This window comes from Streptomyces sp. ISL-96, assembly GCF_018614035.1.
In the GTDB taxonomy this organism is placed as follows: Bacteria; Actinomycetota; Actinomycetes; order Streptomycetales; family Streptomycetaceae; genus Streptomyces.
The window spans coordinates 1-54,449 of record NZ_JAGGPA010000023.1; the positions used below are offsets into that span (position 1 = coordinate 1).

Annotated in this window: 58 protein-coding genes, 2 pseudogenes and 1 riboswitch (1 of these 61 running past the window's edge); of the genes and pseudogenes, 32 read left to right on the forward strand and 28 right to left on the reverse strand. The window is 70.2% G+C overall.

What is annotated here, in order from left to right; translation table 11 throughout:
- A partial coding sequence (locus tag J7E96_RS15885) for a DNRLRE domain-containing protein (RefSeq protein WP_308295981.1) occupies positions 1 to 1,908 on the reverse strand: 1,908 nt, incomplete at its 3' end.
- A gap of 330 nt (positions 1,909 to 2,238) precedes the next feature.
- On the opposite strand from J7E96_RS15885, the gene J7E96_RS15890 reads away from it, so the two are divergent.
- The 4 genes from J7E96_RS15890 to J7E96_RS15905 all read left to right on the forward strand — a co-directional run bounded on the left by J7E96_RS15890 (position 2,239) and on the right by J7E96_RS15905 (position 8,941).
- Positions 2,239 to 2,709 (forward strand): MmpS family transport accessory protein, encoded by a 471-nt coding sequence (locus J7E96_RS15890; RefSeq protein WP_215131941.1) that lies wholly within the window; start codon positions 2,239 to 2,241, stop codon positions 2,707 to 2,709.
- On the forward strand, positions 2,709 to 5,162 hold the full coding sequence (locus J7E96_RS15895; protein ID WP_215131943.1) for an N-acetylmuramoyl-L-alanine amidase: 2,454 nt from the start codon (positions 2,709 to 2,711) through the stop codon (positions 5,160 to 5,162). Before J7E96_RS15890 ends, J7E96_RS15895 begins: the two co-directional genes overlap by 1 nt.
- A gap of 218 nt (positions 5,163 to 5,380) precedes the next feature.
- The gene (locus J7E96_RS15900; protein ID WP_215131945.1) at positions 5,381 to 8,107 is read left to right on the forward strand and encodes an FG-GAP-like repeat-containing protein; all 2,727 of its coding nucleotides are present in this window, start codon (positions 5,381 to 5,383) and stop codon (positions 8,105 to 8,107) included.
- A gap of 93 nt (positions 8,108 to 8,200) precedes the next feature.
- Positions 8,201 to 8,941, forward strand: coding sequence for a hypothetical protein (locus J7E96_RS15905; protein ID WP_215131947.1), 741 nt, complete (start codon positions 8,201 to 8,203; stop codon positions 8,939 to 8,941).
- Positions 8,942 to 8,951: 10 nt separating this feature from the next.
- Here J7E96_RS15905 and J7E96_RS15910 read toward each other — a convergent pair whose 3' ends face one another.
- The 4 genes from J7E96_RS15910 to J7E96_RS15925 form a co-directional block, all read right to left on the reverse strand.
- Complete coding sequence (locus tag J7E96_RS15910) at positions 8,952 to 9,539, reverse strand: hypothetical protein (protein ID WP_215131949.1); 588 nt, start codon at positions 9,537 to 9,539, stop codon at positions 8,952 to 8,954.
- Between the two features lie 108 nt (positions 9,540 to 9,647).
- Positions 9,648 to 10,154 (reverse strand): hypothetical protein, encoded by a 507-nt coding sequence (locus J7E96_RS15915; RefSeq protein WP_215131951.1) that lies wholly within the window; start codon positions 10,152 to 10,154, stop codon positions 9,648 to 9,650.
- A 40-nt stretch (positions 10,155 to 10,194) separates the two neighbouring features.
- A complete protein-coding gene (locus J7E96_RS15920) occupies positions 10,195 to 11,028 on the reverse strand; it encodes a DUF4328 domain-containing protein (protein ID WP_215131953.1) in 834 nt (277 codons plus the stop codon).
- Between the two features lie 144 nt (positions 11,029 to 11,172).
- Entirely contained in the window at positions 11,173 to 12,804 is a 1,632-nt protein-coding gene (locus J7E96_RS15925; RefSeq protein WP_215132051.1) for a glycoside hydrolase family 20 protein, read from the reverse strand.
- Positions 12,805 to 12,984: 180 nt separating this feature from the next.
- Here J7E96_RS15925 and J7E96_RS15930 point away from each other — a divergent pair, with 180 nt between their 5' ends.
- From J7E96_RS15930 to J7E96_RS15965, 8 genes are all read left to right on the forward strand, one after another.
- Complete coding sequence (locus J7E96_RS15930) at positions 12,985 to 13,593, forward strand: 2-oxo-4-hydroxy-4-carboxy-5-ureidoimidazoline decarboxylase (RefSeq protein ID WP_374196687.1); 609 nt, start codon at positions 12,985 to 12,987, stop codon at positions 13,591 to 13,593.
- 148 nt (positions 13,594 to 13,741) lie between these two features.
- A complete protein-coding gene (gene sdhC / locus J7E96_RS15935; RefSeq protein WP_214921237.1) occupies positions 13,742 to 14,122 on the forward strand; it encodes a succinate dehydrogenase, cytochrome b556 subunit in 381 nt (126 codons plus the stop codon).
- 7 nt (positions 14,123 to 14,129) lie between these two features.
- Complete coding sequence (locus J7E96_RS15940; protein ID WP_215131955.1) at positions 14,130 to 14,606, forward strand: succinate dehydrogenase hydrophobic membrane anchor subunit; 477 nt, start codon at positions 14,130 to 14,132, stop codon at positions 14,604 to 14,606.
- A gap of 22 nt (positions 14,607 to 14,628) precedes the next feature.
- Positions 14,629 to 16,383, forward strand: coding sequence for a succinate dehydrogenase flavoprotein subunit (gene sdhA / locus J7E96_RS15945; protein ID WP_215131957.1), 1,755 nt, complete (start codon positions 14,629 to 14,631; stop codon positions 16,381 to 16,383).
- Positions 16,383 to 17,150, forward strand: coding sequence for a succinate dehydrogenase iron-sulfur subunit (locus tag J7E96_RS15950; protein WP_215131959.1), 768 nt, complete (start codon positions 16,383 to 16,385; stop codon positions 17,148 to 17,150). Before sdhA ends, J7E96_RS15950 begins: the two co-directional genes overlap by 1 nt.
- A gap of 252 nt (positions 17,151 to 17,402) precedes the next feature.
- Positions 17,403 to 17,720: a helix-turn-helix transcriptional regulator gene (locus tag J7E96_RS15955; RefSeq protein ID WP_215131961.1), complete on the forward strand. Its 318-nt coding sequence runs from the start codon at positions 17,403 to 17,405 to the stop codon at positions 17,718 to 17,720.
- 161 nt (positions 17,721 to 17,881) lie between these two features.
- Positions 17,882 to 18,379 (forward strand): hypothetical protein, encoded by a 498-nt coding sequence (locus tag J7E96_RS15960; protein ID WP_215131963.1) that lies wholly within the window; start codon positions 17,882 to 17,884, stop codon positions 18,377 to 18,379.
- A 124-nt stretch (positions 18,380 to 18,503) separates the two neighbouring features.
- The gene (locus tag J7E96_RS15965) at positions 18,504 to 19,457 is read left to right on the forward strand and encodes an SMP-30/gluconolactonase/LRE family protein (RefSeq protein WP_374196685.1); all 954 of its coding nucleotides are present in this window, start codon (positions 18,504 to 18,506) and stop codon (positions 19,455 to 19,457) included.
- Between the two features lie 3 nt (positions 19,458 to 19,460).
- Here the strand turns inward: J7E96_RS15965 and J7E96_RS15970 are convergent, their stop codons facing one another.
- Positions 19,461 to 20,357 (reverse strand): hypothetical protein, encoded by an 897-nt coding sequence (locus tag J7E96_RS15970; protein WP_215131965.1) that lies wholly within the window; start codon positions 20,355 to 20,357, stop codon positions 19,461 to 19,463.
- 415 nt (positions 20,358 to 20,772) lie between these two features.
- A pseudogene (locus tag J7E96_RS37415) lies at positions 20,773 to 20,939 on the reverse strand (RNA-guided endonuclease TnpB family protein); the annotation flags it as partial.
- Positions 20,940 to 21,230: 291 nt separating this feature from the next.
- Between J7E96_RS37415 and J7E96_RS15975 the strand changes: the two are divergent.
- The 8 genes from J7E96_RS15975 (at position 21,231) to J7E96_RS16010 (ending at position 26,749) form a co-directional block, all read left to right on the forward strand.
- On the forward strand, positions 21,231 to 22,442 hold the full coding sequence (locus J7E96_RS15975; RefSeq protein WP_215131967.1) for a helix-turn-helix domain-containing protein: 1,212 nt from the start codon (positions 21,231 to 21,233) through the stop codon (positions 22,440 to 22,442).
- A gap of 94 nt (positions 22,443 to 22,536) precedes the next feature.
- The gene (locus J7E96_RS15980; RefSeq protein ID WP_215131969.1) at positions 22,537 to 23,025 is read left to right on the forward strand and encodes a hypothetical protein; all 489 of its coding nucleotides are present in this window, start codon (positions 22,537 to 22,539) and stop codon (positions 23,023 to 23,025) included.
- A gap of 234 nt (positions 23,026 to 23,259) precedes the next feature.
- Positions 23,260 to 23,541, forward strand: coding sequence for a hypothetical protein (locus tag J7E96_RS15985; protein WP_214972189.1), 282 nt, complete (start codon positions 23,260 to 23,262; stop codon positions 23,539 to 23,541).
- Positions 23,542 to 23,808: 267 nt separating this feature from the next.
- A complete protein-coding gene (gene tgmA, locus J7E96_RS15990; RefSeq protein WP_251060396.1) occupies positions 23,809 to 24,081 on the forward strand; it encodes a putative ATP-grasp-modified RiPP in 273 nt (90 codons plus the stop codon).
- Positions 24,082 to 24,092: 11 nt separating this feature from the next.
- A complete protein-coding gene (gene tgmB, locus J7E96_RS15995; protein WP_215131971.1) occupies positions 24,093 to 25,052 on the forward strand; it encodes an ATP-grasp ribosomal peptide maturase in 960 nt (319 codons plus the stop codon).
- Positions 25,045 to 26,166 carry an ATP-grasp peptide maturase system methyltransferase gene (gene tgmC / locus J7E96_RS16000; protein ID WP_214972198.1) on the forward strand — a complete coding sequence of 374 codons (1,122 nt, stop codon included), beginning with the start codon at positions 25,045 to 25,047 and terminating at the stop codon, positions 26,164 to 26,166. The genes tgmB and tgmC overlap by 8 nt, the downstream gene beginning before the upstream one ends.
- A 143-nt stretch (positions 26,167 to 26,309) precedes the next feature.
- Entirely contained in the window at positions 26,310 to 26,582 is a 273-nt protein-coding gene (locus J7E96_RS16005; RefSeq protein WP_214972201.1) for a hypothetical protein, read from the forward strand.
- Positions 26,579 to 26,749 (forward strand): hypothetical protein, encoded by a 171-nt coding sequence (locus J7E96_RS16010; protein WP_215131973.1) that lies wholly within the window; start codon positions 26,579 to 26,581, stop codon positions 26,747 to 26,749. The genes J7E96_RS16005 and J7E96_RS16010 overlap by 4 nt, the downstream gene beginning before the upstream one ends.
- A 74-nt stretch (positions 26,750 to 26,823) precedes the next feature.
- Here J7E96_RS16010 and J7E96_RS38460 read toward each other — a convergent pair whose 3' ends face one another.
- The 3 genes from J7E96_RS38460 to J7E96_RS16025 form a co-directional block, all read right to left on the reverse strand.
- Entirely contained in the window at positions 26,824 to 27,147 is a 324-nt protein-coding gene (locus tag J7E96_RS38460) for a pyridoxamine 5'-phosphate oxidase family protein (RefSeq protein WP_215131975.1), read from the reverse strand.
- 31 nt (positions 27,148 to 27,178) lie between these two features.
- Positions 27,179 to 28,687 carry an MFS transporter gene (locus J7E96_RS16020; RefSeq protein WP_215131977.1) on the reverse strand — a complete coding sequence of 503 codons (1,509 nt, stop codon included), beginning with the start codon at positions 28,685 to 28,687 and terminating at the stop codon, positions 27,179 to 27,181.
- A 77-nt stretch (positions 28,688 to 28,764) separates the two neighbouring features.
- Positions 28,765 to 29,253: a MarR family winged helix-turn-helix transcriptional regulator gene (locus J7E96_RS16025; RefSeq protein ID WP_215131979.1), complete on the reverse strand. Its 489-nt coding sequence runs from the start codon at positions 29,251 to 29,253 to the stop codon at positions 28,765 to 28,767.
- A 137-nt stretch (positions 29,254 to 29,390) separates the two neighbouring features.
- Here J7E96_RS16025 and J7E96_RS16030 point away from each other — a divergent pair, with 137 nt between their 5' ends.
- From J7E96_RS16030 to J7E96_RS16040, 3 genes are read left to right on the forward strand one after another with little or no spacing between them, the layout of a single operon-like run.
- Entirely contained in the window at positions 29,391 to 29,798 is a 408-nt protein-coding gene (locus J7E96_RS16030) for a hypothetical protein (protein WP_215131981.1), read from the forward strand.
- A gap of 5 nt (positions 29,799 to 29,803) precedes the next feature.
- A complete protein-coding gene (locus J7E96_RS16035) occupies positions 29,804 to 30,217 on the forward strand; it encodes a thiol-disulfide oxidoreductase DCC family protein (RefSeq protein ID WP_215131983.1) in 414 nt (137 codons plus the stop codon).
- Positions 30,218 to 30,228: 11 nt separating this feature from the next.
- The gene (locus J7E96_RS16040) at positions 30,229 to 30,933 is read left to right on the forward strand and encodes a TetR/AcrR family transcriptional regulator (protein WP_215131985.1); all 705 of its coding nucleotides are present in this window, start codon (positions 30,229 to 30,231) and stop codon (positions 30,931 to 30,933) included.
- A gap of 22 nt (positions 30,934 to 30,955) precedes the next feature.
- Here the strand turns inward: J7E96_RS16040 and J7E96_RS16045 are convergent, their stop codons facing one another.
- The 3 genes from J7E96_RS16045 to J7E96_RS37425 all read right to left on the reverse strand — a co-directional run bounded on the left by J7E96_RS16045 (position 30,956) and on the right by J7E96_RS37425 (position 34,289).
- Positions 30,956 to 32,512: an ABC transporter substrate-binding protein gene (locus tag J7E96_RS16045; protein WP_215131987.1), complete on the reverse strand. Its 1,557-nt coding sequence runs from the start codon at positions 32,510 to 32,512 to the stop codon at positions 30,956 to 30,958.
- A 140-nt stretch (positions 32,513 to 32,652) separates the two neighbouring features.
- A complete protein-coding gene (locus J7E96_RS16050; protein WP_215131989.1) occupies positions 32,653 to 34,035 on the reverse strand; it encodes a metallophosphoesterase in 1,383 nt (460 codons plus the stop codon).
- Between the two features lie 2 nt (positions 34,036 to 34,037).
- The gene (locus tag J7E96_RS37425) at positions 34,038 to 34,289 is read right to left on the reverse strand and encodes an SCO4848 family membrane protein (RefSeq protein ID WP_251069978.1); all 252 of its coding nucleotides are present in this window, start codon (positions 34,287 to 34,289) and stop codon (positions 34,038 to 34,040) included.
- A gap of 148 nt (positions 34,290 to 34,437) precedes the next feature.
- Between J7E96_RS37425 and J7E96_RS16055 the strand changes: the two genes are divergently transcribed.
- The gene (locus J7E96_RS16055) at positions 34,438 to 35,679 is read left to right on the forward strand and encodes a D-alanyl-D-alanine carboxypeptidase family protein (protein WP_374196686.1); all 1,242 of its coding nucleotides are present in this window, start codon (positions 34,438 to 34,440) and stop codon (positions 35,677 to 35,679) included.
- Here the strand turns inward: J7E96_RS16055 and J7E96_RS16060 are convergent.
- The 4 genes from J7E96_RS16060 to J7E96_RS16075 are packed head-to-tail and all read right to left on the reverse strand — an operon-like array spanning position 35,627 to position 38,718.
- Positions 35,627 to 36,697: a YihY/virulence factor BrkB family protein gene (locus tag J7E96_RS16060; protein WP_215131993.1), complete on the reverse strand. Its 1,071-nt coding sequence runs from the start codon at positions 36,695 to 36,697 to the stop codon at positions 35,627 to 35,629. The genes J7E96_RS16055 and J7E96_RS16060 overlap by 53 nt on opposite strands.
- Positions 36,685 to 37,140, reverse strand: coding sequence for a GtrA family protein (locus J7E96_RS16065; protein ID WP_308295982.1), 456 nt, complete (start codon positions 37,138 to 37,140; stop codon positions 36,685 to 36,687). The genes J7E96_RS16060 and J7E96_RS16065 overlap by 13 nt, the downstream gene beginning before the upstream one ends.
- 20 nt (positions 37,141 to 37,160) lie before the next feature.
- Entirely contained in the window at positions 37,161 to 38,162 is a 1,002-nt protein-coding gene (locus J7E96_RS16070) for a decaprenyl-phosphate phosphoribosyltransferase (RefSeq protein WP_215131997.1), read from the reverse strand.
- Positions 38,155 to 38,718 (reverse strand): phosphatase PAP2 family protein, encoded by a 564-nt coding sequence (locus J7E96_RS16075; protein WP_215131999.1) that lies wholly within the window; start codon positions 38,716 to 38,718, stop codon positions 38,155 to 38,157. Before J7E96_RS16075 ends, J7E96_RS16070 begins: the two co-directional genes overlap by 8 nt.
- A gap of 182 nt (positions 38,719 to 38,900) precedes the next feature.
- On the opposite strand from J7E96_RS16075, the gene J7E96_RS16080 reads away from it, so the two are divergent.
- Both J7E96_RS16080 and J7E96_RS16085 read left to right on the forward strand, forming a co-directional pair.
- The gene (locus J7E96_RS16080) at positions 38,901 to 40,283 is read left to right on the forward strand and encodes an FAD-binding protein (protein ID WP_215132001.1); all 1,383 of its coding nucleotides are present in this window, start codon (positions 38,901 to 38,903) and stop codon (positions 40,281 to 40,283) included.
- Positions 40,284 to 40,341: 58 nt separating this feature from the next.
- A complete protein-coding gene (locus J7E96_RS16085; protein ID WP_215132003.1) occupies positions 40,342 to 41,097 on the forward strand; it encodes a decaprenylphospho-beta-D-erythro-pentofuranosid-2-ulose 2-reductase in 756 nt (251 codons plus the stop codon).
- 44 nt (positions 41,098 to 41,141) lie between these two features.
- Here J7E96_RS16085 and J7E96_RS16090 read toward each other — a convergent pair whose 3' ends face one another.
- Together J7E96_RS16090 and trpS are read right to left on the reverse strand one after the other, a co-directional pair.
- Positions 41,142 to 41,735: a 2'-5' RNA ligase family protein gene (locus J7E96_RS16090; protein ID WP_215132005.1), complete on the reverse strand. Its 594-nt coding sequence runs from the start codon at positions 41,733 to 41,735 to the stop codon at positions 41,142 to 41,144.
- A 130-nt stretch (positions 41,736 to 41,865) separates the two neighbouring features.
- Positions 41,866 to 42,879 (reverse strand): tryptophan--tRNA ligase, encoded by a 1,014-nt coding sequence (gene trpS, locus J7E96_RS37430; RefSeq protein WP_251069980.1) that lies wholly within the window; start codon positions 42,877 to 42,879, stop codon positions 41,866 to 41,868.
- A gap of 54 nt (positions 42,880 to 42,933) precedes the next feature.
- On the opposite strand from trpS, the gene J7E96_RS16095 reads away from it, so the two are divergent.
- The 3 genes from J7E96_RS16095 (at position 42,934) to J7E96_RS16105 (ending at position 45,154) form a co-directional block, all read left to right on the forward strand.
- Positions 42,934 to 43,545: a sigma-70 family RNA polymerase sigma factor gene (locus J7E96_RS16095; RefSeq protein ID WP_308295984.1), complete on the forward strand. Its 612-nt coding sequence runs from the start codon at positions 42,934 to 42,936 to the stop codon at positions 43,543 to 43,545.
- A complete protein-coding gene (locus tag J7E96_RS16100; RefSeq protein WP_215132009.1) occupies positions 43,538 to 44,323 on the forward strand; it encodes a hypothetical protein in 786 nt (261 codons plus the stop codon). The genes J7E96_RS16095 and J7E96_RS16100 overlap by 8 nt, the downstream gene beginning before the upstream one ends.
- A 93-nt stretch (positions 44,324 to 44,416) precedes the next feature.
- A complete protein-coding gene (locus J7E96_RS16105) occupies positions 44,417 to 45,154 on the forward strand; it encodes a hypothetical protein (protein ID WP_215132011.1) in 738 nt (245 codons plus the stop codon).
- 23 nt (positions 45,155 to 45,177) lie between these two features.
- Here the strand turns inward: J7E96_RS16105 and glyA are convergent, their stop codons facing one another.
- Complete coding sequence (gene glyA / locus J7E96_RS16110; protein ID WP_215132013.1) at positions 45,178 to 46,449, reverse strand: serine hydroxymethyltransferase; 1,272 nt, start codon at positions 46,447 to 46,449, stop codon at positions 45,178 to 45,180.
- A gap of 40 nt (positions 46,450 to 46,489) precedes the next feature.
- A riboswitch (ZMP/ZTP riboswitch) is annotated at positions 46,490 to 46,580 on the reverse strand.
- A gap of 119 nt (positions 46,581 to 46,699) precedes the next feature.
- On the opposite strand from glyA, the gene rocD reads away from it, so the two are divergent.
- Positions 46,700 to 47,908, forward strand: a complete 1,209-nt coding sequence (rocD, locus tag J7E96_RS16115; RefSeq protein ID WP_215132015.1) for an ornithine--oxo-acid transaminase — start codon at positions 46,700 to 46,702, stop codon at positions 47,906 to 47,908.
- A 72-nt stretch (positions 47,909 to 47,980) separates the two neighbouring features.
- Here the strand turns inward: rocD and J7E96_RS16120 are convergent, their stop codons facing one another.
- From J7E96_RS16120 to J7E96_RS16130, 3 genes are all read right to left on the reverse strand, one after another.
- Positions 47,981 to 48,541: a hypothetical protein gene (locus J7E96_RS16120; protein ID WP_215132017.1), complete on the reverse strand. Its 561-nt coding sequence runs from the start codon at positions 48,539 to 48,541 to the stop codon at positions 47,981 to 47,983.
- 162 nt (positions 48,542 to 48,703) lie between these two features.
- Positions 48,704 to 49,903: a glutathionylspermidine synthase family protein gene (locus J7E96_RS16125; protein WP_215132020.1), complete on the reverse strand. Its 1,200-nt coding sequence runs from the start codon at positions 49,901 to 49,903 to the stop codon at positions 48,704 to 48,706.
- Between the two features lie 29 nt (positions 49,904 to 49,932).
- Complete coding sequence (locus tag J7E96_RS16130) at positions 49,933 to 50,223, reverse strand: hypothetical protein (protein ID WP_215132022.1); 291 nt, start codon at positions 50,221 to 50,223, stop codon at positions 49,933 to 49,935.
- 127 nt (positions 50,224 to 50,350) lie between these two features.
- Between J7E96_RS16130 and J7E96_RS16135 the strand changes: the two genes are divergently transcribed.
- Positions 50,351 to 51,202, forward strand: a complete 852-nt coding sequence (locus J7E96_RS16135; protein ID WP_215132057.1) for a hypothetical protein — start codon at positions 50,351 to 50,353, stop codon at positions 51,200 to 51,202.
- Between the two features lie 184 nt (positions 51,203 to 51,386).
- Here the strand turns inward: J7E96_RS16135 and J7E96_RS16140 are convergent, their stop codons facing one another.
- Positions 51,387 to 52,796, reverse strand: coding sequence for a PLP-dependent aminotransferase family protein (locus J7E96_RS16140; RefSeq protein WP_215132024.1), 1,410 nt, complete (start codon positions 52,794 to 52,796; stop codon positions 51,387 to 51,389).
- 47 nt (positions 52,797 to 52,843) lie between these two features.
- Here J7E96_RS16140 and J7E96_RS16145 point away from each other — a divergent pair, with 47 nt between their 5' ends.
- Entirely contained in the window at positions 52,844 to 53,332 is a 489-nt protein-coding gene (locus tag J7E96_RS16145) for a carboxymuconolactone decarboxylase family protein (protein WP_215132026.1), read from the forward strand.
- Positions 53,333 to 53,345: 13 nt separating this feature from the next.
- Here the strand turns inward: J7E96_RS16145 and J7E96_RS16150 are convergent, their stop codons facing one another.
- From J7E96_RS16150 to J7E96_RS16165, 4 genes and pseudogenes are all read right to left on the reverse strand, one after another.
- Positions 53,346 to 53,807, reverse strand: a complete 462-nt coding sequence (locus J7E96_RS16150) for a DUF3592 domain-containing protein (protein ID WP_215132028.1) — start codon at positions 53,805 to 53,807, stop codon at positions 53,346 to 53,348.
- Between the two features lie 39 nt (positions 53,808 to 53,846).
- A pseudogene (locus tag J7E96_RS16155) lies at positions 53,847 to 54,017 on the reverse strand (DUF397 domain-containing protein); the annotation flags it as partial.
- A 22-nt stretch (positions 54,018 to 54,039) separates the two neighbouring features.
- A complete protein-coding gene (locus tag J7E96_RS16160; RefSeq protein ID WP_214972278.1) occupies positions 54,040 to 54,231 on the reverse strand; it encodes a DUF397 domain-containing protein in 192 nt (63 codons plus the stop codon).
- A 9-nt stretch (positions 54,232 to 54,240) separates the two neighbouring features.
- On the reverse strand, positions 54,241 to 54,449 hold the 3' end of the coding sequence (locus tag J7E96_RS16165; protein ID WP_214972281.1) for a helix-turn-helix transcriptional regulator. Its footprint extends 643 nt past the window's final position; only the last 209 of its 852 coding nucleotides appear in the window; the start codon falls outside the window, past its right edge; the stop codon is at positions 54,241 to 54,243.

Genomic DNA, 54,449 nt, shown 5'->3' on the forward strand with positions numbered 1-54,449 from the left:
CCAGGACAGCTCCGGGCCCGTGGAGTGCACCACGGTCGGCGAGTTCAGCGAGGTGCCGAGCTTGCCGTAACTGACGGTCAGCCGCGGAATGGTCGACGTCTCGCCGCCGTAGTCCCCGTCACCGGCCTCGTAGCGCGGACCACCGGTCGGCGCCGTGGAGGACTCGTCGACAGCCTTGATGACGAAGCCGTTGTTGGCCGCGGTCCCGGACACCCACTTCTGGACCGTGTCGGCGACCCGGAAGTTGTGCCACTGGTTGTACTCGCCCTTGTCCTTTTTGATCTGGGCGGCGTTGACCAGGCGGACCGCGTCCGCGACGGTCTTCTTCGTGGAGTCGCCGGTGTCACCGAGCACGATCTTGCCGGCGTTGCCCTTGGCGAAGTCGAGCTGGCTGGTGCCCAGCTGCTTCCATGCCGCCGTACCGGTCTGGTTGATCGTGTGCGTCGACGTGCCCTCACCGGAGGTGACCGTATAAGGGGCGACCGTCGTGGCGTCAGCCAGTGCCTGCGTACGGACCTCGACCTTGTAGTCGGCCGTGTCCGCGATGCGCGGCTGCCAGGTGTAGGACTCACCGGTCGCGGTGTTCTTGTTGTACGCGTAGTCGTCGTTGACGGCCGCGCCGCCGGTCGTCGCGCCCTTGGGCCACTCGCCGACCGCGGCGGTACCCACATCACCGTCGTCGAGCTGCACCGTGCTGGCGGACTGCTCGCCCAGCAGCGCGCTGGTCTTCTCCCAGGTGGCGCCTGCCTCGTCCCAGGCGCCCGTGGCCCGGCGAACCTCCACGTCCACGTTGTTGGCGTTGGTGGTGTGGGCCTGGTCGAAGTACAGGCCCAGCTGGGCGGCGTCGACCTTCACACCCGACGGGATCTCGTCCAGCGGGAACTGGATCAGTGAGCGGGCGATGCCCGTGTTGGTCTTGCCCGTCGACAGCTTCCAGGTGGAGTTGAAGTTCGTCGTCGGCTGATCGGAGAGGACCATCACGTCCTGCGACGCCGACGGCGACGGCGCGATGGTGATCGTCGGGTCGATCACCACCGGGTACTGGCGCTCCTTGGCCGCAAGCCATTTGGCGTCCGGCGTGACCTTGAGCTTCCAGCTCTTGCCGTCACCCGAGCGGGTCAGCTTCTGGGTGACCTTGGTGGAGTACGTACCACCGGTCGGCGACAGCTTGTCCTTCTTGGCGTCCGTCATGTACGGAGCCGGAATCACCAGTACAGGAGTGTTGGGCGCCTCGCCGAACAGGGCGATCGAGCCGTCCTTGCGCGCTTTCGGCGTCAGGCCCTCAGTGCCCAGGGTGAAGGTGAAGGACACCGGCTCGGCAGGAGCCGCGTCAAGGACGATGTTCTCCTTGACCTGCCCCCGGCCCACCTTGTATTCCAGGTCGGCACCGGCCACCGCGTCCTTGTAGGAGACGGTGTCGTCCTTGGAGGTGGGGGCGAGATCCTTCTTGCCGCCCTCCAGACCCAGGCTTACCGACCGGCCGTCCGGTGCCTCGAAGCGCATCAGCTTCTTCGGATCGGAACCGAACCAGCTCCGCCCGGAGTTGGCGGTGTTGGCGAAGTCGAAGCCCTTCGCGTCCGTCGCACGGACGGAGGTGTCGATCGACTTCCAGGACTTGCCGGCTTTGTACGAAACCGGGACGGCCGACAGCTCGGCCTCCACCCGCCCGTCCGACATCTCCCAGAACCGGGCCTGCGCGGTGCGCTGCCCCGTCAGCTCCTTGACACGCTTGGCCTTCGGAAGCTTCTTGCCCTTCGGCAGCTTCTCCCGGCTCGGTATCTCGAACTTCCCGCCGACCGGCGGTTTGGCCAGTTCCCGTTGCTCGTCGTCGTCCGAAAACCAGCCCTTGACCGTATCGACGACACCCTTGCCGTCATCGTCCCCGGATGCCGGCGCGGCATAAGCCACTTGCGGTAGCGCAGTTCCTGCGACCGCCGACACCACAAGGCAGGAGATGAATCTCCCCAACCTTATTTTCACAATGCCCTTCCTGGGGCGGCCCGAAAAACTGGGCACGCCAATTACGCCGGTCCTGCATTGCAGGACCGGCTTGCGGGGTGAAGTTCCATCACCCCTGGCCAGGAGCACGGTGATGTCTAGTCAGGTTGACTGCGTCACGTCAACCCTCCGAACAATTCGGATACGTCCGCTTCTTCCGCATGCTCGCGCGCGCCGGATCGCCTGGTGTATAACCGGCCGGTTCCGAATTTCCCCCGCCGATTGAAAGATGGAGCTCCCATGCCGCCAGCGACGGAAATCGTCGAAAATTCAGAGGTTTCGACGGACGAGCCAAAGGGAATTGACCGGCGCGCAATCGCCGTCGCCCTGACGCTTCTCGTCGCCTGCGGCGGTCTTGTCGGTTACGGCATCCTCGACACGCCGGACAAGCCGAAACCCCGCGCCGTCCCCACCGCCGAGGTGACCTACGAGGTCACCGGCGAGGGCACCGCCGACATCTCCTACCTCGCCCGCAACGAGGCCGGGGACGCCACCGTTGTGTCCGGTGTGAAGCTGCCGTGGAAGAAGTCCGTACAGGTGCCGGTCGGCAAGGCGCCCACCGTCTACATCACCCTGGACGAGAAGGGCGGCGAGGCCAGTTGCACCCTCGCCATTCGCGGCAAGCACGTCCAACGCTCGATGGCCATGGGCAAGTTCGGCCGCGCCACCTGCACCGGCGAGCTGCCCAAGGGCGACGGGAGCCTCGGCTGATGAACGTCACCCTCTCGCGCAGCGTCGTGCTGCTCGCCGCGACCTCCCTTGTCGCCGGCTCACTCGGCCTCGTCGGCCCCGCCGCGTTCGCGGCCCCGCAGGCCACCGCCCCCGCGAAGTCCGGCACCCTGCGCACCCTCGCTGTCCCGGCCGGCAGCGACCCGGCCGTGCGCGCGCTCGCGCCGCGCACCACCCGCCCGTTCAGCCTCCTCGGCCTCACCTGGGACGACCCGTACGCCCAGCTCGGCGGTACGGCCGAGGTCCGCACCCGGGACAGCCGCACCGGCACCTGGTCCGGCTGGCGCGCGCTGGACACGGACGTACGTACGCCGGAAAGCGGGCCCGAGCACGCCAAGCCCGGCCTGCGCGCCGGGACTCAGCCCCTGTGGACCGGCCCCTCGGACGGCGTACAGCTGCGGGCGTCCGGAAAGCGCGCGCTGCCGGACGGGCTGCGGGTCGAACTGGTCGACCCCGAGGGTGCCGCCACGGCGACCACCCCTACCGCCTCAGCCTCGACTTCCGCCGCCCCCACCGCCGCCGCGCAGCCGCCCGTCACCTCGCGGGCCGGCTGGGGCGCCGACGAGTCGATCGTCGGCGGCCCGCCGACGTACACGACCGACACCAAGGCCCTCTTCGTCCACCACACCGCGGGGACGAACAACTACACCTGCGCCGAGTCCGCTTCGCTCATCCGGGGCATCTTCACCTACCACGTGAAGAGCCAGGGCTGGAACGACATCGGCTACCACTTCCTCGTCGACAAGTGCGGCACCGTCTTCGAGGGCCGCGCGGGCGGCATCGACAAGCCCGTCCAGGGCGCGCACACCTACGGCTTCAACACCGACACCAGCAGCATCTCGGTCCTCGGCGACTACAACACCGCCACCGCCACACCCGCCGTCCGCGAGTCCGTCGCCAAGGTCGCCGCCTGGAAGCTCGGCCTGTACGGGCACAACCCCACCAGCACCGTGACGCTGACCGCCGGCGCCGACAACGGCAAGTACACGGCGGGCCAGAAGGTCGTCATGGACCGGATCTCCGGTCACCGCGACGGCTACCCGACCGAGTGCCCCGGCAGCAACCTCTACGCCGACCTCCCCGCCATCCGAACGGCCGCCTCCGCCGCGAACACACCCGCCGCGCAGGGCGACTTCAACCGCGAAGGGCACGCCGACCTCGCCGTCGGACTCGCACGGGCGAGCGCGGGAACGGTGAGCGGCGCGGGCCAGGTGACTGTCGTCCCCGGCGGGCGCAGCGGCCCCCAGACGGCGTACAAGGTCGTGGTCAACCAGGAGACGACGGGCGTGCCCGGCGGCTCGGAGACCGGTGACGCGTTCGGCTGGGCCACGGCGTACGGGGACGTGGACCGCGACGGTTTCGCGGATCTCGTCGTCGCCGCGCCGGGCGAGGAGATCACGGCCGGGGCCACCGACGAAGGCGTACTGACCGTGCTGCGCGGCACCGCGAACGGGTTCGTCTCCCAGCCGTCGATGATCAGCGTCGCGGCCGGCGCGCGGCAGAGCGGCGACCGCTTCGGCGAGGCGCTCGCCACCGGCGACTTCGACCACGACGGCGGCGACGACATCCTCGCCGTCGCGCCCGGCAGCGGCCGGGCCTGGGCCGTCGACGGTGCCGACCGCACCTTCTCCACCGCACTGGCTCTGGCATCCGGCCCCGTCCAGGACGCCGACGTCGCCACCGGCGACTTCAACCACGACGGTTACGACGACGCCGCCCTCACCTTCCGTACGCCCGAAGGCGCGACGCCCCTGGTCGTGATGTCCGGTTCCGCGACCGGCCTGCGTACCGACGCGCCCGCCGTCCTGCACGGCGCCGGCGGCCGGTCGCTGGCCTCCGGCGACTTGAACCGCGACGGGTACGCCGACTTGGTCGTCGGCCGCCCCGGCGCACCGAACGGCGGCCAGATCGCCACCTTCCACGGCTCCGCCACCGGCCTCACCAGCACCGGGGCAGCCGTCCTCGACCAGGCCACCGAAGGCGTCCCCGGCGGTCCGGCCGACGGCGACGCGCTCGGCACCTCGGTCGCGGCCGCGGACACCGACGCGGACGGGTACGCCGACGTACTGGCCGGCATTCCGGGCAAGGACGTCACCACGGCGGCCACCGACGCGGGCGCGGTACTGCGCGTACCGGGCTCCGCGGGCGGACTGAGCGCGGCGGGCTCGGCGGCGTACGACACGGACCAGCCCGGCATGCCGGGCGCCGCCGAGGCGGGCGACCGCCTGGGATCGGCGGTGACCCTGGCCGACCTCACCGGCGACGGCTACACCGACCTCGGCATCGGAGCCGACGGCGAGAACACCGGCGACGGCACCGTGCTCGCGCTCGCCGCCGACGCGACCGGGATCGTACCGACGAGCGGCCTCTACGCCGGGCCGGTGACGCTCGGCGCGTCCGCGGGCTCTCGCGTCGGGGAGGTAGTGGCCCCTTAGCGGGGCCGGCGGGGCAGGGGCGGGGCGGCGGGTCATCGCCGTCGCCCCGCCCCGCCGCAGTGATCTGCGCCACAACCCCGCCGACCAGCGTGACGTTTGCGCCGCACGGCTCGCTGGGTAAAACAGGCGGCCTCCGTGCGAGGTGCGCCGCAAATGAACTCTCATGAGGGGTAAGGGATTTGAGCCCGCGCAAGTCGCATGCCTACAGACCGCTGAGCATGAAACGCCGAGCATGGCTGACCGTCGGCGCGGTCGTACTCGGCGGTGCAGGGGCGGTAACCGTCGCCATCGCCAATCCCGACGCGGACCCGGCGCAGGACGGACTGAAGCCGCGCAAGGCCGAGGTGCACTCCCTCACGTTCAAGGGGACCGGCACCGAGAAGCGCGAGCTGCCGCGCACCGGTACCGACCCCTTCTCGCTGGTCGGTGTCACGTGGGCCGACCCGGACGCGGAGATCGACGGTGAGGCGGAGGTGCGTACGCGCAACCGCGAGACCGGCGAGTGGGGCAAGTGGCTGGAGGTGCATCTCGACCAGCACCTGGCCGAGAAGCGAGACGCCAAGGCCAAGCTGCCCGGTATGTCGGAACCGCTGTGGGTCGGGCCCTCCGACGCCGTCGAGGCACGCATCGTGCGCGCCGACGGCACCGCGACCGCCGGTCTGCCGAAGGGTCTCGAACTGACCCTGGTGGACCCGGGCGTGACGGCCAAGGAGGCCAAGGCGCCGGGCGCGGACGCGCAAAGCGCGGCATTCGCTGCCGAGGAGACCGCGACCCCGACGCCCACCGACAGCCCGACGGAGACGGCCACCACGGTCCCGACGACGGAGCCGGAGCCCACCGACACCGCGACCGAGTCGGCCACGCCGACCGACACCGCGACGGCCACGCCGACGGACACGGCCACCCCCACGGGCACGCCGACCGACACCGCCACGCCGACGCCGACGCCGACGCCGACCGTCCCGACCGCGCCGCCGTCCACCGTGACCCGGCCGCCGATGACCCTGCGCGCGGCGTGGGGCCCGGACAAGTCGCTCGCCACGAACTACAGCGACCCCGAGTACATCGACAAGGTCCAGGCCGTCTTCATCCACCACACGGTCGACTCGAACAACTACAGCTGCGCCGAGTCCCCCGCCATGATCCGGGCGATCTACGCGTACCACGTGACCCCCCGCTCCGGCTACGACGGCTGGAAGGACATCGGCTACAACTTCCTCGTCGACAAGTGCGGCCAGATCTTCGAAGGCCGTGAGGGCGGCGCCGACCTGCCCGTCCTCGGCGCGCACACCTTCGGCTTCAACTCCTACTCCACCGGCATCGCGCTGCTCGGCAACTTCGAGACGGGCAAGCCCACCCAGGCCGCCCTCGACTCGGCCGCGCGCGTCGCCGCCTGGAAGCTCGGCCAGTACGGCGTCAGCCCGACCGGCACGGTCACGCTGGAAGCGGCCGCCGACACCGGCAAGTACAAAAAGGGCCAGATGGCCACGCTGAACACCATCTCCGGTCACCGCGACGGCTTCGCCACCGCCTGCCCGGGCGCCAACCTGTACAGCAAGCTGCCGGCGATCCGTAAGTTCGCCTCCGGCGCGGGACGCAACTCCGCCATCCCGACGACCGACTTCAACCGGGACGGCATCACCGACCTCGCCGTCGGTACGCCGAAGGTCGCGAGCGGCGACGGCACCATCACCGTGCTGCCCGGCTCCACGGACGGCCCGGTCGCCGACGCCGCGTCCCGCCGCAGCCTGAACCAGAACAGCCCGGGCGTTCCCGGCAGCTCCGAGGGCGACGACCGCTTCGGTTCCTCGTCGGCGTACGGCGACGTGAACGGTGACGGCTTCGCGGACCTGGTCGTCGGCGCGCCCGGCGAGAACGGCACGTCCACGCAGACCAACATCGGTTCCGTCACCGTCATGTACGGCCCCGGACTCACCTCCGGCACGTCGTACTGGACCGCCGAGGCCACCCGTACCGCGGGCGAAGCCCTCGGCGCCACCGTCGCCACCGGCGACTTCAACGCCGACGGCAAGTCCGACGTCTTCTCCGTCGCACCGGGCAAGCCGGGCCGCTGGTGGGCCTGGGACTCCAAGACGGGCGCCGCGAAGAACGGTTACCTGAACACGGCGGCGTACACCGGCTCAGTCTCGTACGCCTCCGCCGCGAGCGGCGACTTCAACCGCGACGGCTACGCCGACGTGGCGGTCTCCTACCGCGACCCGGCGGGCGCGGGCCGCCTGCTGTGGCTGAAGGGCTCGTCGTCCGGACTCCAGCGCGTCGGCATCCTGACCGCGAAGGGCGGCCGTTCACTGGCCTCCGGCGACATCAACGGTGACGGCTACACCGACCTCGCGGTCGGCCAGCCGTCCGCCACCGAGTCGGGTCACACCGCCAAGGGCGGTGCGGTAAGCGCCGTGTTCGGTTCGTCGACCGGCCTCACCTCCACCGGCGTCAAGACCGTCCACCAGGACACGACGAGCGTCCCGGGCGGCGGCGAGACCGGTGACGACCTCGGTGCGTCCGTCTCCATCGGCGACGTCAACCTCGACGGGTACGGCGACATCCTCGCCGGTCTGCCGGGCGAGGACCTGACCCGCAGCGGCGTCTCGTACGCCAACGCCGGCCAGACCCTCCTGCTGCTCGGTACGTCGACGGGGCCGACCGGCACGGGCTCCGTCGCCTACTCCCAGGACACCTCGGGTGTCCCGGGCGCGGCCGAGGCCAACGACCGCTTCGGCTCTGCGGTCTCGCTGACCGACCTGTCCGGGTACACCCGGGCGGACCTGGCGATCGGCGCGGACGGCGAGGACACGAACAACGGCACCGTCCTCCAGCTCGACAACAGCAGCACGTCGGGCGTCGTCAACTCGTCCGGCATCTACTACGGCCGTACGTCGCTCGGCGCCCCGGCGGGCGTCAACATCGGCAAGGTGCTCAACCCGTAACACCCGCCCCACAAGCACACCCCCGGGGCCCCTCCGACCAGGAGGGGCCCCGGTTTTGTTGCCTCCCCCTTTACCCACCTACCGAAGGCAGTCATGAAGACCCTCACCTCACGCCGTCTCGCCCCGGCCGTCACCGCCGCCGCCCTGCTGGCCGCTCTCGCGACCGGCTGTTCGAGCTCGGACCCGGCGCCCGCCAAGGACGCCAAGGACGCCAAGCCGACAGCGGAGCAGCCTGCCGGCGCGGTCCTGACGGCGGCCCAGCTGAAGGCAGCGCTCGTCACCCCCGCCGACGCCAAGGGCTTCGAGGGCGTGGACAACACCCCGGCCCCCGTCCGCCCCAAGTCCGACAAGCCGGAGTGCGGCCCCCTCGCCGACGCGACGGCCTCCGGAACGGCCCGTACCCCCGAGGCCAAGGCCTGGTCCAGCCGCAGCTACAGCTCCGGTGCCACGCCCGGCCTGTCCACCACCACCAGCCTCTTCTCGTACGAGGGTGAGGGCGCCCAGCAGACCCTCGACAGCATGCGCGAGGCGGTCACCGACTGCGCGGGCGGCTTCTCGACCAGCGGCAACAACGGCGGCGCCACGGTCAAGTACGTCTCGGTGAAGCCGGGAGACAGTGCGAAGGCCGCCGAGGACTCGGTGTCCTGGGTAATGACGGGCGAGGCCGGAGGCACGCAGATCCCGATGCACCTCACAGCGGTGCGCGAGGACAACACGGTGGCGCTCTTCTTCACGATCCACCTCACCGACCCGTCGAAGTCGAAGCTCCCGCAAGACCTCTTCGACAGCCAGACCGCCAAGCTGGCGGAGCACGCGGGCAAGGGCGCGAGTTGAGCGTGAGGTGTCAGCCGCTGCTGCGGGCCCGGCGCGAAGCCGCGGCCCGCAGCACGCGCTTGCCTTCGTTGGAGAGCTGGAGGGCGTGGTTCAGGCCGCCGCCCGAGTCCTCGGACAGCATTTCGAGGAGCTGGCACTGGCGGCGCAGTTCGCCGGCCGTGAGCGGGGTGATGCCGTCGGTCTCGCCGTTCCGGTACGCCTTCACCCGCGCCTCGTCGCCGCCCGGCGCCACCCCGTCCAGCCGCAGATGGACCTCCAGCACCGCCGCCGAGCAGTCCTCGGCCCACTCGCGCAGCGCGGCCATGTCGTAAGCGGCGGGGACGGCGGCGGCCATGCGGATGGCGAAGCCAGCCAGTTCGCCGGGGGCGGCCCCGGCGACCCGCTCCACCACGGCGGCGACCCTGCGCAGCCGGCCGAGCCACGCGTCGCCTTCCTCGACCGCGACCCACAGCGGTCTGAGCGCCTCGTCCGTGTCGAGGCCGATCCGCCCGGCACCATCGACGTACTCCAGCAGCGGCAGGCAGCGGTCCAGGCAGGCCACCGCACTCGCCGCCAGGGTCCGTTCGTCGGCGCGGCCGATCAGTTCCACCAGGGTCACGGTGCCTCCCTCGGCACTGCAGGGCCCGCTCGGTGCGGACCTTCTCCTTCCGTCTGCGTACCGCGCCGCGTTTACGTCACAGTGCGCTCATCACCCGGTCACCGACGATCACAGCCCGAGCCGGTCCAGGAAGCGCGCGAAGAGCTCCTCGGCCACCGGATCCGCCTCTTCGCGCAGTACGTCGAGCAGTGCTCCCGGGGCCACCGTCCGCCCGGTCGCGGCCGCCCACTCCGCCGCTTTCGCCGCGGCTTTCTCCGGCGACAGGAACAGGTCCTCCAGGACCAGCCCGTCGGCGCTCAGGTAGCCCGCCATCGCCTCGCGCCCCAGGCAGCCGAACCAGGACCCGGCCGCCGTCGCGCTGGTGGCGGCCTCCAGAACCACGCAGTCGCTGTCCATGACGAACGCGAACAGCGCGGGCATCCCCGTCTCTCCGCACACGCCCCGGGCGAGCGCCCCCATGTCACCGACCTCTGGCTCGCTGGGCCGCACCCACACCTGCCACCCGTCCCCACGCGTCTCGTGGAGCGTCAGCCCTTCTCGTACGTCCGCGAGCGCGCCCAGCTCGGCGAGCGGCCGCCCACTGCGGCCCACCACGAAGTAACCCCAGAAACCCATGCTCCGCTCCCCCACGGCGCTCAACAGTGCTGTAGTGCTGTCACATTCTGCCCACATCAAGTCGCGTCGCGGGCGGCTCAGTTGAAACAGCGGGCCCGGTGGTGGCCTTGAGGTGCTGCATGCGGGTCAGCGCGCGTACGAAGAAGATCGCCAGCACGGCGGCCGTGATGTCGAGCAGGTCGGCGACGACCAGCTGGTCGAGGGCGTCGCGGATGTCGGCCGGCCCCTCGGCCGCGCCGTAGCGCCTGGTGGCGAACCGGCCGTACAGCAACGACGCCACCCATGCCGTCCACCACAGGTCGAGGACGAGCTTCGGCTCCCTCTTCGCGGTCTCCAGCCCGTACGGATCGCGCCTGCTCGCCGCCCAGACGTCGACGGCGACGCCGCGCGGCATCCACAGGTTGGCGATCGGGATGAACCAGGTGCCGATCGCCCAGCCCGGCCCTCTGCGCTGGAGGTCCGGAGCGAAGACGTCGGCGTTGCGCCGCACCCGGAAGAACCAGACGAGGAAGACGACAGCCGTCGCCACCACTACGGGGGTGTATATCTGCGACGACCAGAGCAGCTGGGTCTGGGCCCGGTCGATCTCCTCGGCGGCGATGGCGGTGAAGCCCTCCGACGCCGGATCACTCCACAGACCGCGGGAGCGGAACAGCGCGAAGAGGGAGAAGCAGTCGGCCGCGATGACGGCGCCCAACAGCGCCACCACGGCGTACGAGAGCCCGACCGGCGAGCGGAGCACCGCCGTCGGCCCGGACAGCGGCACCGCGGGCGCACGCGGCGGCGGCGCCGAGTTGGCGGCGGCGATCACGCAGCCGTCGCAGAGCCCTTCACCGGTCGTGGCCTTTTGCGTACCGCAGTTCGCGCACAGCATGACTGGGCAGCCCCCCAAGAGCGCCGGGACGCCCCTCCCCAGAGGCGTAGGAATGTGCGGACGCCGGGCGGCGGCTGCATGCGGAAGATACGCCGCCGCCGACCGGGCCGTCCATCACGAATCCACAGCTCAGGCCGTACGTGCTCAGCCGGTACGCCCCGCCAGCGCCTTGAAGCCCTCCCAGCTCAGCTTGGGCGTGTTCGGGTCCCAGACCTTCTGGGCGAGTGCGCGCAGTGGGAGGTGGATGCCGCGCGCGACCTGCTCCTGCGTCTGGGCGTTCGGGAGGTCGCCCCAGATGGCGAGGCGGCCGCCCTGGATCTGGTCCGAGTAGCGCGACGGCACCGGGTCCGTGCCGCGCACGACCAGCGGGGTCCAGGACTCGTAGATCCGGCGGCCCGTCGGATAGGTGAAGGTGTTCGGCTCGCCGAGCACGTAGTAGAGGTACTCGTCGTTGGCGTTGACCATCGTGCGGCCCTCGCTCAGATACTCCGCCGGCTGCCGCGCGCCCAGTTCCTTGCCGGTCCAGTACTCGACCTCGCGGTCCTGGTCGGCCTTGACGACGCCGCCGGCGTGCAGCCCGTCGTTCCACGACTTGAGGTGCTTGCCGTACGGGCGAAGGGTCGCGGCGCGGTCGTTCAGCCAGCCGGTCGCCAGGTCCTGGATCTTGGCGTTCGGGCCGTACTTGCGGACGGCCTCGCGGGCGAGCCCCGGGTACGACGCCTCCGGGTTCCGCTTCATCAGCGCCTGGTACTCGTCGCCGCCGAGGTGCCAGTACCGGCCGGGGAAGACATCGGCGTACTCGCGCAGCAGATCGTCGACGATCCGCGCCGAGGCGGGGTTGGAGATGTCGATGGCGCCGGGCGTCGGCACGCCGTTGACGTCGCGCAGCTGGAGGTCCGGGTGCGCGCGCATCACCGAGCCGAGGTGGCCCGGCGAGTCGATCTCCGGGATCACGGCGATGTGGCGGCTCGCGGCCAGCTTCACGATCCGCCGGACCTCGGCCTTGGTGAGGTGCTGCTCGGACACGATCTCGGGGTGGCTGTCGGACGAGATCCGGAAGCCCTGGTCGTCGGAGAAGTGCAGGACGAGCTGGTTGAGCTTGAGGTCGCCCATCTCGCGGACGGTGTCCTCGATCCACGCCGCGCTGTAGTGCTTGCGCGCGGTGTCGAGCATCAGGCCGCGCTGCGGCTTGGCGGGCCTGTCGCGTACGACGCCCTCGGACAGGCGGCCGTCGGCGCGCAGGGCCTGCTTGACGGTGCGGGTCCCGTAGAAGACGCCGGCCTCGTCGGCTCCGGTGACGCGCACGCGTCCGTCACGGACAGTGACGGTGTACGACTCGGGCGCGCCGCCGGGCGTCAGCGCCAGCTCGATGTCGCCCGCGCGGCCGGACCCGGCGGCCGAGTAGCCGCGCTTGAGTTCCTGCGCCAGGAGCTTGCCCTCGTCGCCGAGCGCCTTGCTGTTGTCCGGCGCCACGACGACACGTGTGGACGGCTGGGGCTGCCAGCCGGGGCCGGTCGCGGCTTCGTACTCCTGCACGGCCGGGACGGCGCTGGGAGCCTTGGTCGGTCCGGCCTTCACCGGCGGCTTGGACGGCGCTGCGAGCTTCGACGGTGCTGCTGATGCGGTCGGCGCTGCTGGTGCCGCCGACTTCTTCGGCTGTGCTGCCGGTTCTGCGGGTGCCGACGACGCCGACGGTCCTGAGCTTGCGGCGGTGGCGATGAGCGGGACGATCAGGGAGACGGCGGCTACGGCCAGCGGCCCCCGGAATTGCGACATCATTGGGCGAACGATGCCCAATCAGCCCCCCAATCGTCCAGTAATCCTCCAGTATGTGTGTCCGAACTCTCCCGTTCGAGTGATATTCGCGCATCCGTCGGACAGCGTCCTCCTGGCGTCGATAGCGTTGCTACCCATCCGCCCCACCCTTCTCGCCTGCCCCATTCCGAGGAGCTCACGCTGTCCAGCGAATCGCCGGGACGTACGGCCTTGCCCCAGCAAAGCCGCAGGCCGGCGCCCCCTGTCGGCCTCGCCCGCTTCAACGCCGCGCCCGCCGACGCCGCCGAGTCCGCCCTGCTCGCCTGCTGCCGCAGCCTGCGCTGGGCGCGGCGCATCGCCGACACCCGCCCGTACCCCGACCTCGACGCGCTGCTGGCCGCGGCCGACGAGGCGGCGTACGACCTGTCCAGCGAGGAGATCGCCGACGCGCTGACCGGCGAAACCCCGGCGGGCCCGGGCGAGGGCGCCCCGGCCGCCGCGTACACCGCGCTGCGCGCGGCCCATGCGGCGTACGAGAGCAGCTTCGGCCACGCCTTCGTGATCTGCCTGGACGGCGTCCGCCCCGAGGAGCATCTCGACCAGGTCCTGACGGGCATCCGGTCACGACTGGGCAACGAAGCGGACGAGGAGCGGGTGGTCGCCGCCGACGAGCTGCGCAGGCTGGCAAGGGGACGGCTCGCCCATCTCATTTCCAATCCGCAGATTGCGGGCGTTTTTACGACAAACACCGATCTCGCAGGCCACACCGGCTGCCCGGACCGGCCCGATAGCCCGTCCGTGGCCGTTTGACTGCCACTTTGATCACACCTGTGGACCCGGCGCGAACGAACCGACAACACGTCGCTACGATGGCCGGGGCCGGTGGACCGTACCCGGCCGGGCCAGACCGACACTGAAGCCGGCATGGCCCCTATCCCCGCTCCCGGAGGGTTTTTCCGTGCCGGCTGGAACGCTGTATCGCGGCCGGGAAGGTATGTGGTCCTGGGTGGCTCATCGAGTCACCGGCGTCCTCATTTTCTTCTTCCTGTTCGTTCACGTCCTCGACACCGCTCTCGTCCGCGTCTCTCCCGAGGCGTATGACGATGTCGTGGCCACCTACAAGACCCCTCTCGTAGCCCTGCTCGAGTACGGCCTTGTCGCCGCCATCCTGTTCCACGCGCTGAACGGCCTGAGGGTCGTCGCCGTGGACTTCTGGTCCAAGGGCCCCCGGTACCAGAAGCAGATGCTCTGGACCGTCATGGGCATCTGGATCGTGCTGATGGCAGGCGCCCTCTACCCCGTGCTCGGCCATGCCGTACGCGAAGTCTTCGGGAGCTGACGCAGAGATGTCTGAGACCACCACTCCCGCAGTCGGTCCTGTCGAAGGCGAAAGCCTCTACGACGTGGACAACCCGGCTCCTGTGATTGAAGCGCCGCGCGTTCGTACCAAGAAGACGCCCAAGGCCACCCGTACGAACTTCGAGCTGTACGGCTGGCTGTTCATGCGGCTGTCCGGCATCGTGCTCGTCGTCCTGGTCCTCGGCCACCTGCTGATCCAGCTCGTGCTGGACGGCGGCGTGTCCAAGATCGGCTTCGCCTTCGTGGCCGGCCGCTGGGCCTCGCCGTTCTGGCAGACCTGGGACCTGCTCATGCTGTGGCTGGCGATGCTGCACGGCGCCAACGGCCTGCGTACCGTCATCAACGACTACGCGGAGCGGCCCAACACCCGCTTCTGGCTGAAGAACCTGCTGTACACCGCCACGGTGTTCACCGTCCTTCTGGGCACGCTGGTGATCTTCACCTTCGACCCGAACATCCGCTAGGCGCGGGGCTGAGGCAACCACCATGAAGATTCACAAGTACGACACCGTCATCGTCGGCGCCGGTGGCGCGGGCATGCGCGCGGCCATCGAGTCGACGAAGCGCAGCCGCACCGCCGTGCTGACGAAGCTCTACCCCACCCGGTCCCACACGGGCGCGGCGCAGGGCGGCATGGCCGCCGCGCTGGCGAACGTGGAGGAGGACAACTGGGAGTGGCACACCTTCGACACGATCAAGGGCGGCGACTACCTGGTCGACCAGGACGCCGCCGAGATCCTGGCGAAGGAGGCCATCGACTCCGTTCTCGACCTGGAGAAGATGGGCCTGCCGTTCAACCGCACCCCGGACGGCACCATCGACCAGCGCCGCTTCGGCGGTCACAGCCGTAACCACGGTGAGGCCCCGGTCCGCCGGTCCTGCTACGCGTCGGACCGCACCGGCCACATGATCCTCCAGACGCTGTACCAGAACTGCGTCAAGGAGGGTGTGGAGTTCTTCAACGAGTTCTACGTCCTCGACCTGCTCATGCAGGAGGTCGACGGGGTCAAGAAGTCGGCGGGCGTTGTCGCCTACGAACTGGCGACCGGCGAGATCCACGTCTTCCAGGCGAAGGCCGTCATCTTCGCCTCCGGCGGCACCGGCAAGTTCTTCAAGGTGACGTCGAACGCGCACACCCTGACCGGTGACGGCCAGGCCGCGGCGTACCGCCGTGGGCTGCCGCTGGAGGACATGGAGTTCTTCCAGTTCCACCCGACGGGCATCTGGCGCATGGGCATCCTGCTGACGGAGGGCGCCCGTGGTGAGGGCGGCATCCTCCGCAACAAGGACGGCGAGCGCTTCATGGAGAAGTACGCGCCGGTCATGAAGGACCTCGCGTCCCGTGACGTCGTCTCGCGCTCCATCTACACCGAGATCCGCGAAGGCCGTGGTTGCGGGCCCGAGGGCGACCACGTCTTCCTCGACCTCACGCACCTGCCGCCGGAGCAGCTCGACGCGAAGCTCCCGGACATCACGGAGTTCGCCCGTACGTACCTGGGCATCGAGCCGTACACGGACCCGATCCCGATCCAGCCGACCGCGCACTACGCCATGGGCGGCATCCCGACGAACGTCAGGGGTGAGGTCCTCGCGGACAACACCACGGTCGTTCCGGGTCTGTACGCCGCCGGTGAGGTCGCCTGCGTGTCCGTGCACGGCGCGAACCGTCTGGGTACGAACTCGCTGCTCGACATCAACGTCTTCGGCAAGCGCGCCGGCATCGCGGCGGCGGAGTACTCGGCGGCGCACGACTACGTCGACCTCCCCGAGGACCCGGCCTCGCTCGTCGTCACGCAGGTCGAGCTCCTGCGCAGCAACACCGGCACCGAGCGGGTCCACGACATCCGCCGGGAGCTCCAGGAGACGATGGACGCCAACGTGATGGTGTTCCGTACCGAGCAGACGATCAAGACGGCCGTCGCGAAGATCGGCGAGCTGCGCGAGCGCTACCTCAACGTCTCGATCCAGGACAAGGGCAAGCGGTTCAACACCGACCTGCTGGAGGCCATCGAGCTGGGCAACCTTCTCGACCTCGCCGAGGTCATGGCCGTGTCCGCCCTGGCGCGCAAGGAGTCCCGCGGCGGTCACTACCGCGAGGACTTCCCGAACCGCGACGACGTCAACTTCATGCGCCACACCATGGCGTACCGCGAGGTCGGCGACGACGGCACCGAGTCGATCCGTCTCGACTACAAGCCGGTCGTCCAGACCCGCTACCAGCCGATGGAGCGTAAGTACTGATGGCTACCCCGACTCTGGACAAGGTCGACGACGCGAAGCCCGCGGCCGTCCCCTCGCCGTACATCACGGTCACGTTCCGGATCCGCCGCTTCAACCCGGAGATCTCCGCCGAGGCCGAGTGGCAGGACTTCCAGATCGAGATCGACCCGAAGGAGCGTGTGCTCGACGGTCTCCACAAGATCAAGTGGGAGACCGACGGCACGCTGACGTTCCGTCGCTCGTGCGCGCACGGCATCTGCGGCTCCGACGCGATGCGGATCAACGGCAAGAACAGGCTCGCCTGCAAGACGCTGATCAAGGACATCAACCCGGAGAAGCCGATCACGATCGAGGCCATAAAGGGCCTCACGGTCCTCAAGGACCTCGTGGTCGACATGGACCCGTTCTTCCAGGCGTACCGCGATGTCATGCCCTTCCTCATCACGAAGGGCAACGAGCCGACGCGTGAGCGTCTGCAGACCGCCGAGGAGCGCGAGCGCTTCGACGACACCACCAAGTGCATCCTGTGCGCCGCGTGCACGTCCTCGTGCCCGGTGTTCTGGAACGACGGCCAGTACTTCGGCCCGGCGGCGATCGTCAACGCGCACCGCTTCATCTTCGACTCGCGTGACGAGGCCGGCGAGCAGCGGCTGGAGATCCTCAACGACAAGGACGGCGTGTGGCGTTGCCGCACGACGTTCAACTGCACGGACGCCTGTCCGCGCGGTATCGAGGTCACGAAGGCCATCCAGGAGGTGAAGCGCGCGCTGATCACGCGTCGCTTCTAATCCTTTCGGGTGTACGTACGAGGCCCCGGCCCCCGGCGAGAACCGGGGGCCGGGGCCTTTTGCCATGCTCGCCGTGCTCAGTTCGCAGGCACCTGCGGCTCCCCGTTCGGGTGATCCCGAGGCAATTACCGAAAAGACGGCGGCGAGTACGTCAACGTACTACTGGATGAGGGCGCATGGCCTGGCACCGAGCTACGGCCCGGCTCGACCGGGACCAGTGAAGTCAGGGTCCTGTTCATAAGGAGGCGCAGAATGACCAGCTTCCACTCCTGGGACGAGGTCAAGCACGAAGTCTTCGACACCGAGGACCTCGAAGAAATCTCCGCGGGTGCCCGGCGCATGGTGGCCGAGGCGCGCGCGCACCGGCTCGCCGAGATGCGCAAACAACTCGGGCTCACGCAGCGCGAAGTGGCCGACCGCATGCACGTGAGGCAGGAGCGCGTATCTGCCATTGAGCGCGGCAAGCCTACCTCCGCCGAGGTGGGAACGGTGGCGGCGTACATTGCCGCGCTGGGCGGCGAATTGGAGATCGTCGCCAACTTCAACGGAACCCGGGTGGTCGTGGCGTAGCGGCCCCCGTAAGCCCCCTTCACAGAGTCGGATCCGTGAATGGGCAGGGCTCAACGCCGGATGACGGGGCGCGCACTTGTCCGCGGTAAGCAGGCCTTACCGGGGCCGCCTGTGCCAGGATCAGGGGCATTGCAGGCGCGTCCAGGGGAGCACCGGGAATCATGAGCGATCAGAATCCGAACCCGTACGCGGCGGACGGCGATCCGAACGGGAACTACCAGTGGGGACCTGTCCCCGGCTACGGCTACCCGCAATACCAGCCGACACTGCCGGGGACGCCGATGCCTTACACCGGCCCGCCGGCGGGTTACGCGCCCGCGCCCCTCATGTCGATCGGTGACATCACCGTGATGCCCGACTCCATCGTCACCCCGTCCGGCACGATGCCGCTCAAGGGCGCGGTGTGGACGGTCACCGACATGTCCCGGACGGAGGAAAAGATGCCGACGGTCGCGGTCGTGCTGGCCGTCGTCTTCTTCGTCTTCTGTTTCCTCGGTCTGCTCTTCCTCCTGATGAAGGAGAAGGTGACGACCGGCTACATCCAGATCACGGTGACCAGCGGCGGGCGCCACCACTCCACGGTCGTCCCGGCCCTCGGCCCGCATACGTTCCACATGATCATGGGTCAGATCAATTACGCCCGCTCACTGAGCGCCTGAGGCTCCTACGGTGTCACCGGGCGCTCGAAGAACGTCTCCAGCGACACCGTCGCCCGGGTGCCGCTGACGCCCTCGATCTCGTACAACCGCGCCCGCCGAAAGGCCGACGGCCTTACATTCAGAAATGAAGCAGAAGGGCTTAACTATGTCCTCCACCGGCAGCCGTACTTCGATTTACGAGATCCTGGACGAACGCTTCCGCACCGGACGGTGCGCCAACGGGGACGAGCGGCTGGAGACGCTGTACGACGACTGCCGCTGGGCCGAAGGGCCGCTCTACCTGCCCGCCTGGCGGCAGGCCATCTGGAGCGACATCCCCAACGACCGCATGCTGCGATGGGACGAGATGACCGGCGCCGTCAGCGTTTTCCGCTCCCCCGCCGGACACAGCAACGGCAACACGCTCGACCGCGAGGGCCGGCTGATCAGCTGCGAGCAGGGCAACCGCCGCGTCAGCCGTACCGAGCACGACGGCCGGATCACCGTCATCGCCGACCGCTTCGAGGGCAAGCGGCTCAACAGCCCGAACGACGCGGCCGTGCACTCCGACGGCTCGATCTATTTCTCCGACCCGGACTTCGGGATCACCAGCGACTACGAGGGCTTCCGCGCGGAGAGCGAGATCGGCTCCTGCAACGTCTACCGGGTCGACCCGTCCTCCGGTGAGGTCCGGCTCGTCACCGACAGCACCGAGGCGCCGAACGGACTCGTTTTCTCCCCGGACGAGCGGCAGTTGTACGTCTCCGACACGCGGGGCGGCTGTATCCGGGTCTTCGACGTACGGGAGGACGGCACCCTTTCCGACGGCAAGGTCTTCGCCGAGGCCCGGAACGGGGCGCGCTTCGACAACATCCGCTTCGACGACGAGGGGCGGCTGTGGGTGGCGGCGATGGACGACGGGGTGCACTGCTACGACCCGGACGGCACGCTCATCGGCCGCATCCTCGTCCCCGAGACCGTCTCCAACATCTCCTTCGGCGGCCCGAAGAACAACCGCGCGTTCATCACGGCCACGACGACGCTGTACTCGCTGGTGATGTCCGTGACGGGCGCGCCTCGGATCCGCCGTACGCACTGACCGCTATCGGCCGACGCGTCCGCCGCCCGTCCGCACGTCCTTCCGTGCATCCTTGTGCGCCCGCACGGACTCCCGCAGCCGCTCGGCCTTCCCCCGCACGACGTCGGCGGGAAGCCCCGGTTGCGGGATGTACGGAATGCTCCTGCAGACCCGGCACAACCCACCCGGCAACGACTCGGCCGTCCCCGGTGCCTGACACCCGGTGCACTCCAGTACGTACCGGCCCTGGACCGGTGCGGGTGGCCGGGGCGGCAGCTGCTTCTCCAGGCGCGCCCGTACGAAGCCGAACGGGTATCCCACAGGCCCGGGAAGCCGCAGCGCCACCGCCTGCATCAGCTGCGTCTCCGTGGCCCCGCGCCGGAACCACTCCCCGGCAAGGGGCGCGAGCGCTTTGCATTCCAGCTCGGACAAGGCCAACTCCGGCGCGGTACGCCCCAACCGGGCCAACGCGTCGTACCCACGCACGGCCGTCTCCTCAGCGGGCACGGGCTCGTCCATCCCGCTCTGCGGCACGTTGTCCCCGAGGAACGCCGCCCACCACGCGTCACTGCGCGCCGTCCGCGAGAAGTACGACAGCGACACCCACCGCACGCCCTCCCAGTCCTCCACCGGCCGCCGTACGCGCCGCAGATGCCCGGCCGCCGACAGGGCGCGCAGGGCGGTGCCGATGGCGCACTGGCCGTAGTCCGCCATCTCCCTGGCCAGCGCTTTGATCGAGATGTCGGCCCCGTCGGGCAGCCTGTCGACGTACGAGGCAATGGCCGCTTCACGCCTGGGCAGATGGACGAAATCCCGCCCGCGCCGGGCCTCTTGATCGGGCGCGGACCGCTTTCCGAACCCTGGCTTGGCCATGGGGTGGGCGGGCGCGTGCGGGGCAGGACTAAGCTGCTGGGTAGCCATACGGATCGCTCCACGATCTTGTTGGTCAGACCCCCGTCCGGTGCGACAACACCTGCGGGGGTCGTTCTATGTGCCTGTGCTCGCCGCACGCTACACGTCAATCGCACTGCGTGGCGACCTGATCACAAAAAGTCATCGCTGCTGCGCGACGGGGCAGTTGGCGGTCCACAGGGGAGGGTGGGTGGGAATGTTCCCCACCATCCATTCCTAGCAAAAGAAGCTCGACCCTCGCCCCCCGAAGCTCAAGCGCCCTTGAGCGCCGCCACCTGATGGGCGTGATCGGTCAGGGTACGGACAGAGCGGGCCTTCGCGTGAGGGCGGATTCGGCGGAGCATCGTCTCGTAGTGTTCGTCGCCCCGTGAGGTGGACAGCCGCGCTTGAAGTGCTCTCCCGGCTGAAGCCGGGAGATTCCTGCCTACCTTACGGTGGCGGGCTTGACGCGACGAGCGCGCCTGACGTCTCCCTCCCGGCAGCCGGGATGAGCGCGAGGCCCATCCGGTACAAGTGCAAGACGTTCCGGACTGCGTTGTGGTCGGCGTTGCCAGACCAGCCGCAGTCGGGGTTCTTGCACACGAACGGCTGTGGCGTGCGCGGGGACTGTGGCTGGGGTGTTGCTCTCCGGCTCCTCGGTGGCCTCCCGCTCGGGGCGGCGGCGCAGCATTGTGAGGGCGACGACGAAGGCGGTTGCTAACCCTTGTCGTCAACCCCTCGGCACTGACCGTGTGATCCGGTGCGCGGCGGGAACCCTTCCCGTGAGGGCTGGGCCGAGTGGGGCCGAGCATTCCAGGTGTTCCGTTCACCCTGGGCGCATCGGTGGCGGGACCTACCATCGGAGTACAGCCACCGAGCCTGAGCAAACCCACCGAGGTGATCGTGAGCAACTGGGCCGACCTTACGAACGGTAAGCGCATCAAGCACCTGCGGGGCTCCGATCTGACTCAGCAGGGACTCGCCGATGCTGCGGGCGTCTCGCTCGCCCTGGTGCAGAAAGCCGAGCAGGATCGCGGCGAGCTGTCTGTCGGCTCGCTGCTCAAGCTCGCCAGCGCTCTCAAGACAGACATTGCGGTGATCCTGGGACAGCAGGCACCACGCCGAGGCATGAACCGCGACGACCGCGCCGCGCTGCACCACCTGTCCGACTCCGTGCACGAGAGCGCGCTCGGAGAATGGGACGGTATCGACGACCCGAGCACGCTCGATGAACTGACCAGGGCGCGCGACCTCGCTTGGTCCGCCTACTGGGCGAGCGATACGGCGAAAGTGAGTAGCCTCGCCTCGAAAGTCCTCATGGAAGGACAGGTTCGCTACGACAGCGCCACAGGTGCCGAGCGTGAGCAACTGGCCTTGGTTCTGGCGAGCACGTACAGGGTTGCTGCATCGTGTGCGAACGGCTTCGGGCAACGCGACCTCGCATTGAGCGCGCTCACCTCGGCCAAACTCCTTGCCAAGGAAGCCGACGACCCGGTGATGAGTGCGCTACTCGAATCCACGCTCTCGTGGATCTACCTGCGCGGAGCCAAGACGCCCCGCGCGGTGGCCGTGGCCGAGCGGGCGGCACTGGCGATTGAGCCATCGTTCAGTAGGGCGTCCCGCCCCGAACTGCTTGCGTATGGGCGCCTGATGATCTCCGCGGCTGTCGCGGCATCGAGGCGCGAAGACGAGAGCGCGGCCGACGACTACATTTCGCAGGCGCACGCTGCGGCGGCGAGGCTCGGCCGAGACGAGAGGCTGTACGGGACCAGCTTCGGGCCAACAGCCGCTAAAACAGAGGCGGTTGGAATCCATGTCGCGCTGAAGAACTACGGGCGCGCGCTCAAGCTCGCCAGCCACCCCGCCATGAGGAAGCTCCCAAAGAGCATGTCGAAGGTGGCGCGCAACCGCTACAAGCTCGATGTTGCCCTCGCACAGTGCGCGGCCGGCCTCTACGACCAGGCCGGAGACACGCTGATCGAGGTGGGTCTCGACGCCCCGGATTGGGTCAAGCATCAGGCGTTGCCCGGCGTTATCGGGAACCGTCTTGCGAAGGTGTCCACGGCGCGCGTGCGGAACATCAGCGAGCTAATCGGCGTGCCCCTGATCGCATAACTCCTACGGAGCGTATGAGTTGGGGCCGGGTGACCTGTCCCAGTCCTACGCCCTGTCACTTCACCATGCGTGATCGATTGGACACGATTGATGCATGGTCAGCATCCAGAGCGAACAGGGGCAGGGGCCGACTACGGTTCGTCGAACCGAGGGCGACCTGAAACGGCGTCGGGCACTCGCGGACGCGTCAGCGGGCATCTCGCCGGGCGAGGCCGACGTTCCGGCCGAGGCCGCGAAGATCGAGCGGTTCCGCTGTGTGATCTATCTGTGCAGTGCCCCCAACGCGAACATCGGGGCGCCCCGCAAGGAGTGCACCGAGTACGCAGAGGCGTTCGGGTGGGAGATCGCGGGCGTGATCGAGGACCACGCGGGATTGCTGCCGCCCGAGGGTCGCGACGGGCTGCGGCAGGCTGTCGACCGCATCAAGCTCGGCGAGGCTGGCGCGGTTCTTACGGCGTGGCGCTCGATGATCTCGCCCGTACCGCAGGAGTACGACACGGTCGCGCGTGAGATCGAGAAGGCCGGCGGTTTCCTGCACGTCAAGGACTCGGCGCGTGGCGAGCACGGTACCGAGCGATGCTGACGGGATCTCGGCGGGCGGCGCGTATGGAGCCGAAGACCGCCATCAACAGGGCCGGGTGGACGCTGTGAGCGGGCCGAGTTACGACACGAGCCGTCCGCCTGTCCCCGTCCCGGGGTGTGCGACGTGTGCCGAACTCGCGGGACAACGCGAGGACGCGCGGGCTCAATTCGACGGCAGCAAAGAGACTGACGCCAACGTGTTGATGCGTCAGCACCAGCGACGGGAGCACCGCGAATGACTCGGCGGACGTTCCGGTACGTGCCCTTCTCGATCGTGCAGGACGCGACGGCCGAGCCGGAGTACGCGGCGCGGTGCGTCTCGGGTGCCGAGTCCGAGTGCGGCGCCGAGTCCGGTGTGAGGCACGACCCGGCGGAGGTCGAGGAGTGGCAGCGCAAGCACACGCAGGAGTCCCGGCACGTGCGCTACCGCCGGAACTTTGCCGACTACGCGGTCATGGAAGCCCCGGAAGGTCTCCCGCTCGGACTCGAACCGCCGGGTGCCCGGGTGCACGTATGAGGCGCTTACGCGGATGGAAAGTCACGGCGGACGGCGCCTTCTGGGGCGGGGTGCTCGTGATCAGCAGCGTTGGCGGCATCTTGGCCGTGATCGTTGTGGCCGTGACCCGTCAACCGCCGTGATGCTGCACCACGCGGGCAGTGTCGCCCGAAGACTCCCGCCCCGGCGGATCATCCGCCCGCAACCCAGTCGAGAGCAGACAGGTCGAGCGCCTGCCGGGGCGGGTCCTGTACCACATCCACCGTACGAAGCGATCAAGGAGGAGACTTGCAGACAAGCCTCGCAGGTACGGAGACGACCGCACAGGCCCCGTGGGGACTGCGCCGTATGGCTCCGCTGCGCAACGGTTCCCCCTCGCCCTGGCGGTACGCGGGCGTTGACCCGGCCACGCAGACCGGCCGGTGGGTCGGGGAGGACGGCGCGATGACGCCGGCCGAACTCGGCAAGCACGGTACGAGCGTGAACACCTACCCGCCGACGCAGGTCGGGAAGGACGGCAAGGTAGACGCCGACTCCGGCCACGACGCGACGCAGGACTAGGGGGTAGCGCCATGGACGGACGCCCGGTGCTGGTCTGCACGCAGGATGAGGACGCAACCGCTGATCTGGTCATCGCGGAGTTGAACCGGCGCCGGGTGCCCGTCCTCCGCTTCGACCCCGGACGGGACTTTCCTGCCCCGGCGGTGCTCGCCACACGTACCGGGACGGACGGATGGGGCGGACGACTCACGGTCGGGGAGCGCACGGCCGACTTATCCGCCGTCCGCGCCCTGTACCACCGTCGCCCCAACGCCTACCCGACAGACGGCGGTGAGCAGGCCGCGCGGTTCGCCGCACAGGAGAACCGGCGGGGACTGGGTGGAGTACTGGGCGCGCTGCCGGGGTGCCTGTACCTCAGCCACCCGCAGGCCATCGCGCGGGCGGAGTACAAGCCCGCGCAGTTGGATGTGGCGGCCCGGGTAGGGCTCACGGTCCCGGCCACCCTGATCACGAACGACCCTGGTGAGGCCAAGACGTTCTGCGCTGAGCAGTCGGCCATCTACAAGCCCTTGCACGCCGGGGCGTACGACGTCGAGGGCGAGCCCGCCGGAATCTGGGCCGCTCCGGTCGAGGCTGGAGAGATCGACGGCGCGGTGAGCTACAGCGCGCACCTGTTCCAAGCTCAGGTGCCCAAGGTGGCGGACGTGCGCGCGGTCGTCGTCGGCGAGCAGGTGTTCAGCGCTCTGATTACCGCGCCGCCCGGGGTCGTGGACTGGAGAGCGGAGTATCAGAGCCTCGCCTATAAGCCGGTCGCCTGTCCGGAAGAGATTCGCCTGGCGCTGGTGCGGTTCCTCGCCGACTTCGGGCTGAGCTTCGGCGCCTTCGACTTCGCCGTGACCGCCGACGGCGCATGGTGGTTCTTGGAGTGCAACCCGAACGGTCAATGGGCGTGGCTCGAAGACGCGGCCGGACTGCCGGTCACAAGCGCAATCGCAGATCTGTTGGAGAACGGAGCGAGCCATCATGACTGACCACCTGCCCTCGGAACACCTGCGGGCCGACCTCGCTCGGCACCTGACCAAGGCCGGTGCGCTGCGCAGCCCGGAATGGGAAGCGGCCGTGTTGTCCGTGCCCCGCGAGGCGTTCCTCTCGCGCGGCTGGTTCGAGTACGAAGACGGCGGCTGGTACCGGCCCGTATCCGGCGACTCTGCGGCCGGGCTCGGGCGGATCTACGAAGACGACACCCTCGTGACACAGGTGGCCGGGGGCGTCTTCCCCGACCAGGTCGAGGGGCGCATCGCGGCGGCCCCCTCGTCGTCCTCCACCCTGCCAGGGCTGGTCGTGCGGATGCTTGAAGACCTGCGGGCGACCGAAGGGACGCGTGTCCTGGAGATCGGCACGGGTACGGGCTACTCAACCGCGCTGCTCTGCCGCGTCGTTGGCGAGGACAACGTGACCACGGTCGAGGTCGACGCCGAGGTGTCCGCCCGCGCAGCAATGGCGCTCGGGAGCGCCGGTTACTGGCCTGTCCGGGTGGTCGGTGACGGCCTGGCGGGTTACAAGGAGGGCGGGCCGTATGACCGGGTGATCGCGACATGCGGTGTGCACACCGTGCCGGCTGACTGGCTCGCGCAGACTCGGCCTGGCGGTGAGGTCCTGGTCACGGTCGGCGGATGGATGCACGCATCCGAACTTGTACGGCTGACGGTCGCCGACGATGGCACGGCTAGCGGCCCGGTTCTCGGCGGTCAGGTCTCGTTCATGCTGGCCCGCCCGCACCTTCCGCCCCCGTTCGGGATGCTGCCGAATCTCAGCGAGGGCAAGGCCGTGCCCACGGAATTCGGCGCGGACGTGCTCGACGACTGGGCGGCCCGATTCATCGCGCAGTTCGCCGTACCCCGTGCGCAGCGGCTCGCACTTGAACGGGGCGGCCGGACGGAACACGTCGTGATCGACGTGGACGCGGAATCGTGGGCGGTCGTCTTCCGGGACGGCGCGCGGTGGATGGTCCGGCAGGGCGGCGCGGCGCGCTTGTGGGATCAGATCGCCGAACGCGTCACACACTGGCAGGCGGACGGGCGACCGCCGGCCGACCGAATGCGGCTGCACGTCGGCCCCGACGGGCAACGCCTCACGTGGGCGTAGCCATCAGCTGACAGCCCCATGTTGGGAGCTGACGAACGTGACTGACCTTATCGCGCACCTTTTGCGCCTCCTCGCGCGGCTATTCCCCGCGCGCGGGAAGCATCGCGCCACCCCCCGTACATCAGCCGCCCCCTGCCCCGTCCGTGCGGCCCCGGCGCACGCTGCCGGAGCACAAGAGCCCGTACGCCCGCGAGGCGGCCGAGAAGCGGCCGTTTGTGAACACGATCAGCCAGGTACGCCCCTACGTCACGGCCGCGCCCCGCAGGCGTCCGGACGATCCGGAGCGGCGCGCGCAGGCCGAACGGCGCTGGGCGCTGGATATGGCGCTGCGCGGTATCGACGTGGGCCCGGCGACGATTCACAGCGTGCACGTGCGGCCCGACGGCCGTACGGTCCGGGTGGCGGTGGGAGCGTGAGCGCCGCTGTCTACTGCCGCTGCGAGCGGCTGACTCTCGCCCCGGTCGCGGTGCGCTACATCGAGCCGGCGAGCGGCCCCGGGGTGACGCTGTATGCCTGCCCCGACTGCGCGCCCCGTCTCACGCCCGGCCCCCTGCCTGCCGAGACCGCCCCGCCGCGCGGCTGATTCTCTGCCGACCCCTGCCCCGCCCGGACCGCTCCGGGCGGGGCTTCGTCGTCTCCGGGCGCGGCGGGTGGCGCCTACGCAGTCGACGGCGGTGCGGCCTGCTGGTCGGCGAGGCGGGCGGCTATGGCGGAGCGTAGGCCGTTGCTGGGGTCGGCGGTGCCGTCGACTTCCCGGCGCAGTCCGGCGAAGGTTTCGCGTAGGCCGGGCTCGATGGCGTCGAGGTCGAGGCGGGCGCGCAGGGCTGCGGCCTGGAGGACGGTCGACAGGTGGGGGTGGCCGGTGCTTGTGACGCTCGCGAGCACGCCGAACTGCTGTTGCCGCAACAGCTGGGAGAGTTCCTCGTCCGTGAGCACTCGGGGCGCCGGGCCGTCGTTCTTCGTGGTGGCGTTCGCGTTCATGGGCAGTGGCCCTTCTCAGTGGGGTGGTCGGTCAGACCGAGACGGGGTGGGTGGTGGCCGGATTGGTGGCCGGGGTGTTGTCGACCTGCTCGGCGGACGGCCGGCTCCCGGGGCGGCGCAGCATCGTGAACGCGACTACGAAAGCGGTGACCAGGAGCCCCGCGCCGACGCCGAAGGCGAGGTGGTAGCCGCCGGTCAGGGCCTCGGCCCGGGTCCTGCCGTCCGCTGCGAGGCTTTCGGTGCGCGAGGCCGCCAGGGTGGAGAGGACTGCGACGCCCATGGCCATGCCGATCTGCTGGGTGGTGTTGAACAGCCCGGAGGCGAGTCCGGCGTCCTCTTCCCTCGCGCCGGACATGCCGAGCGTGGTCAGAGCCGGAAGGGCGAGGCCGAAGCCAGCGGCGAGCAGCATCACCGGGAGCAGGTCGACGGCGTAGTTGGCGTGTACGGGGACGCGGGTGAGGAGGCCGAGTACGCCGATGAGGAGTACGAGGCCCGCCAGCAGGACGTTGCGCTCGCCGAAGCGGGCGTTGAGGCGGGCGGAGACGCCCAGCGAGACCGCACCGATGACGGCAGCCGCCGGGAGCATCGCGAGGCCGGTCTCGGCGGCGCCGTAACCGAGCACCTTCTGGAGGTAGAGGGCGACGAGGATCTGGAAGGAGAAGAGCGCGGCGACCATCAGGACCTGGACCAGGTTGGCGCCGGAGACGATGCGGGAGCGGAAGACCGCCAGCGGCATGAGCGGGTTCTTCGCGGTGGCCTGGCGGACGAGGAACGCGGCGAGCAGGACGGCGGCGAGCGCGCCGAAGCCGAGGGTGTGAGCCGAGGTCCAGCCGTGCTCCTCGACCTTGACGACGGTGTAGATGCCCAGCATCAGACCCGCTGTGACGAGGACGGCGCCGATGACGTCCGCGCCCGCTTTGAGGCCGAGGCCTCGGTCGCCCGGCAGTACGGGGACGGCGACCGCGAGGGCGGCGAGTCCGATCGGCAGGTTGATGAAGAAGATCCAGTGCCAGTTGAGCGCGTCGGTGAGTACGCCGCCGAGCACCTGGCCGATCGACGCGCCTGCCGCGCCGGTGAAGCTGAAGACGGCGATCGCCTTCGCGCGTTCCCTGGGCTCGGTGAACAGCGTCACGAGGATGCCGAGGCTTACGGCCGAGGCCATCGCGCTGCCGATGCCCTGGAGGAAGCGGGCGGCGATGAGTACGGCGGGGGATGTGGCCACACCGGCCAGGAGTGAGGCGGCGGTGAAGACGGCGGTGCCGGCCAGGAACATCCGCTTGCGGCCGATCAGGTCGCCGAGCCGTCCGGCGAGGAGGAGCAGGCTGCCGAACGCGATCAGGTAGGCGTTGACGACCCAGCTGAGGCCGGCGGGGGTGAAGTTCAGATCCTGCTGGATGGCCGGCATCGCCACGGTCACGATGGAGCCGTCGAGGATGATCATTAGCATCCCGGTGGCGATGACTCCGAGGGCGAGCCAGCGTGAGCGGGGAGCGGTGGGTGCGGGAGCGGTGGCGGATTCGGATGCCGATGTGGCAAGCATGCGGTCTCTCCTGTCAGTGGGGGGGGGGGAGGAGAGACCGTAGCAGATGGTTTTGTTGCAGACTATTTGTTTCGGCCCTACTTTTTGGACTGGCGCGCACGGCGGGCGGGCCGAGGGTTCTCGGCGGGGGTGGCCAGGCCATCGTTGACCAGGCGGTTCAAGGCGCGCAGCAGGACCTCCCGCTCCCCCTCCGGAAGTGCGGCCAGGGCCTCCCGGTGCACGCGGTCGACGATCTTCTGACTCTGCCCGGCGAGACGGGCGCCCTCCTGCGTGACCGCGATGATCCGGGCGCGCCGGTCCGTACTGGAGGGGCGGCGCTCGGCGAGGCCGGCCTTCTCCAGCGCGTCCACCGTCACCACCATCGTGGTCTTGTCCATGTCGCCGATCTCGGCGAGCTGGATCTGGGTGCGCTCCTCCTCCAGGGCGTGGACGAGTACGCAGTGCATCCGTGCCGTCAGGCCGATCTCGGCGAGTGCGGCCGACATCTGAGTGCGCAGGACGTGGCTGGTGTGGTCGAGAAGGAAGGACAGGTCCGGTTCGGTGCGGGTGGGCGTCATGGCGGTCATGCCGACAAGCGTAGCAATTAGATCCGTGCCGGATTATCCAGAAGCGGAGCTTCCCGGACTACCGCTTGAACATGTTCAAAAAGAGGTCTAAGTTCATTCCTGCCAGCCTTTTGAACACGTTCAAGAAGGGGTGGGGAATGGACCTCACTGTTGTCGCCTACGCCATCTACCTGCTGATCAGCGTCGCGCTCACCATCTGGGTCGCGCGGACGCTGAGCCGCAACGGACGCATCTTCATCGCGAGCGTCCTGCACGGCGACGAGAAGCTCGCCGACGCGGTCAACCACCTCCTGGTGGTCGGCTTCTACCTCGTCAACCTGGGCTTCGTAGCCCTCTACCTCAAGGCGGCGGACGCCGTCCAGGACGCCCGCGGACTCTTCGAGGCGCTGTCCGTGAAGCTCGGTGTCGTCCTGCTGGTCCTCGGCGTCATGCACCTCGGCAACGTCTGGGTCCTCAACAAGATCCGGCGGCGCTCGATCATGGAGCGCGAGCAGCTCCCGCCGGTTCCGCCGCAGGGCTGGACCGCCGCTCCCACCGGAGCGTGAACGCGATGAGCGGCCTCCCGGTCAAGCGCCTGACGGTCCTGTACGACGCCCAGTGCTCCCTCTGTGTCCACCTGCGGAGCTGGCTGCTGCGCCAACGGCAGCTCGTACCGCTGGACCTGGTCCCGGCCGGCTCGGTCGAGGCGCAGCGCAGGTACCCGCGCCTCGACCACGCCCGCACCATGCGGGAGATCACCGTCATCGGTGACCAGGGCCAGGTCTACGCCGGCCCCGCCGCCTGGGTGGTCTGCCTCTGGGCGCTGGCCGAGTACCGGCCCAAGGCCCACTGGCTCGCCACCCCGGCGGGCGCCCCGTTCGTACGGGTGACGATGCTCGCGGCGGCGAAGTACCGGGACGTGACGGCGACCGGAGCAACAGCCGTCGCCGCGCCCTGCGACGACCGGTGCTCCGTACCCGGTTAGGGTCGGACACCGTGACAGAAGACAAGGCCCCCAAGAGCGAGCAGACCCGCACGCTCATCCTCGAAACCGCCCTCCAGCTGTTCCAGGACCGTGGTTACGACAAGACGACCATGCGGGCCATCGCGAAGGAGGCGGGCGTCTCCGTAGGGAACGCGTACTACTACTTCAGCTCCAAGGAACACCTGGTCCAGGGCTTTTACGACCGGATCGCCGCCGAGCACCAGGCGGCGGTCCGGCCCGTACTGGACAAGGAGACCGACCTGGAGGCGCGGCTGGCCGGGGTGCTGAAGGCCTGGCTGGACATCGCCGCGCCGTACCACGAGTTCGCCGCCCAGTTCTTCAAGAACGCCGCCGACCCCGAGAGCCCGCTGAGCCCCTTCTCACCCGAGTCGGAGCACGCCCGCGAGGCGGCCATCGCCGTCCACCGGGAGGTCCTGGCCGGCTCGAAGGCCAAGGTCGCCGAGGAACTGCGGGACGTCCTCCCCGAGTTGATGTGGCTCTCCCAGATGGGACTCGTCCTGTACTGGGTCTTCGACCGCTCGGAGGACCGGGAGCGCAGCCGCCGCCTCGCCGAACGCGGCGCCCGCCTCACCGCGCGCGGGGTCGCGCTCGCCCGCTTCCGGGTGCTGCGTCCGCTCGTACGCGAAGTGCACGAACTGTTCACGGACTTCCTGCCGGGGATGGCCCAGGCGACGGCAGGCCGCAAGGCGGACTGAGGCCGCCGCGTCTGCCCTCCCCCTACATCCAGTCCAGTGCCCAGAGGCGCCACACGCCCGTGCCGTCCGACAGGTACTGCCCGCCGGAGATGTCCTTGCCGCTCAGTACGTAGTCCTTCTTCTGCCACAGCGGCACCAGCGGCACGTCGTCCGCCACGATCAGCTGGAGCTTCTGGAATTCGTCCGCCGTGCGGCCGCGGTCGATGAACCGCTGGGTGTCCAGGATCAGTCTGTCGATCTCGGGGTTCGCATAGCCGTTGCCGAGGCTGTTCCCGCTGCCGACGAGCGGCTGGCTGAAGTTGTCCGGGTCGGGGAAGTCCATGACCCAGCCGACGGTGTACGCGTCGAACTCGCCCGCCGTGTACTCGGCCTGGAAGTCCGCCCATTCGGCCTTCTCCACGACCCGCACCGCGAACAGGTTCTCGGCTTCGATCTGCCGCTTCAGCTCGGCCGCCTCCTGCCTGGCCGCACCGCCCAGTGCGTACCCCAGCGTGATCCTGACCGGGGTCCGCACGCCGGCGTTCAGGAGCAGCTGCTTGGCGCGCGCCGCGTCGTGGGTGGGGTTCTTGTCGAAGAAGGGGGTGCTGTGGCCGGTGACCCCCTGCGGGATCAGCGAGTACAGCGGCTCGACGGTGCCGTGGTAGACCGACGAGGCGATGCCGGAGCGGTCGACGAGCGTGGCGGCGGCCTGCCGCACAGCGCGCCCGGCCATCGGCGAGCCCTTGCGGACGTTGAAGACGAGGTTGCGGATGTCGGAACTGCCGGTCTCGTTGATCCGCACCTCCGGATCACCCGGCGCCAGCCCGGCGACCACAGCCGGCGGCATCTGCCGGTGGGTGACGTCGACCTGCTTGGCCTTCCAGGCGCGGTCGAGCTCCTCGGACGTCTTGAAGTACCGGACGCTGATCGCGTTGCCGACGTTCCTGATGGCTCCCCGGTACTTCGGGTTGGGTTCGAGGCGGGCGCTGACACCGCTCTCGTACGCCTTGAGCACGTACGGTCCCGAGCCGTCCACCGCGTCGCCCTCGCGCAGGCCGTCGGCGGGGTACTTCGTCCGGTCGACGATGGTGCCCGCGCCCGTGGCGACCTTGTAGGGAAAAGTGGCGTCGCGGGTCGAAAGCTGAAAAGTGACCGTCAGGCCCTGGGCCCGGACGGACTTCAGCGACGCGAAGAGGGACTTGGGGCCGACGTCGGCCTTGATGTTCATGACCCGGCCGAAGGAGTACTTGACGTCCTCGGCGGTGATCGGGCGGCCGCTGGAGAAGGTCAGGTCGTCCCGTAACTCGCACTGGTACGTCCGGAGCGTCTGCCCGACGAAGCGGCAGCTGCTCGCGGCGTCGGGAACGGGCTCGGGGGAGCCGGGGCTGAAGGTCATCAGCGACTGGTAGAGGTTGCTGTACAGCGCCCACGAACCGGCGTCGTACGCCCCGGCGGGATCGAGCCCGGTGACGGCGTCCGTGGTGCCGACCTTGATCGGAGCGTTGTTTCCCTCTCCGGCGGCCAGCAGTTGCCAGCCACCGACAGCGGCGGCCAGCACGACCGCACAGGTCACCAGAATCCGTAATCGGATCGACCGCATTGCCGCGCTCTCCTCATCGCCCCACCCACCGCCGCGCGAGAAGTCCGCACTTCCCCCCGGAGATCCGCCCCACCCAATCACACCAACTCCGCCTGGGGAAGGTCTAGTTGCAAGGCGCCGACCACTCGCGGCGCAGGCGGCTACGCCTGGCGGGAGGAGAGTTCCACCACCGTGATGTCGGACTCCGCGCCCACGCGGACCGGGGGGCCCCACGCCCCCGCGCCGCGCGACACGTACAGCTGGGTGTCACCGTAGCGCTCAAGGCCGGCGAGCGTCGGGTTCGCCTGGGCCGCGATGTAGTTGCCGGGCCAGAGCTGGCCGCCGTGCGTGTGGCCGGACAGCTGCAGGTCCACCCCGTGGCGTACCGCGTCGTGGATGACCACCGGCTGGTGCGCGAGCAGGACGGACGCGCGGGTACGGTCCCGGTCACCCAGCGCCCGTACGAAGTCGGGGCCCTGGCCTTCCTCCTCGCCCGCGATGTCGTTGACGCCGGCGAGGTCGAAGCCGGCGATCTCGACGCGGTCGTTCTCCAGCGGCCGCAGACCGAGTTCGCGCACGTGCTCGACCCACTGCTCGGCGCCGGAGAAGTACTCGTGATTGCCCGTGACGAAGAAGGACCCGTGCTTGGCCCTGAGCTGCGCCAGCGGCTCGGCGGCGTGCCCCAGGTCGGCGACGCTCCCGTCGACGAGGTCACCGACGACGGCCACCAGATCGGGCTGGACGGAGTTGATGGTGTCGACGATCCGCTGGGTGTGCGCGCGTCCGAGGACCGGCCCCAGGTGTACGTCGCTGACGACGGCGATCCTGAACCCGTGCGCCCCACGCGGCAGCCTGGCCAGCGGCACCCTGACCCGCTTCACCCGCGGCCCGCGCATCACCCCGTACGTTCCGTATCCCACGGTCCCCAGCGCGGCCACGGCGGCGCCAGCCCCCACCACCCGCGAGACGAACAGCCGCCGCGAGAACTCGCCCGTGGGGGTGGCACCACCGCCAGGCGGTGCGGGAGGGGCGGGCGTCGTGGGAGGGGCGGGAGGGGCGGGGACCGTCACCGTGTCCGTGTCGCCGGGCGCGGGCGATGAAGCGGCGGCGCCGAGCGGCGACGCGGCCCCGGCCCCGGCGCCCGCAGAGCCGCGCGCCGGGGCCGGGGCAAGGGGCTCGGCGGGAGAAATCCCATCGCCGGCACCCGCCGCACCGCCCCGGCTCCGCCGGCGCAAGGCCCATCTCAGCAGTGGCCGCACCGCCTCGCCGATCAGCAACGCCATCACCAGGTACAACAGCACCGCCAGCCACATGTACCCCGGCCACGCCACCACCTGCTGTACCCAGAACGGCGCACCGGCCCGCCCCGAGACCAGCGCCCCCACCGCCAGCAGCGGCAGCAGCATCGCCGCCACCGTCCCCGCCCGCCGGGCGACGCCGCCCGGCGCGGTCGTATCGCGGACCAGGCGGCGCCACACGTACCAGTGCGCCCCGGCCAGCAGGGCAACGACCGACAGCGCGATGAGAACGAAGACGACGACCACAGTTATCCCTGGCTCCGCTCACGTCGCAGGGCCCGCACACCACGGAACCCGATCACCCCAACCGCCGTCCCCAGGAGAAAGGACGTGATGGCGAGCACCAGATGCACCCAGAAGTACGTGGTCGGGTCTCCCGCGTCGTCGAAGGCCAGCCCGCTGCCGTCCTTCAGCAGATTCTTGACGAAAGAGATCCAGATGAACCAGCTCCACACCCCGAAGGCAAGCAGGAACCAGGAGACGGAGCGGCTGAGCTTCATAGCCTCAGTATCGCCACCGGCTCCCGACCCCCGCCGCCGGGGTGCGGACGCGAGCGCGGACAGCGGTGCTGGGCCGACCCGGCGCACCTCACGGCGGGTCACCACCGCCATGTCCACATCGACATCAGCGCCCTGTACGTTCTCGATCGTGTCTGCCGTTAAAAAGACCGCACTGACGGTCCTCTCCGCATCGCTGCTGCCCGCACTCACCGCCCTGCCCGCGCACGCGGCGGCCGCGGACAACAAGCAGCCAAAGCCCCCAGTTTCGATGTCGACGGTGGGCGGCACACAACTCGGGCAGCCCGGTACGCAGGTGCAGCTCGGCGCGGGCTCCCCCATTCTCCCGAAGGAACTCAGCGCCCGGTCGTGGATCGTCGCCGATGCCGAATCCGGCGACGTACTCGCGGCGCACAACTCCCACTGGCGGCTGCCCCCGGCGTCCACCATGAAGATGCTCTTCGCGGACACGGTCCTGCCCAAGCTGCCCAAGACGCTGGTCTACAAAGTGAAGGACACCGACCTGGCGGGCATCGGTGAGGGCAGCAGCCTCGTCGGCATCAAGGAGCGGCACACGTACACCGTCCACGACATGTGGCTCGGCGTGTTCCTGAAGTCCGGCAACGACGCCGTGCACGTCCTGGCCGAGCTGAACGGCGGGATGGAGAAGACCGTCCGTGACATGCAGGCGCACGCCGAGGAGCTCCAGGCGCTCGACACCACCGTCGTCTCACCCGACGGTTACGACGCGAAGGGCCAGGTCAGCAGCGCGTACGACCTGACGCTCATCGCCCGCAGCGGCATGCAGAAGAAGGACTTCCGCGAGTACTGCTCGACAGCGAGCGCCATCTTCCCCGGCGAGAAGAAGGGGAAGAAGCGCGAGAGCTTCGAGATCCAGAACACCAACCGCCTGCTGACCGGCGCCCCGGACATCGAGCCGTACAAGGGCATGGCGGGCGTCAAGAACGGCAACACCACGCACGCGGGAGCGACGTTCACGGGTGTCGCGCAGCGCGGCGACAAGGTGCTGCTGGTGACCGTCATGAACCCGTCCGCCGAAGAGGGCCACGCCGTCTACAAGGAGGCCGCCCGCCTGCTCGACTGGGGCTTCGAGGCGTCGGGGAAGGTCACCCCGGTGGGTGAACTCGTGCCGCCGAAGTCGGCCGAGACCGGCCGGGACGCGCCCTCCGCCAAGGGCAAGGGCGGCAAGGGCGACAAGGCAGCCGCCAAGGACGCGGCCACCCAGCTCGCGGTGACCGACGACGGCAGCACCGGCGTCGGCACCGCGCTCGCGATCACGGGCGGCGCGCTGGTGGTGCTTGCCGCCGGCGTGTTCCTGGTCAACCGGCGCTGGCCGCTGCCCGCCCTGGCGCGCCGCCGCCCTCGCCGCTAATAGGGGGCGCGCCGCCGGGCGGGGGGCTGCCGGGCCGTGGACCGCCGGCCGGCGGGGCGGCGGCCGGCGGGGCGGCGGCCGGTGCGGCGTCCTCAGCGTCCTCGGCCTTCTCCGCGTCGGACCCGTCGGACCCGTTGGACCCGTCGTCCTCGTCGGCCGCCCGTTCGTCGGCGTGCCGCGTCGCCGTCCACGCCGCGCAGCACAGCAGCAGCTTCGCCGTGAGGTTGATCCACAGCAGCAGTGCCACGGGAACACCGAACGCCCCGTACATGCTCTTCGCCGCGACGCCCTTCATGTAGCTGCCCAGCAGCACCTTGAGCAGCTCGAAGCCGACCGCGCCGATGAGCGACGCGGTGATCAGCCGGTGCCTGGCCGGCTGTACCCCCGGCAGCAGGGTCAGGACGTACAGCAGGATCAGGAAGTCCGCGCCGACCGCGAGGACGAGTGCGGCGATCCGCAGCATCACGCCACCCGCGCCGCTTTCCGGGATGCCGATCTGCTCGGCGGTCCAGTCGACGGCCGTCGAGCCGATCGAGGAGGCGGCCCAGGACGACAGCCCGATCACGCCGAGGCCGCCCAGCACCACGCCGTCCTTGAGTTTGCGCAGGATTGGGTTGCCCTCGTCCACGTCGTCCAGCTCCCAGACGGCCCGCAGGCATTCCCTCATCGAGCCGACCCAGCCGATGCCGGTGAAGAGCAGCAGGGCGCCGGCGACGAGGCCGACCGTGCCCGCGTTCTCCACGAGGGAGGCGAGGTCGAGCTGGCCGGAGATTCCCGGCACCTGCTCGGCGATCTTGTTCTCCATGCGGTGCAGCTGATCGTCGGAGAGCAGGGCCGCGCCGATCGCGGCGCTGACGGTGATCAGGGGGAAGAGCGAGAGGAAGCTGATGAAGGTGATCGCGGCGGCCAGCCGGGTCCAGTGGACGCGGTCGAGCGTCTCGTACGTACGCCAGGCGTGAGTGATCGTCAGCCGGGTCACGAACGGGCCGACGACGGGCAGTCTTTTTAGCCAGTCCATGACGTGCGCCTACCCTCCGTGGCGAAAACCAGCGTCCTGGTTCCCCAGAAACGCAGGCAGGTGGCGAGCGCCATGCCGACGACCGCTCCCGAGACGGTGTCGGCGCGGGGGGAGGTCAGCCCGAGGCCGTGGTGCGAGGCGGTGAGGCACAGGAGTTGTACGAGCGCTCCCGCGACGTTGACGGCGAAGAAGAGCGCGTACTGCCGCGCCCGTGCCCGGACCGCCGCCCGCTGCCGCTGTTGCTGCCGGTAGGTGCCGAGTGCGTTTCCGGCGTACGCGACCGAGCATCCGGCGGCGAAGGACAGCGCCTTCGCGGTGAACGGGTCCCAGCCGAGCGGGCCGCGCAGCCACGTGAAGAGCGCGAGGTCGACGGCGTACGCACAGCCGCCGGCCAGCGCGAAGCCGCGCAGCTCGGCCCAGGTCACGCCGGTCACGCTGGTCACGCCCCTGGCGGCCGCCCCTCTCACAGATCGGCCACCGCGAGCCCGTACATCGCCACCCACACGAGGCCGATGACGGCGAGCCCCCGGTCGCGCAGGACGACGTCCTCGGGGGCTCCGGCCGTGCCCCGGTCGGCGAAGACGGCGTACCGCAGCACGGAGAGGATGAACGCGACCATCGACAGCTGACGCCACGGCAGCAGGCTGCCGTTGGCCGTGCCGCCGCTCTCCAGGGCCCACAGGCAGTACCCCAGTACGGCGACTCCGGCCGCGAGCTGCCAGACGAAGCGCAGGTAGCCGGTGGTGTATTCGCCGAGGAGGGCGCGGGTGGCGCCGCGCTTCCCGGGGCGGCCGGCCATCTGCACGGCCTCGGAGTAGCGCTTCGCGGCGACCATGAAGAGCGCGCCGAAGCCCGCGGTGATCAGGAACCAGCGGGAGAGGGGGATGTGGAGCGCCACGCCGCCGATCATCGCGCGCATCAAGAAACCGGTGGTGACGACGACGAGATCGACGACGAGGACGTGCTTGAGCCGCACGCAGTACGCGAACTGCATGAGGACGTACGCCGTGAGGAGAGCGGCCGTCATCGGGTTGCAGAGCAGGGCGGCGGTGACCGGTGCGAGGACCGCGAGCAGCCCCCCGGCGGCGTACGCCACGGGTACGGGGACCTGGCCGGCGGCGACGGGGCGGTGGCACTTGACGGGGTGCGCGCGGTCGGCGTCGGCGTCACGCGCGTCGTTGATCAGGTAGACGGCGGACGCGGCGGCGGTGAACAGCACGAAGACGACGGCCAGTTGGGCCAGGGAACGGTACGAGCCCAGTTCGCCGGCTGCGGCGGGCGCGGCGAGGACCAGCACGTTCTTGACCCACTGGCGGGGGCGCGCGGTGCGCAGCAGCCCGGCGGGCAGGCTCAGCGGCCGCCGCCTCGGCGCTCGCGGCGGCGCGGCTCGGCGGGGCTGGCCGATGACGGCGGCCGGGGCGACGGTTGTTGTGGTGGTCGTGGTGCCCGCACTGCGCTCAGACATACCCGGCACCTCCCTCGGTCACGACCACGGCCACGGCCGCTGCGGCGGCGGTCGGCCCGGTCATCCAGGCCGCGCCGAGTCCGGCGGTGATCCCGCCGAGCAGTACCCCGGCCAGGACATCGGTCGGGTAGTGGACGCCGGCCACCAGGCGGGACACGCACATCGCGGCGGCCAGCGGCGGCACAAGGCGGTGGCCGACGGGGCGCAGCACGCCGAAGGCCACGGTCGCGGCGGCCGCCGACGCCGCGTGGGAGCTGGGGAAGGAGTGCCGGCCCGCGGTGCTCACCAGTGGCTCCAGGGCGGCGAGCTGGGGGCGGGCGCGGCGTACCACCAGCTTGATTCCCATGCTCGCCAGGTGCGCCGCGCCGATCAGCGCCGTACCGCGCAGCCAGGAGTGGCGGCGCTCGTGGTCGGCCCCGGCGCCCAGGAGGCCTGCGGCGATCCAGACGGCGCCGTGCTCACCGCACCAGGAGAGCCCCCGGGCGGCGGCCGCCACGCGTGGATCCGTACCGCAGTCCCGCATTGCCGACAGCAGACGGCGATCAACCTCTCGCATCTGTCACCCCTCTTCCGTAGCGGCGGCCCGGTCAGTCGGCCGGGCGCAGGCAAGGGGCGACTCTGCTCGGATTAAGCAGACTAGTCATGTTAATTGCTGACGACACACCACCAACCACCCATTTGCCCAGCACACCAGGCGATTTACTGAACTGCGATGTTTAGGGACGATACGGTCACTCCATGCCTGTCGACACCGTGCTCGCCTCCGCCTCGGTGGAAGTCACCGGTTGGGGCCGCACCGCCCCGACGACCGCCGCCCGCCTGGTCCGGCCCCGTTCGTACGAGGAGGCGGCGGCCGCGGTCCTCGACTGCGCGGCGCACGGCGCGCGCGGCGGCATCGCGCGCGGGCTCGGCCGGGCGTACGGCGACGCGGCGCAGAACGCGGGCGGCTCCGTACTCGACATGACCGGGCTGGACCGCATCAGTACGGTCGACGCCCGCACGGGCGTCGTGGTGTGCGACGCGGGCGTGAGCCTGCACCGGCTGATGGAAGTCCTGCTGCCACTCGGCTGGTTCGTGCCGGTGACGCCCGGGACCCGGTACGTGACCGTGGGCGGCGCGATCGGCGCCGACATCCACGGCAAGAACCACCACGGCTCGGGCTCCTTCTCGCGTCACGTCGTCTCGCTCGAACTGCTCACCGCCGACGGCGAGGTACGTACGGTCCCCTCCGGCACCGAACTCTTCGACGCCACGGCGGGCGGCATGGGCCTGACCGGCGTCATCCTTTCGGCGAGCATCCAACTCCTCCCGGTGGAGACCTCCTTCATGCGGGTCGACACCGAACGCGCCACCGACCTGGACGACCTGATGGCCCGGCTCACCGCCACCGACCACCGCTACCGCTACTCGGTCGCCTGGATCGACCTCCTCGCGCGCGGCGCGGCCATGGGGCGCTCGGTCCTCACCCGGGGGGAGCACGCCCCGCTCGACGCGCTCCCGGCGCGCGCCCGCCGGGCGCCGCTCGCGTTCCGGCCGGGACGGCTCCCGGCCGCGCCCGGCTTCGTACCGGAAGGGCTGCTCGGCCGGGCATCGGTGGGGGTGTTCAACGAGCTCTGGTACCGCAGGGCGCCGCGAGCACGCCGCACCGGCGAAATCCAGAAGCTGTCGACGTTCTTCCACCCGCTGGACGGTGTCCCGCACTGGAACCGGATCTACGGGCGCGGCGGGTTCGTCCAGTACCAGTTCGTCGTCGGGTACGGGCAGGAGGAGGCCCTGCGCCGGATCGTCGGCCGCATCTCGGGGCGCGGCTGCCCGTCGTTTCTCGCCGTACTGAAACGGTTCGGGGACGGCGATCCGGGCTGGCTCTCCTTCCCGGTGCCCGGCTGGACGCTGGCGCTGGACATCCCGGCGGGCCTGCCGGGGCTGGGCGCGTTCCTCGACGAGCTCGACGAGGAGGTCGTGGCGGCCGGCGGCCGCGTCTACCTGGCGAAGGACTCCCGGCTGCGGCCGGAACTGCTGGGGGCGATGTATCCGCGGCTGGCGGAATTCCGGGCGCTGCGCGCCGAGCTCGACCCGCGCGGCGTCTTCACGTCGGACCTGTCCCGCCGCCTTTCCCTCTGACTGCCGCCGTCCCTCCGACTGACGTTTTCCGTCCACGTCCCCCCTCCAGGAGCGCATCATGAAGGACGCCTTCGGCATCCCCCAGTCCCTGCTCGTCCTCGGCGGCACGTCCGAGATCGGCCTCGCCACGGCCCGCCGCCTGATCGCCCGCCGCACGCGTCTGGTCTGGCTGGCCGGCCGCCCGTCCCCCGCGCTCGAAGAGGCGGCGGCCGGGCTGCGGGCGCTGGGCGCGGAGGTCCGTACGGTGGCATTCGACGCGCTCGACGCCGTGGCGCACGAGGAGAAGCTCGGCAAGGTCTTCGCCGAGGGCGACATCGACATGGTGCTGCTGGCCTTCGGTGTCCTCGGCGACCAGGCGCACGACGAGGAACAGCCACTGTCGGCGGTCAGGGTCGCGCAGACCAACTACACGGGCGCCGTCTCGGCCGCCCTGGTGTGCGCGAACGCGCTCCAGGGGCAGGGCCACGGCTCACTGGTCGTGCTGTCGTCGGTGGCGGGCGAGCGCGCCCGCCGGGCGAATTTCATCTACGGGTCGAGCAAGGCGGGCCTGGACGCCTTCGCACAGGGCCTCGGCGACGCACTGTACGGGACGGGCGTGCACGTGATGGTCGTACGCCCCGGATTCGTACGGTCGAAGATGACGGCGGGCCTGCCCGAGGCACCCATGGCGACCACCCCAGCCGCGGTCGCCACCGCCATCGAGCTGGGGCTGCGGCGGCGCTCGGAGACGGTGTGGGTGCCGGGGGCGATGCGGTTCGTGATGTCGGCGCTGCGGCACGTACCGCGACCGCTGTTCCGGCGGCTGCCGGTCTGAGGAATGCGGGGCTGGGGCAGTGCTCCGGCCCCGCAGCGGGCGGGTCAGGACCGGAGCGAGGGCGCCGCCGGCTGGTCCACGGGTGAGTTCTGGGCCGGCACCATGCCCGCCGCGCCGCCCCCGAACGCGTACTCCCGGAGCTTGCGCCACACCCCGTCCGCGCCCTGCTCGTACAGCGCGAACCCGGCGCAGGCCCACTGCGCCTCGTACTCCGAAAGCTCTTCGTACGCCCGGTCCATCCCCTCTTCGGAGATGCCGTGGGCGACCGTGACGTGCGGGTGATACGGGAACTGAAGCTCACGCACGAGCGGCCCCGACGCGTCCCTGACCCGCTTCTGGAGCCACGAGCAGGCCGCCGCACCCTCGACGACCTGGACAAAGACGACCGGGGAGAGCGGGCGGAACGTACCCGTACCCGACAGCCGCATCGGGAAGGAGCGCCCGGACGCCGCGACGGCGGCGAGGTGCGCCTCGACGGCGGGCAGGAGCGCCGCGTCGACCTCGGTGGGCGGGAGGAGGGTGACATGCGTGGGGATGCCGTGCGCGGCCGGATCCCCGAAGCTCGCGCGCCGCTCCTGGAGCAGGCTGCCGTACGGCTCCGGGACCGCGATCGAAACGCCGAGCGTTACGGTCCCCACGTCGTTCTCCTCCGTCGTCGTCCGGTACGTCCTGTGTGGTGCTGCCAGTGTGCAGTGTGGCGGTCGGGCGGCCCTTGTGGCCAGAGTCCTTGGTCCGGACGTTGGTCACGGTCCGGACCGACACCCGCGCTCAGTGCTTGGCGGGCAGCAGACCGACCTTCTCGTAGGCCTGGGCGAGGGTCTCAGCGGCGACCGTACGGGCCTTCTCGGCGCCCTTGGCCAGAATCGAGTCCAGCGTCTCCGGGTCGTCCAGGTATTCCTGGGTGCGGGTGCGGAACGGCGTGACGAACTCCACCATCACCTCGGCGAGGTCCGTCTTGAGCGCGCCGTACATCTTGCCCTCGTACTTCTTCTCCAGCTCGGCGATCGTCTCGCCGGTGAGCGTGGAGTAGATGGTGAGGAGGTTGCTGACGCCCGGCTTCTCGACGGCGTCGTAACGGATCACGGTGTCCGTGTCCGTGACCGCGCTCTTGATCTTCTTGGCGGTCACCTTGGGCTCGTCGAGCAGGTTGATCAGGCCCTTCGGCGTCGACGCCGACTTGCTCATCTTGATCGCCGGGTCCTGGAGATCGAAGATCTTCGCCGTCTCCTTGAGGATGTACGGCGCCGGGATGGTGAACGTGTCGCCGAAGCGGCCGTTGAACCGCTCGGCGAGGTCGCGGGTCAGCTCGATGTGCTGGCGCTGGTCCTCGCCGACCGGGACCTGATTGGCCTGGTAGAGCAGGATGTCCGCGACCTGGAGGATCGGGTACGTGAAGAGGCCGACGGTGGCGCGGTCGGAGCCCTGCTTGGCGGACTTGTCCTTGAACTGCGTCATGCGCGACGCCTCGCCGAATCCGGCCAGGCAGTTCATGACCCAGCCGAGCTGGGCGTGCTCGGGCACGTGGCTCTGCACGAAGAGCGTGCAGCGGTCGGGGTCGAGGCCGGCGGCCAGCAGCTGGGCCGCGGCGAGCCTGGTGTTGGCACGCAGTTCGGCAGGGTCCTGCGGAACCGTGATCGCATGCAGGTCGACGACCATGTAGAAGGCGTCGTGCGTTTCCTGCAGGGCGACCCATTGGCGTACGGCGCCAAGGTAATTGCCGAGGTGGAACGAGCCTGCGGTGGGCTGGATGCCGGAGAGCACGCGGGGACGATCAGAGGCCATGAACTCATTCTCTCAGGTGTGGAACCCAACTCGGCTCTCCGGTGTATCAAGAGTGTGAGGACGCGGGAGGGGACCCTGGAGGGGGGCCGCATCGGCATCGACGATGCTGCGGTGATCGCGCGCGTACGGTCCGGGGAGCCCGAGGCGTATGCGGAACTGGTGCGCGCCTACACAGGAATCGCGCTCAGGGCGGCTGTGGCGCTTGGAGCGGGTGCGGACGCGGAAGACGTGGTGCAGGCGAGCCTCTTCAAGGCGTACCAGTCGCTGGGGCGCTTCAGGGACGGCTCGGCGTTCCGGCCGTGGTTGCTCCGGATTGTCGCGAATGAGACGAGAAACACAGTTCGCTCGGCGAGTCGTCGGCGGGCCGCGACGGGGCGGGAAGCGGCGTTGCTGGGTGCCGGGCCGGCGATACCGGAATCGGCCGATCCGGCGGTGGCGGCGCTGGCGGAGGAGCGGCGGCGGCGGTTACTGGCCGCGCTGGACGAGCTGAGCGAGGACCAGCGCCGCGTCGTCACGTACCGCTATCTGCTGGAGATGAGCGAGGCGGAGACGGCGGAGGCACTGGGCTGGCCGGAGGGCACGGTGAAGTCGAGGCTGAACCGTGGGCTGAAGAAGCTGCGGCGGATTCTGCCGGGGGCGTGGGAAGGGGGTGATGAGCATGAGTAGCGACCGGCCGGAGGGACGGCCCGAGGAGCTGCGCGACGAGCTGCGCGAGCTGGGGCGCGGGATGCGGGTCCCGTACGTCGACGGAGCGACCATGGCCGAGCGGGTGCTGGCGCAGATCATCGCGGAGGCGGTACCCGTGCCGGTGGCGGAGCCTCCGGGGCGCGGGGAGCGGGTGCGGGCCTGGGCGCGGCGCAGGTGGCGGCTGCTGACCGCCGCGCTGTCCGGGCTGCTGGTCGCGCTGGTGCTCACGCCCCCGGTGCGGGCGGCGGTCGTGGAGTGGTTCGACTTCGGCGGCGTGGAGGTGCGGTACGACCCGGCGGCCTCGCCGCCGCCAGGATCGCCCGGCGCGGGGCCGCCCGGCTGCCCGCAGGGGCTGACGGTGGCGGAGGCGGCGCTGCGGGCCGGCTTCGGTCCGGTGCTGCCGACGGGGCTGGGTGAGCCGGTGGCGGCTTCGGTCTCGGCCGACCGGCGGGTGCTCTCGGTGTGCTGGGGGAAGGTCCGGATCGACGAGTTCCGGGCGACCATCGACCCGCTCTTCCACAAGACGACGCCTGTGCCCGCCGCTTACACCGAAGTGGAGGGCCGGACGGCCCTGTGGTTCCCGGAGCGCCACCGGCTGACGCTGAAGCTCGTGGACGAGGCCGGCCGGTCGTACGGGCACGAGGTGAGGTCGGCGGGCCCGACCCTGCTCTGGCAGCACGGCGGGCTGCTGACGCTGCGGCTGGAGGGCGTGGAGTCCATGGAGCGCGCGGTGAAACTCGCAGAATCGGCCCGCTGAGAGTGGAACCCACAAGGCGTGGGCGGTGTATGAGAAGTGACACCGCAGTGAGGTGCCACCACAGTGCGGCGACGCATCGACGGGGGACGAACCATGCGATTGCTACGACGACTTGCCGCCCTTGCCGGGGTGGTGCTCGCGATGATTCTGCTGGGTGCGTCACGGGCTGCGGCGGGCGGTCCGACCAGCGTGCTCGTGGTCTCGCCGGACAGCGGACAGGCCGCTTCGCTCTACCACACGGCCGCCCGCTACCAGGAGTTGCAGAAGCACCTCGGTCCCGGGGAGGCGCACGGAGTGCGCGAGCGTCCCCTGGAGATTGACGGCGCGGTGGACGAGGGCGGGACATGGCGCCGGCTCACCGTGACGTGGCTTCGGCACGATGTGTCCGTGTGGCGGGTGGACCGGGTGCACCTGCCGAAGAAGGCCGGCCCGATATGGGTCAGCACGCAGACCGAGGGCCAGTCCGTGCCCGCCGAGCGCTGGCACCTGGCCGACGAGCCTGCGAAGCTGCGCGTCCTGCTGGACCGGCTGGGCGTGCTGGGCAAGGAAGCCGGTGCCCCCGGTGCGGCGGGCGTGGGCGGCGGCGACTTCCCGCCGGACTTTGTCAGCGGGTCCGAAGCCGAAGCGGCGGAACCGGGAGCGGCTGAATCCGGCGTGGCCGCGCTGGGCCGGCCGGGTGACGGCGCCGGCTCGGCGGACTGGTGGTGGGCGATACCGGGGCTGGCGGCCGGGTCCCTGATCGGTTTCGCCGGGGTCACTCTGGTCCGGCGCGGCACGGCCCGGCGGGAGCCTGGCCCGCCGGGGCCGCGCCGTCAACTCATCGACACCTGAAGGGCATCAGGCAGGGTTCGCCGTCAGTCCGTGGGGAGGCCCGGTGCTGGGAAGGCGGCCATGAGGTCGGCCACTTCGGCGCGGATCGCGGCGAGGGCGTCCTCGTCGCCGGCGCGGGCGGCGGTGACGCCCCGGTCGATCCAGTCGGCGACGGCCGGCATGTGTTCCGCGGCAAGACCGCGCGAGGTGAGGGAGGGGGTGCCGATGCGGACTCCGGACGGGTCGAACGGCTTCCTCGGGTCGTACGGGACGGTGTTGTAGTTGACGACGATCCCGGCCCGGTCCAGGGCCTTCGCCGCCACCTTGCCGGGCACGTCCTTGGGGGTGAGGTCCATCAGGATCAGGTGGTTGTCGGTGCCGCCCGAGACCAGGTCGAAGCCGCGGGCCAGCAGGGCCTCGGCGAGCGCCTTGGCGTTGTCGACGACCGCGTGCGCGTAGTCGCGGAAGGAGGGCTGGGCCGCCTCGTGGAGGGCGACGGCGATGGCCGCTGTGGTCTGGTTGTGCGGGCCGCCCTGGAGGCCGGGGAAGACCGCCTTGTCGATGGCCTTCGCGTGCTCCTCGCGGGACATCAGCATCGCGCCGCGGGGGCCGCGCAGGGTCTTGTGCGTGGTCGTGGAGATCACGTCGGCGTGCGGGACCGGGGACGGGTGGGCGCCGCCGGCGATCAGGCCGGCGATGTGGGCGACATCCGCGACGAGCACGGCGCCGGACTCGCGGGCGATCTCCGCGAAGGCGGCGAAGTCGATGGTGCGGGGGAGGGCGGTGCCACCGCAGAAGATCAGTTTCGGGCGTTCCTTGAGCGCGAGGTCGCGGACCTCGTCGAAGTCGATGAGCCCCGTGTCCTGGCGTACGCCGTACTGGACGCCGCGGAACCACTTGCCGGTGGCCGAGACGCCCCAGCCGTGGGTGAGGTGGCCGCCCATCGGGAGGGCCATGCCCATCACGGTGTCGCCGGGCTCGGCGAAGGCGAGGTAGACGGCGAGGTTGGCCGGCGAGCCGGAGTAGGGCTGGACGTTGGCGTGGTCGACGCCGAACAGGGCCTTGGCGCGGGCGGTGGCGAGCCGTTCGACCTGGTCGATGTTCTGCTGGCCCTCGTAGTAGCGCCGGCCCGCGTAGCCCTCGCTGTACTTGTTCTGCAGCACGGTGCCGGAGGCTTCGAGTACGGCCTGCGAGACGTAGTTCTCACTGGGGATCAGGCGCAGGGTGTCGGCCTGGAGCTGTTCCTCGGCTCCGACCAGGGCGGCCAGTTCGGGGTCCGTGGCGGAGAGGGCGGGGTGGCTGAGCGGGAGAGTCATCTTGTCCTCCGGGGCGAGCGGTCGGTGTCCGGTCGTGATCCCGGGGTGCCCAGGCGGGCGGCACCTCGTGCTGTGTTCCCCGCACGGCTTCCCCGCGGTCTGTTCCGCGTACGCCAGTCGCCGTGCTTACCGGCCACCCTAGCGGCCCACCGCAAAGCATGGTTTCTTCGTCCGGCATACGAGCGACGATAGAAAGGGGCACCATCCCTGCCCCTCGCCGGATGGATTTGTTTCGACGATCGGAGACCCCGTGTCGACCACCCAAGCCGCCCTCGCCTCTGCCGAGGCTCACAGCGCGCACAACTACCATCCTCTTCCCATCGTCGTGTCGTCGGCGGACGGCGCCTGGATGACCGACATCGAGGGGCGCCGCTACCTCGACATGCTCGCCGGGTACTCGGCGCTGAACTTCGGCCACTGCAACCGCCGGCTCATCGATGCCGCCAAGGCGCAGCTCGACAGGGTGACGCTGACCTCCCGCGCCTTCCATCACGACCGGTTCGCCGAGTTCTGCACGCAGCTCGCCGAGCTGTGCGGCATGGACATGGTGCTGCCGATGAATACGGGGGCCGAGGCGGTGGAGACCGCCGTGAAGACGGCCCGCAAGTGGGGCTACAAGGTGAAGGGCGTGCTGGACGGCCGAGCGAAGATTGTCGTCGCGGGCAACAATTTCCACGGCCGTACGACGACGATCGTCAGCTTCTCGACCGACCACGAGGCCCGCGCGGACTTCGGCCCGTACACCCCGGGCTTCGAGATCGTCCCGTACGGAGATCTGACCGCGCTGAACGCCGCGGTGACCGAGAACACCGTGGCCGTGCTGCTCGAACCGATCCAGGGGGAGGCGGGCGTCCTGGTGCCGCCGGCCGGGTACCTGGCGGGCGTACGGGAGTTGACCCGCGAGCGGAACGTGCTCTTCATCGCGGACGAGATCCAGTCGGGTCTCGGGCGTACGGGAAAGACCTTCGCCTGCGAGCACGAGGGCGTCGTCCCCGACATGTACGTCCTGGGCAAGGCGCTCGGCGGCGGCGTCGTGCCGGTGTCCGCCGTCGTGTCGTCGGCCGAGGTGCTGGGGGTGTACAAGCCGGGTGAGCACGGTTCGACGTTCGGCGGAAATCCGCTGGCCTGCGCGGTGGCGCTGGAGGTCATCGCGATGCTGCGCACCGGCGAGTTCCAGCAGCGCGCCACCGAGCTCGGCGACCACCTCCACCAGCAGCTGGGCCTGCTGGTGGGCGGCGGCGCGGTGGAGGCGGTGCGCGGCCGCGGGCTGTGGGCGGGCGTCGACATCGCCCCGTCGCGCGGCACCGGCCGCCAGATCTCCGAGAAGCTGATGGACCGGGGCGTCCTGGTCAAGGACACCCACGGTCCGACCATCCGGATCGCCCCGCCGCTGGTGATCAGCAAGGAGGACCTGGATTGGGGCCTCGACCAGCTCGGCGCGGTGCTGGCGGGCCGGTAGAGCCCTGCGCCGTGCGTTCGCTGCGGCGTCACAGCGAACGCACGGATGCGGCGGCCGGGCGGGGGGCCAGGGTCACCGTCCTGGTTGCGGACAGTGCACCGTGGGGTTCCATTGCTCGAACAAACCCTTCGGGTTCGTCTTGTACAGCCACACGTGCAGGTCGTAGTGGACCGGCATGCCGGGCTCATGGCCGGGCATCGGCCCGTCGAACTTCTTGCCGCCGAACATCGTCGGGCGGTCGTCGTCCGTCGTGAGGTCCTGGTCGCGGTCGACGACGACGTACTCCACCGCCACGAGTTTCCGCTTCTCACCCTTCTTGCCGGGCTCGTACAGCAGCGCCGCCGGCCGGGCAGGGTTCGTGGAGCCGATGTTCTTGGTCTTTACGTAGTGGTAGCCCATCCCGCCCAGTTCCGGGTCGGCGACGCAGTCGTTCGTCCGCATGAAGCCGTCCTTCGGGGCGAACGGCTCCCAGAGGTACTTGGCCGTCGCCACGTACGCCTTGGCCAGGTCGGCCTGCCTCTTCTTTTCGTTGTTGCCGTGGCTTCCGGCCCCGGCTTGTGCCGGGGCGGCCGCCAGGGCCAGCGAGGAGACGACGGCGAGCGCGAGCGCCGCCTTGACAGTGCGTGTGGGCATGCGGAACTCCTGGAGAGTATGAGGCGCGGCAAGGGCGCCGAGCCTGTTCGGGCCCCTCCCCCTGGACCTCACCCCGGCCCACGCGAGCAGCATGTCCGGCGGGGCGGCGCACCGCATGCCGGGTAACCCGTTAGGGATGTCCCCGGCCGCCGCCACTGCCTCTCAGAGGATGACGTGCGGCAGGAAGCGGGCGTACTCGTCCGTGATCAGGCCCGACGACTCCCGGATGCCGAGTCCCGCCGCCTCGTCCTCGACGACCCACGCCCCGAGCACCACGCGGTTGCCGTCGAAGTCGGGCAGGGGGGCCAACTCCTGGTAGCAGACCGGCTGTTCACGCTCCGCGCGGGCCGCGGCCGGCTCCGTGCCCGGCTCGTGGATCGTGACGCCGGCGCCCTCGCGGCCGAGCAGCGGCTTGGCGACGTATCCGGGCCCGTCGGCGGCGGCGAGCTCGCGCGGGCCGTCGAGATACGCGGCGAGCAGGTTCGGGTGGCCGGGGTAGAGCTCCCAGAGGATGGCGAGCAGCGCCTTGTTGGAGAGGAGCATCTTCCAGGCCGGTTCGATCCAGCAGGTGGTGCCCGAGCCGCCGCCGTTGTCGAGCGTGTTCAGGACGTGCGGCCCGAAGCGGTCGGTCGTCAGCCACTCCCACGGGTAGAGCTTGAAGCAGCTGCGGATGAAGCGCAGCCGGCCGTCGACGAAGCGGCCCGAGAGCCGGTCCCAGCCGATCTGTTCGACGGACAGCGCCTCCGTGGCGATCCCGGCCTGCTGAGCGGTCTCGCGCAGGTACGCGACCGTCATGAGGTCCTCGCCGAGCTCGTCGCTCTCCGAGTGGACGAAGTGCAGCGGTCCGGGGGGCAGGAGCGGCGCCTGGCGCTTCCACGCGTCGACGAGCCGCTCGTGCAGGGAGTTCCACTGGTCGGCGCCGGGGAAGCGCTCCTCCATCCAGAACCACTGCGGGCTGGCCGCCTCCACCAACGAGGTGGGTGTGTCGGCGTTGTACTCCAGCATCTTGGCGGGGCCCGTGCCGTCGTACCGCAGATCGAACCGCCCGTAGATGGAGGGGAGTTCGGCGCGTCGCCGCCAGGAGGTGGCGATCCGGGAGGCCAGTCGCGGGTTCGTGATGCCGAGGTCGGCGAAGCGGTCGTGCTCCACGATGTGCGCGGCGGCGGCCAGGCACATGGCGTGCAGTTCCTCGACGACCTCCTCCAGCGCCTCCACCTCGGGCAGCGAGAATTCGTAGTACGCGCTCTCGTCCCAGTACGGGCGCAGCGACCCGTCCGGGAAGCGGGTCAGCGGGTAGATGAGGCCCTGCTCCTCGACGGTCTGCTGCCAGCCGGGGCGTGGTTCGATCGTGTGTCGCTTCATCGGTTCAGGTCCGGTCCGGGCCCGGTCCGTCAGCCGCCGCCGGAGCCGGAGCCGGAGCCGAAGCCGCCCCGGTCGACCGCGGACTTGTCGAAGCTGCCGTCCGTCACCTTGCCGCTGCTGACGCGGCCGCCGTAGTAGTACCGGCCGGAGCTGCTGGAGCCGTCGTCGTCGCACTCGTAGTCCGGCAGCACTTCCTGGGTGACCGGGTCCACGCACCGCCGGTCCGGCTCCGAGCCGCAGGCGGTGAGCGTCGCCGCGAGTACGCCCATGCCTCCGAGCAGGACCGTGCCTGACCTCAGTTTGCGCCGTCGTGCCGCCATGTCCCGGCCCCTCCCCCGTCGTTCGAACAGATACTCCAGACCGTCCGACAGACTAGATGGCCCGCTCCGGCCGCCGGAACCCGGTGCACCATCTCCACCCCTCTAGAGTCGGTTTGTGATCCTTGGGATGATCTGCGCGCTCTCTTCGGCGGTTTGCATCGGCATGGCCTCCGTGCTCCAGGCCGTCGGGGCCCGCGCCGCGCGGCTCGGCACCGGCAGCGGAGTCGACGTGGCGCTGATGCTGCGTGCCCTGCGTCAGTGGCGGTACGTCGCCGCTCTCGCCCTCTACGGCCTCAGCTTCACGCTCCAGATCGTCGCCCTGCTCACCATCCCCATCTACGCCGTCGAGGCCGCCCAGGCCGCGAGCCTCGCCGTCACCGCCGTGCTCGCCACCCGCGTGCTGAAGGTCCGGCTCCGGGGTACGGAGTGGGCCGCGGTGGCCGTGGTCTGCGCGGGCCTGGCGATGCTCGGGCTGTCCGTCGGCGCGGAGGGCGGGAGCGACGGCCCGGCCGCCCTGCGGTACGCCATGCTCGGCGTCGCCTTCGCCGTGCTGCTCACGGGCGCCGCGGCGGGCCGCCTGCCGGGCCGGGCCCGCGCGCTGGTCCTGGGCTTCGGCGCGGGCACCGGCTTCGGGGTGGTGTCGGTCTCGGTGCGGCTGCTCGACGACCTGGCGCCGTCGGCGCTCGTCGCGAATGCGGCCGTGTACGCGCTGCTGCTGGGCGGCGGCACGGCGTTCCTGCTGCTCACGTCGGCGTTGCAGCGCGGCTCGGTGACCACGGCGACGGCGGGCATGGTGGTCGGCGAGACGATCGGCCCGGCCGTGGTGGGTGTCGTGTGGCTCGGCGACCGTACGCGGGAGGGCCTGGTGATGCCGGCGGCCGTGGGCTTCGCGGTGGCGGTGGCGGGCGCACTGGCCCTGGCCCGCTTCGGCGAACCCCCGGCGATCGCGGCCGCGGCGGGACCGGCCGACGCACCGTAGGGCGGGGGAGAAAAAGGACACCGGGACGCCCCCCGCGCACCAGCCCGACCGCAGTGGTTTATCGTTCACCCTTGCGTGGAGTGCTGCCGCCGAAAGGTGGCCGCCCACGCAGCGCCCCGGTCGGTCCCCCCGTCCGGCCGGGGCGCCCCCCTCTCCCTTCTCCCTCCCCTCCCCCGCGAGACCGTCACGGCAGCGCCCGGCACAGCGCCTCCAGCGCCCCCGCCCACGCGCTGTCCGGCGGCGTCGCGTACCCCACCACCAGCGCGTCCCGGTCCCGCTGCCCCGACGGATGCCGGAAGCTGCCCACGCGGCCCAGCGCGAGCCCCTGCCACGCCGCCGCCTGCACCACGGACCGTTCCGTACCCGCCGGCAGTTCGACCACCGCGTGCAGCCCCGCCGCGATCCCCGTCACCCGTACCTCCGGCGCCCGTTCCGCGAGCGCCGCCACCAGCTGGTCGCGCCGCCGCCGGTAGCGCAGCCGCATCGAGCGCACATGTCGGTCGTACGCTCCCGAGCCGATGAACTCCGCGAGGGTCAGCTGGTCCAGCGCGCTCGACACCCAGTCGACCACCCCCTTCGCCGCCGTCACCTCCTCCACCAGTGACTCCGGCAGCACCATCCAGGCCAGCCGCAGCCCCGGCGCGAGCGACTTGCTCGCGGTCCCCAGGTAGACCACACGCTCGGGATCGAGTCCCTGAAGGGCGCCGACCGGCTGCCTGTCGTAACGGAACTCCCCGTCGTAGTCGTCCTCCAGGATCAGCCCGCCCGTACCCCGCGCCCAGTCGACGGCCGCCGCGCGCCGGTCCGGATGCAGGGCGACCCCCATCGGGAACTGGTGAGCCGGCGTCAGCAGCACCGCCCCCGCCGCCCGCAGCTCCGCCAGCTCCCCCGTGCGCGAACCATGCCCGTCGAACCCGAGCGCCGGGGTGCGCAGCCCGGCCTCCGTGAGCAGGTCCCGGTGGAAGTGGAGACCGTACGACTCCACCGCCACCTCCCGTACGCGCCGCTGCCCGAGCACCTTCGCGATCAGCTGCAGCCCGTGCACGAACCCGGAGCAGATGACAACGCGGTCCGGCGTGGCCCGTACGCCGCGCGCCCGCGCCAGATACTCCGCGACGGCGGTACGCAGCTCGACGCGCCCGCGCGGATCGCCGTACCCGAACGCCTCGTGGGGCGCGGCGGTCAGCGCGCGCCTGGCCGCCTTCAGCCATTCGGCACGCGGAAAGGAGGCGAGGTCCGGGGCGCCGGGCATGAGGCTGTACGCCGGTGTACGCCGCGCACTGTGCCGCGTCACGGCAGCGGGCGGCCCGGCCTTGCGCGGCGCGGCCACGGCCCGCTGCGCGACGCGCGTGCCCGATCCCTGACGGGCCGTGAGCCAGCCCTCGGCGACGAGTTCGGCGTACGCGTCGGCGACGGTGTTACGGGCGACGCCCAGGTCGACGGCGAGCGACCGCGAGGACGGCAGCCGCGTCCCGGGGGCCAGCCTGCCCGTACGGACGGCTTCACGCAGGGCGTTCATCAGGCCCGTACGGAGCCCGGAACCACCCAGCTCCACATGCAGGTCGACGCCGTAAGTTGCCCATGAATCCGTCACATAAATGGACCATACCGGTGTGCTATCAGCCCCGTAGCGTCGTCCCCATGACGACAGAAAAGGCCCCCGAACACACCCTCCGCCTGGACATGGCCAAGCTGGCGCCCGAGGTCTACAAGGCCATGGTCACGGTCGACGCCGCAGCCAAGAAGGGCCTCGACCCGTTCCTGGTCGAGCTGGTCAAGATCCGCGCGTCACAGATCAACCACTGCGCGTTCTGCCTCGACATGCACGCCAAGGACGCGCTGGCCGCCGGCGAGACGATCGAGCGGATCACCCAGCTCGCCGCCTGGGAGGAATCCCGGCACTTCTACACCGAGCAGGAAGCCGCCGCACTGGAACTCACCGAAGCGGTGACCGTCCTGACAGACGGATTCGTCCCCGACGAGGTGTGGGAGCGGGCCGCCAAGCACTTCGACGACACCCAACTGGCCCACCTGACCGCCGTGATCACGGTCATCAACGCCTGGAACCGCTTCGCCGTGACCACCCGCATGGTCCCCGGCCACTACACCCCGGGCGCCCTCAAGCGCTGAGCCACAACCGCGATCAGAAGTCGCTCCAGAGGTCGGACATCGTCGCGTACGACATCGCGAAGAAGACGCAGAACGCCACCATCACGGCGCAGAACACCACCACGAACACCGCACCGGCCGTCGCCCGCACCGCACTCGACGGCGGCTGCGCGGTGGCCCGGTCCGGGCAGCCCGCAGGGTAATGGACAGGCACGATGTCCCCCTCGACGATCGTGCCGGGACCGTTCGTCTCCTCGAATCGCACGGGTGCGGCGCCGCCGGGCACCGTGAACTCGTACACGTGATGCAGGGTCGTGCGAGACCCGCTGTCCCCGCCGCTGCGCGTCGTCGTATACGTACGCAGGCACCGCGCCTCAGCGGTGAGCCCACTGCGCCACGCCTCGCGCAGCCGCAGCAACGAGACAACGGTCTTGGCAGCCATGAGCACGGCGACGGCCGCGATCAGCGCGGGTACGGCGTAGAACATGAAGTCCATCGGTGATCCCCCCGTTGTGGGCAAGTAGCCCTTAAGCGCTCACTCCTGCTCTGCCCGTACATGATGTACGTGACGTATGAGCGCCGTAAGCCCGGCCCGGTTGATCGACAGCACCCGGGACGGCTCGTCGCTCTCGTGCAGCCGGATCACGCCGTCGGCGGCAGCAACCTCAACGCACTCGTTACCATCGACTCCTCCCGAGAGCGACGACTTCTGCCAGCGTGTGGGGGAGTCACGGCTGCTCCGCCCGTACGCGACGTATCAAGGCCGCGATCCCGTCGCGGGTGACCGACAGGACCTGGGCCGGTTCGTCGCTTTCACGGAGCCAGATGCCGCTCTGCGAGCTGGCCAGCTCCACACAGCTGTCACCGTCGCCTCCGCCAGAGAAGGAAGACTTCTGCCACTGAACAGACTTGCTGGTCATGCTGATGCCTCACAGTTCCTTCGTCATGCGGTGGATGAGATCCCGCGACGCCAGGGGATCGAGCACTACTTCCTCCACCTTACGAAACAACCTTCGAAACCGACCCAGTTGTGACTCCGCACCGATAAAGGCAGCACCATGCGGGCCGTCACGAAGCACGGTGTCCAGTTGGGGCACCGCACCACCCGCATACATCATCGTGGCCCCAGCCCCGGCGA

Bases quoted from the DNA above. Each gene is read 5' to 3' on its own strand.
- J7E96_RS16075 (WP_215131999.1), bottom strand. From the start codon at position 38,718: ATGCGAGAGGTTGATCGCCGTCTGCTGTCGGCAATGCGGGACTGCGGT.
- J7E96_RS16100 (WP_215132009.1), top strand. From the start codon at position 43,538: ATGAGTAGCGACCGGCCGGAGGGACGGCCCGAGGAGCTGCGCGACGAG.
- J7E96_RS15920 (WP_215131953.1), bottom strand. From the start codon at position 11,028: ATGCTGTGCGCGAACTGCGGTACGCAAAAGGCCACGACCGGTGAAGGG.
- tgmC (WP_214972198.1), top strand. From the start codon at position 25,045: ATGACTGACCACCTGCCCTCGGAACACCTGCGGGCCGACCTCGCTCGG.
- J7E96_RS16020 (WP_215131977.1), bottom strand. From the start codon at position 28,687: ATGCTTGCCACATCGGCATCCGAATCCGCCACCGCTCCCGCACCCACC.
- J7E96_RS15895 (WP_215131943.1), top strand. From the start codon at position 2,709: ATGAACGTCACCCTCTCGCGCAGCGTCGTGCTGCTCGCCGCGACCTCC.
- sdhA (WP_215131957.1), top strand. From the start codon at position 14,629: ATGAAGATTCACAAGTACGACACCGTCATCGTCGGCGCCGGTGGCGCG.
- J7E96_RS15925 (WP_215132051.1), bottom strand. From the start codon at position 12,804: ATGTCGCAATTCCGGGGGCCGCTGGCCGTAGCCGCCGTCTCCCTGATC.
- J7E96_RS16085 (WP_215132003.1), top strand. From the start codon at position 40,342: ATGAAGGACGCCTTCGGCATCCCCCAGTCCCTGCTCGTCCTCGGCGGC.
- J7E96_RS15955 (WP_215131961.1), top strand. From the start codon at position 17,403: ATGACCAGCTTCCACTCCTGGGACGAGGTCAAGCACGAAGTCTTCGAC.
- J7E96_RS15965 (WP_374196685.1), top strand. From the start codon at position 18,504: ATGAAGCAGAAGGGCTTAACTATGTCCTCCACCGGCAGCCGTACTTCG.
- J7E96_RS16060 (WP_215131993.1), bottom strand. From the start codon at position 36,697: ATGGACTGGCTAAAAAGACTGCCCGTCGTCGGCCCGTTCGTGACCCGG.
- J7E96_RS16035 (WP_215131983.1), top strand. From the start codon at position 29,804: ATGAGCGGCCTCCCGGTCAAGCGCCTGACGGTCCTGTACGACGCCCAG.
- J7E96_RS15970 (WP_215131965.1), bottom strand. From the start codon at position 20,357: ATGGCTACCCAGCAGCTTAGTCCTGCCCCGCACGCGCCCGCCCACCCC.
- J7E96_RS16125 (WP_215132020.1), bottom strand. From the start codon at position 49,903: ATGAAGCGACACACGATCGAACCACGCCCCGGCTGGCAGCAGACCGTC.
- J7E96_RS16105 (WP_215132011.1), top strand. From the start codon at position 44,417: ATGCGATTGCTACGACGACTTGCCGCCCTTGCCGGGGTGGTGCTCGCG.
- J7E96_RS16080 (WP_215132001.1), top strand. From the start codon at position 38,901: ATGCCTGTCGACACCGTGCTCGCCTCCGCCTCGGTGGAAGTCACCGGT.
- J7E96_RS16045 (WP_215131987.1), bottom strand. From the start codon at position 32,512: ATGCGGTCGATCCGATTACGGATTCTGGTGACCTGTGCGGTCGTGCTG.
- J7E96_RS15890 (WP_215131941.1), top strand. From the start codon at position 2,239: ATGCCGCCAGCGACGGAAATCGTCGAAAATTCAGAGGTTTCGACGGAC.
- J7E96_RS16130 (WP_215132022.1), bottom strand. From the start codon at position 50,223: ATGGCGGCACGACGGCGCAAACTGAGGTCAGGCACGGTCCTGCTCGGA.
- J7E96_RS15950 (WP_215131959.1), top strand. From the start codon at position 16,383: ATGGCTACCCCGACTCTGGACAAGGTCGACGACGCGAAGCCCGCGGCC.
- J7E96_RS38460 (WP_215131975.1), bottom strand. From the start codon at position 27,147: ATGAACGCGAACGCCACCACGAAGAACGACGGCCCGGCGCCCCGAGTG.
- glyA (WP_215132013.1), bottom strand. From the start codon at position 46,449: ATGACTCTCCCGCTCAGCCACCCCGCCCTCTCCGCCACGGACCCCGAA.
- J7E96_RS15900 (WP_215131945.1), top strand. From the start codon at position 5,381: ATGAAACGCCGAGCATGGCTGACCGTCGGCGCGGTCGTACTCGGCGGT.
- J7E96_RS16145 (WP_215132026.1), top strand. From the start codon at position 52,844: ATGACGACAGAAAAGGCCCCCGAACACACCCTCCGCCTGGACATGGCC.
- J7E96_RS16030 (WP_215131981.1), top strand. From the start codon at position 29,391: ATGGACCTCACTGTTGTCGCCTACGCCATCTACCTGCTGATCAGCGTC.
- J7E96_RS37425 (WP_251069978.1), bottom strand. From the start codon at position 34,289: ATGAAGCTCAGCCGCTCCGTCTCCTGGTTCCTGCTTGCCTTCGGGGTG.
- J7E96_RS16025 (WP_215131979.1), bottom strand. From the start codon at position 29,253: ATGACCGCCATGACGCCCACCCGCACCGAACCGGACCTGTCCTTCCTT.
- J7E96_RS15940 (WP_215131955.1), top strand. From the start codon at position 14,130: ATGTCTGAGACCACCACTCCCGCAGTCGGTCCTGTCGAAGGCGAAAGC.
- J7E96_RS16150 (WP_215132028.1), bottom strand. From the start codon at position 53,807: ATGGACTTCATGTTCTACGCCGTACCCGCGCTGATCGCGGCCGTCGCC.
- tgmB (WP_215131971.1), top strand. From the start codon at position 24,093: ATGGACGGACGCCCGGTGCTGGTCTGCACGCAGGATGAGGACGCAACC.
- J7E96_RS15915 (WP_215131951.1), bottom strand. From the start codon at position 10,154: ATGGGTTTCTGGGGTTACTTCGTGGTGGGCCGCAGTGGGCGGCCGCTC.
- J7E96_RS15905 (WP_215131947.1), top strand. From the start codon at position 8,201: ATGAAGACCCTCACCTCACGCCGTCTCGCCCCGGCCGTCACCGCCGCC.
- J7E96_RS15985 (WP_214972189.1), top strand. From the start codon at position 23,260: ATGACTCGGCGGACGTTCCGGTACGTGCCCTTCTCGATCGTGCAGGAC.
- J7E96_RS16120 (WP_215132017.1), bottom strand. From the start codon at position 48,541: ATGCCCACACGCACTGTCAAGGCGGCGCTCGCGCTCGCCGTCGTCTCC.
- J7E96_RS15960 (WP_215131963.1), top strand. From the start codon at position 17,882: ATGAGCGATCAGAATCCGAACCCGTACGCGGCGGACGGCGATCCGAAC.
- J7E96_RS16160 (WP_214972278.1), bottom strand. From the start codon at position 54,231: ATGACCAGCAAGTCTGTTCAGTGGCAGAAGTCTTCCTTCTCTGGCGGA.
- J7E96_RS16070 (WP_215131997.1), bottom strand. From the start codon at position 38,162: ATGTCTGAGCGCAGTGCGGGCACCACGACCACCACAACAACCGTCGCC.
- J7E96_RS16135 (WP_215132057.1), top strand. From the start codon at position 50,351: ATGATCTGCGCGCTCTCTTCGGCGGTTTGCATCGGCATGGCCTCCGTG.
- trpS (WP_251069980.1), bottom strand. From the start codon at position 42,879: ATGGCCTCTGATCGTCCCCGCGTGCTCTCCGGCATCCAGCCCACCGCA.
- J7E96_RS15980 (WP_215131969.1), top strand. From the start codon at position 22,537: ATGGTCAGCATCCAGAGCGAACAGGGGCAGGGGCCGACTACGGTTCGT.